This window comes from Candidatus Nitrosocosmicus agrestis (assembly GCF_008389435.1).
Lineage (GTDB): Archaea > Thermoproteota > Nitrososphaeria > Nitrososphaerales > Nitrososphaeraceae > Nitrosocosmicus > Nitrosocosmicus agrestis.
On sequence record NZ_VUYS01000018.1, the window covers coordinates 1 to 57,671 of the forward strand.

Below are 57,671 nucleotides of genomic sequence, written 5' to 3' on the forward strand. Positions count from 1 at the left end.
AAGGATAGGCCTGAAAAGTACAAATGCAACCCATAATATACATACTTTGAAGGCGTTCTGTTTCTAGTAAGCATAAAAGAAATGGAATGCTTTCAAGCTATAGGCTTATCGTTAACTGAACAGAGCCCTGATAACTATTCTCTTATTCAAATATATTAATAGCCTCCTAAACCTCTGTGGAAATGTAGAGATTCCTTGAGAGTCAGAGTCGATCTTTCGTACGTCGATTACAATGATGTATTTCAGTTTCTTGAATCTTTAAAGCATGAATTCCCTGAAGTGGGAGAATATTTGAATCGACAGAAAAACCTGCCTGAAAACTTGGTCTTTTATTTCGACTTTAATGATTCATTTTCTGAATTTGAAAAACATGTTCGCAAGACTGTGGATTCCGATAAGAATCTACATTATGATGTGGCTGTGGATTCAAAGGAAGACAATACTTTAACTTTGTTAAAACCCGATGATCTTGAACAGCTAGGCATTTTCATTTGTGAATTTTGTGGTGCTGTTTCTAGCAGTGAAGAAGAAAAATACATTCATGAACGTGCGCATTATTTTTTTTAAAGGTATACAAGTTGACTACATTATTTTTTATTCATAAAAACCCGACTATTTTGGTAATTAAAAATGCAAATAACTAATCAAAATATAAAAAAATACAGATTATTAGAAGAAAATATTGTCAATACATCTACCTGCCCAATATGAAAATATATCATTCTAATTATTGAAAAATGATGATTATTGGTTTTATACTTGCTACTTAGTGTGCTTCGTGATTGTGCTTGTCTAATTCCTCAACAGTGTCAAAAGCAGCCCCACAGTTACAATCGAATTTCTTTTTATTTTCTTCTGACATGTATATTACATGTATAACATACTATATAACAATCAATTGAATTCTAATATCTAAATTTTTGTTATTTGACTCTTGAGAGTTAAGGCCGCATCAATTTTATTTCAAATTAAGATCTAATGATATTATAGTCTTCCTAAAAAATTGCCATTCTTATATGTATGATTCATTTATTATATGAATATGGACTCTCGAAAATATCATATTTGTAGAAGCTGTGGTCATTTGCGACTGTCACATAGATTTGATGCTCATAGGCCTGATGATCATCATTGTTTTATTTGTGTGTGTAAAAATTTTTTTGGTTATGATCCTCGTTCATGAATTATTTATTATATTTTTCTTGATAAGTTGATGATTTTTGGTATATTACAAAAAATATATTTTAAAAAAATATTTGTTGATTGCTTTGATGCTCTTTAATCAAAATCAAATAAATCTCCAAAGAAACCTTTCTTTTTATGTTTTCTCCTGTAATAATAATCATCATCGTCATCATCGTATTCCCTTCCATGATGATATTTTTGAAAGTGATCGTCATCGTAACGATTTTGCATACTGGTAATTTTTTCTAATTCACCACGATCAAGCCATACTCCTTTACACTTAGGACAATGATCTATTTCGACACCGTTCTTGCTGCTCAACAACATTTGTGTACTACAGTTAGGACATCTCAAGCTCATAAGATTGCTATAACTATTAAACTATTTAACTCAAATATGTGGATATGAAATTTAAAAGTCCGGATGTACAATTATATAAAAAATATGTAAACTTGCCACTTTGTATTCTATTTGTTAATAGTCATTTTCGTGTTCTATGTCGAAAAACTTTAAGATATTTTTGATAAATCTTTATTCCAGATTTAGTAATCTTTGAGGATTTATACACCTTTACAATTGGTTTGGCAAATTTTATTGGGAAAAGTAGTGGAATTAACAGTGTCAACAAGATATCTACCCAATATTTTCCCAAAAACTCAACATGATTAAAACCGGTTAACTTTAATTTTATAGTCAAGTCAATTATCAATACGAGAAACAGTGCCCAAGGTAGATAATCGTAGATTTCCTTGAATTCCTTGGGAAGTATATAAGGTGAATTCTTCAAACCCAATAAATCATAATCAAAGGATAGAAATAAAATAGCCAGTAATGAAGCTAATATTAGAACTATAATGTCTATCAGAATCAAAACCGTTTTATAGTTATTCAAATCCTTTGCAAATTGACTGCCATGCTAAATTAATCCTTGCGGGGTTTCTACATAAAGCAGACTAATAATACAATTAAACTTAGTTATTTCTCAAATCCGAAACCTTGAAGAGATATCTACATTATTGTGACTGCCTAATCCTAAAGAATAAGCCAAAGTAAATACCCATAATCAGGATAAAATAAATAATATGATTAGTCGAAGACTTACTTTCTGTTCAAGTATGGTTTGATCTCGTTAATCACCAAGAAACAATAAATCAGGTCTTTGACCTAAAGAAGAATACCAAAAAATATAGCAGTAATAAGTTGATAAATTCTAATATTGTTTAAGATTGAATTCTAAAACATGAGAACATTAATAACTGTTGCCGCTGTTCTTACTATTTTAACTACTGCGACACTACTAGCTTCCTTCATAGGTGTGAAACCGATTTATGCACTTTGTAGCGAAGTGAAAGATCCAAATGTATCCTGTCATGAACAATACAACACTCGCTCCAACATTGATTCTACAACTAGCACCTCTACAGAAGAAGACGATAATACGTCCCCATTGTTGTGTTCGGATCTAAAATGCAAGTTGGGACATGAATATATGTTAGATCCAGATAATGACTTGGTTGAAGATCCATTAGATTTTATGGACTATTAAACAAGTCTATCCTCCAAACTTTATTTCGAAATACCAATTTTTGAGGTCTTTAGTAGTAAACTTTACATTCTAATGTTGGAATCTACCCATTTTTCGACATTTTTAGTGACAGTTTGAAGAGTAGAAACCAGGTCTAGAATCTCAAATTTGGATTCAGTTTTTTGAGGGTCTATGGAAAAATTTTTTTGAATCATAAGTTCTTCATCAGTGTTTGAAAGCAAGATTTCATTCTCGTTCAGCATTTCTTTCATAGCTATATCCAGTTCTATTCTATTTTTTAAGTCGGATGTACTTAACTTTGGGAATTGTTCTTTTAAATTAACAAGTTTAGCTTGAAACATTATTCCATTTCCTAAACTAGGATATGAAATCAATTCTAATACCGGTAGAGCTTCGGGGGAAATTATTTTTGCATAAAACTCCGAGGTAACTATGGTATGTTTTTCGTCAGAGATTGTAAAGCCTGATTCTCTTAAATAGCTTATAACAGAATTAAATCGATATTCTTTGCTATCATCAGTCACTAATTTGATAATAAAGTCGAATTATTTATTCTAATTGATCAAAAAATAAAATAAATTCACAATTTTTTAAATTGGAATCGGATTCGGAGATCTCTTGTTTTTAAAATGTAAATTATTTGGTTTTGAGAGATAAGCATTTAAATCATATAACTTTTATCCATTTTGTTATTTTACCAGAACAAACTAAGTGTTCTTTATCATTCAACCGAGTTTATTCTTTTTTTCAACCGATTTTTATTATTATTGGCCCGAATTACTATCTTCTTTTTTCTGCATTCTTATTTAACTATAAACTATTTGCAACAATAAAGATAATGCCGATTATTCGATAGGTGCGAAATTTCAATATCGACCAGACTTGCCGAAATTTATTATTGTGAACGGGAAAGCCTTTTTGTACTAGTAGGGTCAGTTTAATTATTTAGAAAGTATGAATTCCATTTTCTATTCTTTAGTGTAACTTCGTATTATGAACAGGTTTGTTATCTGCATTCGTAGCAACGTAGGATGCCAATAACTATGCTTCACATCTTGGGAATAAAATAAGGAAGATATATATGGTTTTATCAAATAGAAAAATCTTGTCAAACTTTAATATATATAGAAATCTGAAAATAATTTATGGTAAAAAAACTTGGTGTTTTTTTTGCAGTATTGTTGACTGTTTTATTATTATCTAGTACTCATGTTGATAATAGTATAGTGGCATTTGCTCAGAATATTACTACGCCTGCAAATCCATCAAATATAACTGCGGTTAATAGTACATCTAATACCGCATCACCCACATCACCCGACAAAGTTAGTATTGAACCTGCTACAACGACCACAAAGTTAGATGGCGGTATAAAAATTACTTCACCTGACAAAGGTGATCTAGTTCCCTTAAACTCCAATAAATCATTAGTTATTAATGGAGTTTCAAAAGATAATGCAACTTCTGATTGTGATGTAACTATCATATTAAATAATGTGAAACCATATCAGAATGTTCAACCAACAGGATTGGGAGGCTCCAATGACTATTCTTCATGGAAATATACACTTTCAAGCAATTACACCAGCATTAATGAGGGAAACAACAAGATAACATCTAAGATATACTGTGCAAACCTTGGAGGTCAGTCCTCTCAAGATTATTATTCTGTTAACGTAACTGCAACCAACTTTACTCAAGCACAATTATCTAATTATGAAATGATGTTGAATTCGCCAATGAATTCAACTAACAATAGTACTATGGGGGGTAATACCACATTAACGACCCAAGTTCAACCCATTGCTCAAGTCCAACAATTTAACGACGATACTGGTAACGGACCGATTTGTTGTAAGACCACCAGTGCATTAACTGGTGTAGATAATAGCTTTGGCGGTTCAAGCGGGAGCAGCAGCAGCAATAGCAACGACGACGACGATGATGACAACAATGACGATGACAATACAAGCCGTAGCAGCAACGACGACGATGATGATGACAACAATGACGATGACAATACAAGCCGTAGCAGTAGCAACGACGATGATGATGACAACAATGACGATGACAATACAAGCCGTAGCAGTAGCAACGACGATGATGATGACAACAATGACGATGACAATACAAGCCGTAGCAGTAGCAACGACGACGATGATGATGACAATGACAGCTTTGACTTCTCTAATAGGGTGGATGACTTTGACTTTGGATTTGACTTTGACAACGGTGGTTCTGACGACGACAACGGTGGTTCTGACGACGACAACGGTGGTTCTGACGACGACAACGGTGGTTCTGACGACGACTTTGGCTCATCAAATTCCGGCATTGGCGATATTTTTGACAATGTTGAAGACACCATGAAGTCTGCTGGAATTGATTTTAGCTTTAGTTAACTAACTAGGGTCAACAATTCCAATTTATTAGCGATCTGAGAAATTATTTATTTTTTTATGGTATTCTGATAAGGTAAATTTTAAATTTTCACACATATTATAAAGTCAAGTCGCTGTGAATAAGTCAAACTTACTGCTTGTTATCCATTAATTTTTTTATCAAGTGAATCAAAACTACATAAACACACAAAAATCAAATATGTTTCTCAAGTTTGACGATATTGTTTCATCCATTCACAATTTTCGAGATATTCTATTAGTTTGATCATTTGAGATATCCTTTCCTCACCGCCCATCTTAACTTTGCAACTTTCGTAATGCTTCAACAATAAGGTGTCTAAATCAGGCGAAATATATTCGAGTTTTTCGACATCATCAAAAAATCTGTCCTCCTTTCCAGTATGATCATCTATAAATATTGCATAGGTTCTTAAAAATCGTGCAACTGGTTCTTTCTTATCTATATTTTCTCTTTCTGGGATTTGGTTGTTTCTTTCTGAGTTCCTCAGATTGGTTGTGGCGCTTCTTAGCATTTTTGCGATCCTTCTTCCAAATTCATGCTCAATCAAGAATTTTCGCACTTCTTCTGCATAATTGTTCTTATCTTTAGTCTCCGGAAAGTAAGCCGACTCCTCCTTTCCATGATGAAAATTATCTATAAATTCTTCAATTACAACTGATATAATCTCTATATCCTCAATAGGAATAGATTTATTTTCCAAAAGAAGCTTGGAACTTTTCATCGCAATGTCCCGAACTCTTCTTAAAGTTACATGGTCCTCCTTAAGCTCTTGAGTCGCTCTCAATTTGGCTAATTATTATTAGTCATTATAATTAAATTAATTACATTTAACAAATTGATTTAGAGCAGATAATTTTTCGGGTATCTGCGTACAGGTCAGACACATGCAAGCAGTAATGATGTATTAGGTCCTACCATCAGTCCTAATTGCGGCACCATTGACACTTTTTGAGCTATCTGAACAGAGATAAAGGATAACTCTAGCTAAATCATTGGGATCCAACCATTTTGAAAAGTCTGAATGTGGCATTGCCTCTCTATTTGCTTTTGTATCTATTATTGTAGGAAGAATGCAGTTAATGTTAATCCCATTATTTTTGACTTCTTCCTTAACCGATTCGACCAATCTTATCAAACCAGCCTTAGAAGACGAATAAGCTGTGTCGTTACCAAATGCCTTTACACCTGATGCTGAAGAAACATGGACTATCTTGCCTGTACTTCTTAATTTCATTGAAGATATGGCATACTTGGTTAGCAGAAAAGCTGCTTTTAAATTAATGTTAATCATGAAATCAAATTCCCCTAGTGTAGTCTCTTCAATGGATTTACCTCCCATGTATCCCCCTACTATATTTGCCAAAATGTCTATTTTATCATATTTTTGTTCAATCTCAGTAATCATTGCTTTTACACTATCTTCTGTCGTCACATCAGCTTTAACAAATTCAACGATAGTATCCGTCTTTTTGGAGATTGCTTCCTTCCCACCTTCATCCAAAAGATTTGAAAAGCTGCTTTTATCCTTCTCTGTTCGATGAGCTATTACCAACACTTTGGGATTCTGTTTAATGAACATATTGACTACTGATGTGCCTAGTCCTCCAGTTCCTCCTGTGACAAGTATTACCCGATCAGCAAATTCATTATCCATATAATTTGTCTAACCTCAAGTCATTTAACTTTCACTAGTACCTTCTGTAGAATTGAAAGGATAAGATGGTCTATAAATTGACTATCAACAAGGAGGACATTTATTTGAACTTTCAATATAAGCGAAGTTACACCCTATAAATAATAATAACGACTGAACATATTTCAAAAGTAATTGGTTTCACTGAATTGCTTTATATGTTCCAATTTGTAGAGATACCGTTATTTAATGAAGGATATTTTTTTAAAAAACCGCGAGTATATAGTAGAGCTTGGCTCAGGCGACGGTAGAATGTTGTTTGATCTTTCTTGCACTAATTTAACCGGTAATTACTACTATGTCGGAATTGAAATCGATCACAAACTTCATAAACAATCCCTCTCGTTAATATTGAATAAAAGAAACGATAACATATATTTTTTAAACGATGACTTTGAAGAGGTAGTTTACAATCTGCCTGACAGAACAATTAACACCTTTTTATGTATTTTACCACATCCAAACTACATAGGAATAGAAAGGGAGTATGAATGGAAAAATCTTTATCTTACATTAAGAGAAAAATTAAAACAAAATGGTAAACTAGTATTGGTTACTGAATATACCAATGAATTATTATCACCAGTTCTTTTGGAGGAGTTTCAAACATGGAAAAAATGGTTGTTAACAACGTTTGCCATGTTAGGATTTCATTTAATTAAATTACAAGATGATGTTCCATCCTTATATATCTCCAACTACGTGAGAAAGTTTAAGCAAGATCCAGACCGCATTAAGATACTCTTGTTGGAATTAGAAAAGTCACGTAATCGATAGATTACATTCAATTTCATGTATTACCTCGGAAAATTGTTATTCTTCTTTTTTTACGTTATGGTTCACAAATTCGATTAAACTCAATGAATTTTTATGAAGGATCATTTTTGCTACAATCAATAAAATCTTTGTTATCATTGATAACTTAGAATGCACATTCTAAAGGCATAGTATAACAGTATATTCAGACCTCTATATTGAAAGAACTAGCGTTTCATTTAGGACTGTTACACGTAGTAGATTGGATTTTATACAGACTGACATGCTCTTTTTTTGTATATTACACAAAATATTACAGACACCTTTTATCAAGAATGTAGAATAAACCTTCAATTTAATATTGAAGGCGATTTTTTTTTGAGTATTACTTTCAGGTTTTTGAAATTAATGCTTAAGATCGAATTAACCATCAAATTGTAATAGTATCTTCATTATAAAATCAGATAACATACTATCATATGCAATATTATAATTCAAATATTGTCAGAAAGATGTAACAACATGAATCTCAAAATAGTATCAAAAAATTGCAACCAAAGTTAAACAATATTTGTTATTTCTTAGAATCTTTTTTCCTGCGATACTATTGAAGAAAAAACATATAACAATGGGTTTGGGTGATCCTTTCTCTTTGCTCTATTAATGGAAAATGCTTTTTTATTTAGAAATTTAAATTCATAAAATAAGCATTAATTACTATTGAATACATTCAGGAAAATCGTCGGACCGCTTTACCCATAGTTTTCCTAATGACAAATAAATTGTATTCATTTCGCGGATTAAAGACTGTTGCATTCCACTTTTCTTTTATTGTACTTTGGTTTTTCTGTTCTATTCGTAATAAGAAAATAATAATATCCTAATTGTTAATTAATCAATATAACTGTAAAATTTTTAAAATTCTTGAGCAAATACTTTGTTTAAAGTGTAGTTTGCATCCAGCGTCAATTAGATTAAAAATATATTACTTTGATTTCGATATTAATTGTTTAGTCTTTTTTCAGAGCCAATTTGCATCAAGTCATGAAAATGATAGGATATGGTATTCTACTTTAAATTTTTTGGACTTCCCTAAATTTGTCTCAATAAATTACTTTGATTCATATTACTATATTCCATTTACTTAAATATTGGACTTTGTTACCTCTAGTAATGACTGATAGTAACAAGGAGCATGTGTATAGGACCATGTTACAATGGCTGAAAGATTATAATTATTCTATTAATGAAGAATCTAAAATTGAAAATGGACCTCAATATTACGCAAAGGTTTTTCCTCCAAACGAGGCTATAAAATTTTTTGAAATCGTCTCAGAGGAAGAGTATCGAGATGGTTTTCTACTCAGAATGCGTGTAGCATTCACACCAAAAGACAGGACCGACTTTGAACATTTGAAGGAAGAAGTACAAAATAGTCTCTTTATAAGAATGCACAAGATACTTTCTCCAATACGTTTGCTTTGTAAAATCGAAAATGCGGTTATAAGTGTGGAAAAGTATTTGTTCATTGATGTAGGTTCTATAACTTGTAAACAATACTTTTGGGATAGTGTTATTGAGATGTCTAATGCAATGTACCTGATTGAGTTGACATTTTATGAGTTTATAGATGACTTGTTCCCAAAAAAGAAAAAATAACGATGTAGTTTATATAAACCAACAGGGTAAGTATAAGACATGTTTATATTACTAAGAACAAGAACTTGACTGCTTATTTGCAACAAATACCGCCTCCTCAAAACTGAGGCTTCTTAGTAGTGTGAGGCATACTTGTATATTAGATTAGAACATAATATTAATAGGATACTTAAAGGGGAATTAAGGGTCTGTATACATATCCCTTTGAGTGTATACAAACTAAAGGCCATTGGTTTGATCTAGTCTGCTGATTCCTTAGATTGCCAAAGTGCGAAATATAATACCGGCTCTTGTGTTGCCAAACTATTTTCTTGGCATAGATTGATATGATTTTTTTTGTGTATATGTAAATATATTTACAACTGTTATAAACTTTATAACATTTGAGGGATCATAATATTCTATATTTTTTTTAAAAAAAGTTTTGATATCACATAAAATATTTATGTTTTATCTAAACTTGCCTATTTGAAAACTATTATGCTAAATAAAAGGTCACCACGAAATTATAATGAATAACCGGACTATGTCACAATATAAACTTCCTTCCTAAGCTACCCGGAGAGTCAACCTTTCCTAAAAAACTCTGGTAGAAAAATTTCAAAGCATAAAGAGGTTGATTAAATAATAAAATGAATTCTCAGATGGTTTCCTAGTTGCATCTCGTCCTCAAATTCCATTCCGCAATGTCGACAATGCAATATTCCTTTAGACTCTGCATTAGATCTTTCTAAGAAAGTCAAACTTTCATAAGAGTTAGAGTCCTTCGTTACAACAAAATCAGCAATCGCCAATCTAACTAAAATTTCCTTTAATTTCAGTTTAATTTCATTTACCATATCGATTTGCTCCTCTATCTCAATACCTTTAATCATATCAGTTCTTTTATCTGAATTTCTCTTATCATCATTCCCAGTAGAATTATCGCGGTAAATTATTCTGTAGTAATCTGTCCTATTATTATCGTTAGGAAAAAACTCTATTTCTATTTCCCTCAAGACTTTCATTTTAGTTTCAAAGGGGAGGTGTTCAAGGTTTATAAAAATGACCATTTCGTATCGCCGGCAATGTTATTTATCATTCTAGATATAATAGCGTTTAAAGAGAGAATCAATTATTATTATCTTATTATTATAATTAAAGAATCCGGTATCAGAACGTCAAGTTCTTGTCCAAAAGTGTTCAAACCAGGGATTGCTAACCGACCATTAATACAAGAATATTCCATTTCAATCCATTCTTTAAATAATTGACATGGATTTAGCAACCACAAAATGCTATAACGATCTTTTTAATCGAATTTTCAAAAATAAAAAAATATAAGAATATTTATGGCTGTAACTTACAAAAAGTCGCCTTCATTATATTTTTGGTAATCCAAATTCTTATTTTATTTCAAATTTCTTTCTTCTCTACTTTGCTTTGCACAATCTTTTTCTTTTTAGTTACCATTAGAGCTACCCCAAACAGTATTATAATCATTGCAACAATTGTAGTGATAGTTAAGTGCTCATTTAATATGGCCCAACCTAGGAGTACAGCAATAACTGGACTGACATAAGCAAAAGTATTTGCCAATGATGCCGAAGTAACTCTTAACAGATAATAAAAGTCTGTAAACCCTATAATGGTAATTATTACTATGAGATAAACTTGGGCCATCAGGGATTGAGATGATATTTGAAACAAATCTAGTGATTTATATTCACCAAAAAGGAAGCTTACTCCCGCAAGCATTAATCCTCCAGTAAGCATTATCATTCCAGAAGAAGCTAGCATACTTACCGGCAACTTTGATTTTGTAGAGTAAATCGACCCTGCAGCCCATGAAACCGAACTGATTATCAGTGCCGCGGCCCCGATTGGATTCATCTCGCCGGATCCTATCGAAGGAGCAACTAGTAACATTAACCCGCCAAACCCACAAATAAGTCCCATGGTTGTTAGTTTGGTCAGTTTTGGACCATCATTTGATTTTTTTATCCACCTATATAAAATGTATAGCAAAATTGCCACCCAAAGAGGAATAGTTGAATTCAACAAGCCTGTCATACCAGAGGACAAATACTGTGCCCCCCACGTAAGTAAACCCTGACCACCTAAGAATAAAGTAACACCCAAAATGAGGCTGTCCTTCCATTGATTCAAAGTTATTTTTTCTCTGGGATGATTCGATTGGGCTTTTAAACTAAAAATCCCTATTCTTGATTTGGTCGGCCTTGTACCTAAGGATGCAGTCGATGATTCACTCTTTTGAGTGATAAGGAAGTAAAGCGTAAACAATACAAGTCCTGCCAGGATAAATCTTAACCCAGCACTCAACAATGGTGGGATTGTGTCGATGGCTACCTTTATAGCAAGAAAGCTCGATCCGTTAATAATCCACAGCGAAACAAGAATTAGCCATATTTTAGTTTGATTATTCATTTCCATGTAACTATATAATTTCCAGAAAACTTGGTCATGTATAATGCTTACTTGCGGATTGTCCACTAATTTGATATGAATATCTTTAAAATCTCCCTCGTCAAGCAGATGATCCTTGGATTCCAAAAAAATTGTTTTATTATTTAAACCAACAAAGGAATTTTCAACCTAAGTTTACGAACGTGACGGTAGAATCCAAAACAAGAAATTTTGTTTATTCTGTGAGTAAATCATTAATTTTTTGTACAAAAACACTGTTTTCAATGGGTTTTTGTATAATTGTAATAGATTTTGGAAGGACCATTTTGCTATTGTTGAACAGACTAATTTGTTCGCTCGATGTAAGAAAGCATATTTTTGCATTACTATCGATATCTTTAATCCTACTGTACAGTTCTGTTCCAGATATGGAGGGCAATTTTAAATCTAATAAAATCAAATCGTAATAGTTTTTTTTATAATTTGACAATGCTTCAATTGGATCATTGAATATCTCAACCTCATAGTTAGAGTCTTCCAATATAATTTTAAAAATGAAAGTAATATCTTCTTCATCGTCTACTATCAGAATCTTTTTTTTAAAATCAATACCAATCATAAGCTATCTTTCATCCAGAATGCTATCATTACCCTTGGGTAACGAAATAATAAATTTTGCTCCTTTACCTGATGGATTATTTTGTGCGACTAACATTCCATTATGAGCTGCTATGATGCTCTTAGAAATATATAATCCAAGACCAATCCCATTAAATGATTTCGTAGCAAATTTTGTAAACAATTTAGGAAGAATTTCTTCATCAATCCCGCTGCCATTGTCTTCTACTACTATTTCCATCCATCTCGATACACCATTGGATTCTTGCCGTATTTGTGATTTCGTAGATATGGTTATTTGACCTTCTGTTTCGGGTAAAAATTTTATCGCGTTATCAATTAAATTGGATATTACTCTACTGATACCATTCTTATCTGCACTGACAATCGAATCATCATAATCTAGGGAGGTTGTAAATACAACATTTGCCTTTTCAATGTTTTGTTTGTAATTATCGATATTTTCAAGTATAACTTCATTAATGTCAAACTTTTCTTTTTTTAAATTCAAAACATATCCTTCAATTTTTGTAACGTCAAGGATGTCCTCGGCTAGTTTCTTTAACCTTCTGGCATTTCGGTCAACTATCTCAACTAATCCCTTCTCTCTGTCATTCTTGGGGTACCCTTTCAATATTTCCGCTGCCCCAAGGATCGGTTGTATGGGTGTCCTCAATTCATGTGCCGCAGTGTTGATAAATTCTCTTTGCATTTTATCGTGCAATTGGAGCTGCTTGTAAAGTTCCGCTTGCCTCCAAAAACTTTCAAATATGGAATAGTACGTAAGTACTGTAGATGAACTATTTGAATAGGTAACTAGGCCTATAGCTTCTTTAGTGGTATTTTTTGAATCATCCTTAACCTCAACTGCTAAGGAATACTTTTTGTCTATTACGACAATGGATGCCTTGATTTGCATACTGCGGTCAATTAACCTGATTTTGATACGATCAGCAAAACCCTGTTTTTCAACTTCGTCTATTATTTTGTAAATTGAGTCTTCTTCTGGTACAAGAATACGCACTGTTAGTCCCGTGCTTTTGAATCTTTCGTTTAGCAATGCAAAAGACAGAGAGTTCTTCTGTCTTTCAAATGCTCTAGCTGTAGAGAATATACCTACGATGTCAATAGATGCTGTCTTAAGCAAATCATTGAGCATTTTTTCAAAAGCTTCGGGATTCTGTATGATTTCTATATTTTCATTGTCTAAGCCTAATTGGATATCTTTGATTCTACTTTTGGCGTCTATTCCATTACTCCACAGTTCCTCAAAAATGGATCTGAAATGTTCTAGGTAAGCCTTTTCATTTGTAGTTAATAAATTTTGGATGACTTGCCCTCCTTCTGTTTTTTGTATGGTCGCTATCATTTCTCTTTCTGATGCGGCAAAATTAATAGGTGGTAGATTTCTTACGTGCCTGATTTCTATCCCTAAATTTAAAAAATGAGATGCAGTTATAATATCATTGTTATCATCAATTTTAGTCACAATTCTTATTCCATCATGAGCAAAAGCCTGCTTGTGTTTACATATTCTTTGATATACGTCAAAATAATTGTTGTAAGCTAGGAGAAGACCCTGTGTCTTGGTGCACAGTATGAATTCACGTGAATCTATGAGTATATTTTTACTCTTAGATATGATATCCTCGACATTGTGTATTATTTTTATTTCTTTGAGTACGGACTTGAGGTATTCACGGGTATCTTGGTCAGTAAAGGTTGACTGAAGACCAGTACTTTGAGCCATCTGAATTTTCTCATACTCGACTACCCCGATTACCTTTTTCTCAATTTCCTGAATCATTTGAGCAGATCCAATACTGACAAGGAGTCTAGACTCTTCTATTGCTGAATCCCTTATGGATTGACGCAACTTCAAGTCCTGGGATACAGTAATCGCTGATGAATAAAGTCCCAACATGAACAAATAGGTAGAAAGCAATACTAATGAATGGGCGGCTACACCAAAAGTGGGTTCAACCGCTGAAGTTGAAAGAGATATCCCTACAATAGTATCTCCAATCCCAGCTAGAATTAAAAAGTCTTTGATCTTGGAACTCTTCATCTTGTTGGCGACAATAAAAAAGGCCAAACCAAACAGAATATTGCCCGCAATCGTTCCAAGCCTGAACAATATCCTAAAAAAGTATCTATATGCTTCATCAATCCCTGTCAGGCTTTCTCCCGAGAAAAACCCTGGCATTTTGCCAATAATATAAAGAACTAATGGTAGGGAAAGAATGATCCAAAACCATATAGGCAGTGAGCCAAACTTTTGGTAAATATTTCTTAATAGCATTGTGGACGCTGTCCATCTAAACACAAAACCAACTGGCAAAATTATTGAATTAAGTAAATTATATGTCTCTAAAATCTCACTGGGAATAACAAAATAGCTGGTACCAAATTTATTAGAATCTATAAAAACAACTTGGCCGCCAAACTTATCAGACTGTTTATATTGAAATGATGAATCATAGGTTGTGTCCGACTTATGATCATCTTCGAAAATGATATCAATCATAAAAAACTTGGTTGTAAAATCTTCGATAATTGAGCATGCAAGTGTCAGTGTTGCCAAGGCATAAAATAGTACAATTGAGTTTTTGTATTTACTGGCTTTATACCATGAAAAAAATTTATATGTTAATACGGCCATAATTGCGGTCGCAAGTACTGAACTTATTGCAAAGACAAACCTCGAAAAAATATAGTCGGGGTTACCATATAGTAGCATTACAATTAGAACACAGAGAAGTATAGTTTGAATCACAATGACTGACCAGTGAATCGATGAACTTAGTCTCGATTTTTGCCTCAAACTCTTTGAAACGTGATGGGCGAATACTAGTAATACATATGTCCCAAACCCATATCCAACTATGATAGTAAGAACGAACATTATTCTTCCAATAGTTGGGTCATATGAAAGGAGCTGCCGTGTCATAAGCAAATCTACTATAACAATTATGATCATGGAAATACCTATAAAAAATGGTAATCTATTTTGCATATGATTTCCAAGTATTAGATTTGATACAGTATTTCCATTCATACCCAATAACACTCCTTATCCGCACCCACTTTTAGGCTTTGTTATTAACTAATTCAAACTGTCAAATAGAATTTAAATGATGAAAAACTTTTAAAATATTTGAGAAGTTTTTGTATTTTTTAGCACATTTGTTTATGTTTTCAAACGTTCCTGAATTTATAAGCTATAGTCTTGCGTTTAAAGGTGAAGGAAAAACAAGGCCAATCTGTATCTCCAATGATGAAATTAACTTAAAACAATTGTATCACATTTGGAAAAAATTAATTTTCTATTGATAAAATTCCTCCGTCTCTGCTAAATAGTTTTTTGAAAACTTGCAAAGATGAATGTCTTACTCCGGTAATTCTTTAAAACATTTCAACAATGCGGTCTCACCGTTGAATATGCGGGCTAAAATAATGCTATTGGCAAATTCAAACCAATTTACTATTTTGAATTAGTTATGTTAAAATGAATGGGACGTAGATTTTGGTCTTGATGAATAACTCCGAATATTTTCCAACTGGTTATCATTCAGTCAATCCATTTATTATAGTGAGTTCAATTAGTGAATATTTCTCATTTCTCAAAACCGTTTTCGGAGCCTGCATCAGAAAAAAAGTTGAAAATGATGCGGAAAGATATCTGGAAGCTGAAATAGGCGATTCTGTACTGATGATTCAGGAACAAAGCGGAGATAGAAAATCTGAAAGAGTATCATTGTGGATATATTTGAAGGATGTAAATCGAGTATATGAATTAGCGATTAGAAATGGCTGTACCTCTATAGAGTCTCCTACACCCAAGTTCAAAACAGACATTGTAGCCAAGATTTCTGACCCTTTTGGAGTGATATGGTTTTTGTCAAGTTACAACTCATGACAACAATGAAATAATTTTTTATGTTCCAATAAGAAAGATGACTTGACGCTACCGGATGGCTTCAAGTGATAGGAATTCTTCTTTTTAAGATTAAATTATCATTATAATTATTATTATTATTATCAAAATACATCCGCAGATATATCTTACATGATCTATTAGAGTATGATTTAGCTGATTACTTTTTTTATCCCTGACCCACCTATACTCGACAATTAATTTTATTAATGATCCAGGTACTAGAATTCCCAACCTTGCTAAAAATATCACATGTTTTATTTAAAATATTAAAAAAAATTGAAAAGTATTATGAAAACTCATGTAGAAAAGCAAGTTATATATCTTTGAAATTCATTTCTAGTTAAGGGGGTAACGGGGGTGTCACATGACTATTTTAATAAAAAACTAAAAATGGATAAAATAAAGAATTCTCCCCCAAAAACCAACGAAATACAGACCTTGTGGGGGATCGAAATCTACAACCGTCTAAAACTTTTCCCATGGTGGGTTTCATATCACAAGGGCAATACCGTCGAATCTGAATTGCGTGAAAACATTATTTCAATCGGGCATAAATTGGGTATGAAAGACAAGTGGCTAAAGAAAATTTTGCGTCACACCGTTTCGGAGTTCTCCAAGAAAGGTCTAGGTAGCGATTATTACGGCTATCACAACATACAACATGAACTGGAGGCAGCTTATTTTACTCTTTTGTCTATCGACGGCCTTTGCCAATCAAAGAGATATGAAATAACTCGAAATGACATTTGCTATCTATTCGTGTCCGCTTTATTTCATGATTATGACCCCGGGAAGGAATTTGATAAACCAAACGAAGATTGTGTAGAATTTTACATTAGGAACGATAAAAAAATTACTAGGCTTATTGAGGAAGCAGGACTTGATCTGAACATTGTTGTGGCATTAATACATAGGACTGCATATCCCTTCGAAGGTAAAATTGCGGATCATGCTAGAAACAAAATCCAGCGATTAATGTGCAAAACTTCAACTACCCGCGGTGATGCCTACACAACTCAGAAAATTGAAAAACTGGGCTGGCTACTTTCTGTATCTGAGAGAATGGCCGGTTATGCCCTGGGCGGGATCGAACATGCAAGGGATATGGCAAGGAGGAATGCACATGCTTTAGGTTGGCATCCTTCCGTAATTAACAAGAATTCAGTTAAATTTTTTGATTATTTAATGAAAAACGAAAAAGAAATGTTTGATATGGTGATATCTGCTGTTCCTCAACAATTTAGGACGAATTTTTATAACAATGTAGCAAATTTTAAAGAGTCATGGAACAAAGAATTAAGTCTGAGAGACTTAAAGAAGGGGTCTAAATTAGTATTTGTCACAGAGAACAATTCAACAGATATTTCTAATGCTACTATAGCTGACCTGTTAGAAGTATTTGGAACCGTACCTACCTTGATGCGAATCAATGAAAATGAATTCATAAAATCAATTCATGACTTGAACTCTATAATCGTGACAATGAGGCTCGACGAACCTGACGGAAAAATTATAGGATATGCAAAGGGTGGTCCTCTTGAGTGTTACTCCCTTAGACCTGGAACAATAGATAGGTATTATGGCAGAAGAAATACAGTTTATCTGGAGGGAATCAGCGTGATAGAAGGTTACTGGGGAGGCACAGGAGGACATTATCTGAGAATCAAATTCCTTAATGAGGCATTGGGACGTAGATACAAATTTTTGACAGGATATGCTCACAGAGATGTGATATTACAGAGGCGGAAGAAATTGGAGATGATTGATATTGTGAGAAAGTATGATCCAGATATGCTTGATTATTATAGGATAGATTTGAATAATTCGATATATAAAAAAACCATGGTAGATTCCTACGATCTGATTTGTTAGTAGTATTCATTCTAGATTTCCCGTTTGTGTGAAAGTTTTTATTTTGAATAACCTTTTGAGATTGATTTATCATAAAAATATTCATCGCTGTATTCGATTTCTATGATCTTTTATCAAAGTCAATTTGGTAACTAAAGGAGTATTGGTACATTTGACTAGTATTTACTAGGGAGTCTCGAATTATTTGATCCTTATTCTTGTGAAGTCTTGATTATATAGTGCGATATTGCCAATAAAAAGCAATACTTTAAAAGTAAGTGGATCTTACAGTATAATATGGTTAAAGTAGTTGCGGAACCACAATATTGGTATACAAAGGGCTTGAAATATTATAATGAAAAGTGTTATGGCATAGCGATCAGGTGTTTTGATAAATATCTTGATTTCCATTCCGGAAATAACTATGGCGCTTGGTTTATGAAAGGAAATTCATTCTATCAACTTCGAGAGTATGCTAAAGCAGTATATTGCTTCAACAAGTCCATATGCGACTAACAGGAATCAGGTATTTCAAGAAATAATTTATTTTGTAAAATGAATTTACTAATTTCCATTTTTTTGCAGTTATTTATCCTTCTGCATAATATAGGAACGACACAATCAATTTAGATTTCTAATACGTTGAATTCTTCGAATTGTTATCGAGTGAGTGGATTGAGTTACTTTATCGAGATTTGACTTTTATTCCATGATCCTCTATTACTTTAAGGGTTTTTTCTGCTCCTTCTCTAATAGACCTTGAAATTGTTTTTGGTGAAAAATCTGCATTTTCAAAAATATGAGGGAACTCTTCATCTCTTGAAATATAAAAAATCTCTTTGATTTCAGCTCCATGATCTTGGTGATATTTTTTATATTTTCTGTTAATTTTGGTTATTGTTTTTTCATCTAACTGTAACTTATCCATATTTGTGTTAACAATTTGATACAGTTCTTCAATAAAATCTAAATATCTCGTAATCGTAGCCGACATTTTTATAGAGTGTTCTGTCTTGTCTGAAAATATTATGTCTCTTGCCCTGTGATAAACTTCGCCAAGGTTTCCAGGAAGCTTTTTCACCCTTTTGGGATAGTTTTCGACTAAAAATATCACTTTATCCTTTATAGGAGACGCGTCCAATACTTCTCTCAGCGGTGTATTACTTAGTAGCCCTCCATCCCATGCATACACATCTGTTTCTACCTCGATCCAAGGAAAGTTGTACAATGGGTAAGCAGATGTTGCCAAGATGTGTTTTGGTTTGATTTGCATCTGTTTACTATCGAATATCAGCGGTCTTGAATTCAGTACATTCACTGCAGTTAAAATTAATCTCATCTTGTTATCCGATTGAGGATTCAACTTTTCAAAATCGACATATGCCTCCAGTGTTTTCAAAAGAGGTCTGTGATCGTAGATATATGTCCACTTGGCAGGATTAAGGAATCCTGAATCCATTGGTTCTTTGGCAACCAACCATCTAGGCATGAAAAACTTTGAATTTCCAAATAATGCCGAACTACTAAATGATTGGATTTGATCGTATTTTATTTTTTGTTCGCGTTTGAGATCCTGATGATCGGGAGACGGGTTCATCGAAGGAAGGGGAAATATAATGTTCCTGTAAAATTTTTCAAAATTCTCGTAATAAAGTTCACTCATATTTTTGTTGGGAACAAATCCTTCAGAGAGTTCGATCCAAAATTCTTCTAACTTTTGAGCCGCATTGTCCTCGTCCCTTGAACCTGCAATGATGGCTGCATTTATTCCACCAATTGATGTGCCTGCTATTATATCCAAGACAAATCCTTGACTAGCAATACTTTTGTAAACACCACATCCAAACGCCCCCAGCGATCCACCACCTTGAAGGATTAAGACTTTTTCGAGGTTGTTCTTTTGTTGATTCGACAATTGGTTTAGGTTGTATCCTTAATCTAAAAAGCTTTGAGGTTCTTCAAATCTCTATGATGAATGTCTAACTAACTTAAATATATAAACACAATTATAATTTAATGTTTCAATCAGTAAATTACACTTACCGAAAATAATTTCCTCAATTGCCCAGAGCGATTTTAATGAGGTATCACAAAAAAATTATAACAAAGAGGTTATACGCCAGCTTACCTAGATTCATTCAAGTTTGGTATTGTATTTTTGAACTGATTTATAGTGGTGCCAATATCTCCTTTAGATTTTAATTCTCAAATCAGAGAATAGGCTTGTGAATTAAATATATCTCTGGATAGGTTTTGAGTATGCATTACTTTAAGGTCTCAAAAAGGATGGTAATGTTTCTTACCGCCATAATATCATCCATATTAATCGGTGCAAATTTTTCTGGGTCAGTCATGGGGCAAATCAATGATACTGCCCAAGGTACCGACAAAGATTATACTGGTTTTCATTCGAATATTGAACAGATCAAGGGGCATATAGAAAAAGCGGCATATAACAAATTTTTCAACAATCAAACTCTAACCATTGGCCACACCCTCCATCCAATCGAGGAAGTTCTGAGTCTAGTTACAATACCTTTGACTCAATCTAATAGCAGCTTAAATCAGACTTATTTTGATGATTTGTATCAGTTATCTACAATGGCGACTGAGAACAGTACAGTTGCAGACTTTGAAAATAAATCACATTCCTCACTACAATTGTCTGACGAGGTGATTTCAACGGTGGTACCAAAGCAAGTATTAAGCTCTCCCAGCCATAATATTAGTGTCATCAAAGATCTGCTAACTGTCTCTGGCTCTGAATATGCTGAAGGTGTTGCTGATAGCAAAATTATATTAGAATTGGAATTCCAGGATGGATCAGCTTTTATAGATAGAGCTTATGCACTATTCAACGATACTCAGAATATTTCTAACGACACAGGTAAAATAACAACGCTTTTAACAGATTTTTCCAACCTTACTGATTCCGTCAACAATCTTAAAGACCCAACAATTATCAACCAATTAATTGAAAAAATCAACTCAGAGATAGGAGGTGATACTCAAATAAATGGTACCTCTGTCCAATCTGACGGCCAGCAGACTTCTGGTGATTATATCGCAAAAATCCGTGGTCTATTGGATCAAGTGATTTCATCTTACGAAGCAAACGATAATGTTAAGGCCAAAGAACTGGCAACAACTGCGTATCTAGATAACTTTGAGTATATCGAAGCTCCAATAGGTAAGGAATTATCAGACAAAGGTGAATCATTGTTAAGGGAAAAACTTAGAGACCAGATAGATGCGAATGTTTCTCTTGACGAAATTAGGCAAACTATAGCAGATATCCATGAGGTATTAAATGAATCAGAAGTAGTCCTATCTTCCAACCAACAATAAAACTCTTTTTTTCATGTATATAATATTTGCTAGTGACATACTGATCAATATATCATATCATTGACCCAAAAACTATTTTTAAAATGAAGGGATTGGGGAAACTACTTTAATATTTTAATTTACTGAATCATCCATATTGCCTCGATCAAGTGAATTCAAGTCACAATGTGGAGGCATTTTTGTCAAAGTAAAAAAATGATTGTAATGATTGGAATTTATAGGATGACACACTTTCAAAAATTGATTGATCAAGACTGAAACCAAACAGTTGAAAAAATTTTTGATACTGTCCACAATAGTGATCCTTTTTGTACTTGTACTTTCAATTAATTATACCTTAACTTTTGCGCTGGATAATTCAGCAACTTTATCTAACTCCACTGGAATCACCAATCAGGGCTTTTCTGATGAAAAAATACGTTTAGAGCAATTTTCAAATTTCGTCACCTCAAAATTAAATGAAACTATTTCAACCCTTCAGGTGGCAAGTGAGAATCACATTTTGAATAATTTTGATTATAAAGCCAATGTGAGCGAGGTCTTACATGGACTCCCCAACGATATGGAAAAATCTAAGAGAGATTTCTTATCCGACATTATAAAATCAAATCCCGACATCGCTAGCATCTTTTTAGTATTACCTAATGGAAATATCTATCTTGGGGAACCGTTCTCTGATCAGAAACAACTACCTAGACTCAATTTCGCAGATAGAGAATGGTACAAAGGGGTTAATTTGAAAGATGGTTTGTATGTGAGCACTGTATTTTCATCTGCTGCGATAAATGCTCCAGCCATCGCAGTGGCTATCCCTATTATAAATTCTCAGTCAAATGGAACTTCCATTCAATACAACGGCGTCCAATCCGATAAGGCAGGATATTTGGTCGCGATTATGGATTTCAATTATACCCGAGAACTATTATTCAAATATTCCGATAATACTAATGATACCTTTAATTTGGTCGACAGAAATGGCACCGAATTGATAAATTCAAATAACAGTACTTACAGCACCGACTTGAAGTCTTTTTATTACAAAAGTATTATCAATTCTGATAAAAATCTCAAAACAATTAAAAAATATGAATTCAATGATGAACAAGGAACAAAGTTCATTTATTTAATGCCTGTAACAATTACCGGCAATACATGGTACATGGTTATGATAAGCCCCAGATAGTTATTTTATATCTAACATTGTCACTTTCATCATGTTTTTTTAAAAATATCTGCTAATCAATACCGCATAGAGGTATAGAATTTAAACGTGCTTTGGTACCACTCGATTGTTTGACAATGATAATAGTGGTTAGGTAAGAATTTGACTTGCTTATACTTTTATTTTATTTTGATGAGGTCAAATAAAATTTGTTCAAAGATCCTGTACTAACCACCGTCTTGATAAACTATGGCACTGCGGCATTCAGTAGATTTAACCCCATCCTTTGTAGCCAGAATGTCTTTAATCCCTTGAATCATAAACTTGTCCATTTTGGATTTAATTGATGCACTTTCCTGAGCTGATATGAATTTGTTTGGCAAAATTCCTATTTTAAGACTCTGAACTTCTGTGTCATCCGTAGAATTAATATTCCAATCATCATAATATTCTTGAAGGAAGCTTAACTTTCCAAGACCTTTCACAATAACTTTGTCCACACTCGTCTGATTATCCCCCAAAGTCTGCCTGTTAGTGACATTAATCTTACCGGTATCGATGAGAGTGTTGACTTGACTCTGCGGACCACTAAAAGCGATAGGAATAGGAACATCGGGGTTTTCAATTGCCTGAATTTGCATTTTCAATAGTTCTCTCTCTTTGATGTTCTCTAGATTCTTGTACATTGTATATGCATTTCCGAGGAATTCGTAACAATCACCATCCAAGTTAATATTCACATTCTTATGAGGATAAAAGTTGTAAGCTGCAAAAAATAACAGTATTCCACCAATTAATCCCACTATAATTCCTGGAATTATAATTATCTGCAAATTCCGCAAGGCCGGCTATCAAATTAAAAGATTACAAAGTGGTTATTAAAAATAACTACAAAAAAGTAAAAAATATTCATTCAAGTATTACCATGAATTGATCCAAATGAGATGCCTTATACTGTGACCAAACTATTTAGAAAACCAGTCTAGCGGGCATGGATATTTTTTGGTTGATGAACCCTGTAGTATTCTGATTAAAAAAAAAAAGTCCCTGGCATTCAAACTATTATTTGGTACATGTAATTCGCAGTTTCTATTATTGACCTAAATATAATTTGAAAAGAAATTCTGTTCTTTTTGACAGTTTGAATATTTGAGAATTGTGAGTTATCCTTTTATCTGCCCCCACTAATTTATTGTAGACTGTCTCTATATTTTATTAAAAGACTTGGCATTTTTCTTTACCAATTCTCCAAATTTCTCAATGGGGATAGTTTTTATTGGATCCATGATAAAATATTTTTTCTGTTCCATCTTCCCACTCTTGTCCTTTTTATACAATGTATCCAATCTGGACAAATGCTCTTTAATCTCCTTTTCTAGTTCAATATGACACACCTTGCTGTTACTAATGGCCAATAAGGAAGCCTGTAACATTTCTGTTAAATGATCCTTACCTTTTTCTTCATGGAAATGAGGATTTCTAGTTTCTATTTGAAATATTTCAACACCCTTTTCTACAATATCTGGAGAATCAGCTGGGAGTAAGCCACCAAATTTCTCCAAAATATTGATAAATTCGTATGGTTCAATTGAATATCCGCTTGAATAGTTTAAACTTTCAGCCAAAGACATTGACAATGCATGTTCGCCAGAGTTCCCTGTTTTGATAATGTCTGTTTCAAATCCAGTAATGTATGACAGTAAGGCATTGAGATATTTGTTAGTTACTTCTGAAGTTCTTCCCCATTTTGGAAATTTGAGAATATTGTTCCTAATTTTGGGTTTGTATAACCAGGATATTCGTATATTGCTATATGGTGTGGATGCCATGCCAAAACCAACTGCGTAAATCTTACAATACTCGTTAACTGCCCCCGGGAAATAATTGTCACTATCAATAAAACCTACATATTTCTTATTATGCATTTTTGCCATTAAAATGCCTATTATCATACCTTCTGCTTTACCATCTCTTATTTGTTTTTTAGAATCTAGAATCGAAGTGTAATTAACCTCTTCAAATATTTTGGCCAAATCAGGATCCCTCTGATGAATTAAAATTATCTTCTTATCTGCAAATTGAGAGTATTGTTTTATCATCTCCACTTCCATTGAAAATCTATTAACGGGAGAAATTTGACTATTCGAAACTATAACAACCATACACTCATTTGGAATGCCACTCAGCACTCCTTCAATTAACCTCAATCTCTCATTTTTTATTGGAATTACAATTGCTAAATCTTTAAAAATACTAGCAAGTTCGTCATGATCAAAAGCACGAATTGTCCGGTGCCCACCATGAAATTCAGGGGATTTTCCTGAATCCAATTCATAGATTTTCTGAACGGCATGAAGGCTGATAGCTCCTATCCTCTCTGAAAATCTCGGGGGGAAATCAAGTTTCATACCTTCTTATAACTTCTCTCATAATAATACCTATTCCATCAAACATGAGTAAATCATATAATGGTCATTAATCCTACTTTAATTATCTGACTCGAAATGACAAAGAAAACAAAACTCGTTGCATTTGATATGGATGGTACCCTCATTCAAGGAAGACTTATTGAGGTTCTCTCAAGGAAATACCAAATTTCAGACAAAGTAAAATCAATCCAAAACGAAAAATCTTTACTTGGATTTCAAAAAACGGAAATAATTGCCAAACTACTGACTGGTATAAGAGTCGAAGACGTAGTACAATCTATTGATTCAATACCGATCATGCATAATGCCAAAAAAATGGTCGGTTGGTTCAAAAATAATGGCTACTACACCGGCATTATAACTGATAGTTATACTATAGCTGCAGAAGTTGTAGCAAGGAAGTTAGGACTAGATTTTTATGCGGCAAATGAACTTGAAGTTAGGGATGGTATTATAACTGGTGAGATATCGATGCCTTTAGGTTGGGAAAAGAATAATTGTCCATGTCAAATTTCGATATGCAAAAGATATCATCTTAGTTTGTATGCTAACAAATTTGATGTTGAGATTAAGAATACCATAGCTATTGGGGATACCCGCGGTGATATTTGCATGATAAATCATGCGGGCCTAGGAATCGCGTTTATGCCCAAAGATAATGAGATAATAAGGCATAGCAAGAACATCATCCGAAATCCTGACCTAAATGAAATTATGAATTATATGTAGTATATAAAGTGTAATACTTAAATTTGAGTAATGAAGTTATTATTATATCTTGTCATACAATAGTATTTGTTTAGGAAATTTTTAAAATGTGTGGAATTGTAGGAATTTTAAGCAAAAAAGGAGAAAATGTAGCACCGCTTATAGAGAAAATGTTGTCCTGTATGAAGAACAGGGGGCCAGATGGAGTGGGATTAGCTACTGAGGATGAGATCATTTATTCAAATACTTTTGATAAAGTGTTCTTTTCTCAGACAACGGCAAATAGTGTCCTTGGTCATTCTCGCCTCGCAATCGTTGGTGGATCTTGTGGTTCTCAACCTTTCGTAAGTTGTGATAAAAAGCTCGTTTTGGAACACAATGGAGAAATTTACAATTATCGTGATTTAAGAAGGACGTTAGAAACGAGACATGAATTTCATACCTCTACAGATAGTGAGGTGATAATACATCTGCTTGAGGATCATTATGAAAAGACCCATGGAGATTTGCTGGAAGCTGTCAAGCGAACTGTTTTTCAGCTTGATGGTATTTACATTCTAGCAATACGTGAACAGGCAACAGGAAATATTATACTTGTGAGAGATGGTATCGGAGTTAGACAGATCTATTATGGAGAGAATGATCGATTTTTTGCATTCGGGTCAGAGAAAAAGGCATTGTGGAAAATCAACATGTCCCATAAAATTCATAGGTTATTGCCAGGTTATGCTATGTTTATTAAACAATCACCGTCTGAAGGCAATTATGTAACGACACTTCATCCAATTACGGTTAATACCAACAAGTCAATCCGATCAAAGTATCCTATTTTATACAAGGATATAAACTCGGCATTGAATGCTTACAAAGATGCACTTCTTAGGTCTGTTGAAAAAAGAGTGCGAGATTTCGATCGAATAGGGATCGTCTTTTCTGGAGGAATTGATAGCGTAATCGTGGCCTACTTGGCTAAGCAAATGGTTCCTGAAGTAATCTGTTATACTTCCGGTATTAAAGATTCCAACGACATCACAAATTCCATCGATATTGCAGAAAAATTGGATTTGCAGTTAGAAATAAATGAATTATCTGAAGCAGACGTAGAAAAAATGATCCCAGAAATAATAAACGTAATAGAAGATGATAACATGGGTCAGGTTGAAGTGGCCATCCCAATTTATGCTGCGGTAAAGCTAGCTAGAGAACAAGGGATTCGAGTAATGTTAACCGGTCAGGGTGCAGATGAAATATTTGGGGGATATTCATGGTATTCTAAAATTGTCCAAAAATTTGGTTACGACAAGATTTTAGAATACATGATAAAAGATGTTCAGTTACTTTATAAAGAAACTCTTGAAAGAGAGGACAAAATAACAATGTCTCAAAGTATTGAGCTTAGGGAGCCTTTCCTCGATCCCAACTTAATTGACACTGTCTTAAAAATTGACCCACGTTTAAACATCCAAAATAGTGGTAGTAATGAATTTGACACCTTGGGGAAACGAGTTCATAGAAAATTAGCCGAAAATCTGGGTATCCCAAGGGAAATTGCATTTCGGATCAAAGAGGCGGCGCAGCATGGCTCAGGGATACACAATATGTTAGATTCAATTGCAATTAAGAATGGATTTGACAAGTCTGCAATTAAGAACACCTATTTGGAACAACTCAACAAAAGAGAGTTAATGGGTAGTTCGCAAAGGTATGGTCATCTATTTGAAACTGAGCAGATCTGGAATATAGAACCTCACATTCAAATGTACTTGGAAAAAATCGCCTCGAATATTTTACCCACTATTAGTAAGTAATACCCTTATTTTTTTACAATCATTTTTTTTAAACTGCTTTCGACAATCTTAAATTTTATATGTTCTCTTTTCTGATGGTTGTTAATTATCTAGGCTTTTTCTTAATATTTTACAATTTGGATTATGATAATATTTGATATTTAAGGCAGAAGAAAAATCCGGCAGGGAAAAAGTTATCCTACTTTAAAATTTGTAAATCTTGTTTACCTGCTATTAATAAAGTTGAGAACACGTTTTATTGCAATTATTACAATTTTAACAGAAATTTTGGATTTGCTCCTAACTTTGACAATCAACCTTAACAACAAGTCAGACATCGTTCCCCGATGGACTTGATCCTCTACGGGTTCCTCACGGATTAATTTTTCAGGTTGAATAAGTGAATAGTCATACTCTTCACGTTTGATGGGATCTGATAAGATATTATATGCAGTGTTGATCTTTAACATCATTTCATTAGCAAATGGGCTTTTGTTACGATCAGGATGATACTTTAATGCTAATCTTCTATAAGCCGACGTTATGTCTTTAGAAGAAGCATTTTTTGGTATCCCCAGGATTGCGTAAAGATCTAATCTGGTCAATTTTTACACATGCTGTTAAAAGATATATCTCGTTCTTAAATTTGTTCTACTTTGATTTCTTGCGTTTCCACTAAATGCTATAATAAAAAAAGTTGATCACTTTCTTAATATTTTTTCCAGTTCTAAATCGTTAATTTTTCTTTCAGCCTTCTCAGCCTTCTCAGCCTTCTCAGCCTTCTCAGCCTTCTCAGCCTTCACTTTATTATCTGTGGTTCTCATCTGGTAATACCTTTCGTCCCATTTCCCAATGATGATTGTCATTGAATTAATGAGATCATTTATCCCGTCCAGAAATTCTTGCTTTCTTAATCCAGGATAAAACATTACTTTGTAAAGCTTGAGGAAAGGGTGATCTTTGATTATTGACACTTTAAGTGGAAGAATGATTTGATTGATCTCAATATAAGTCAGCTCAATTTCCCTAGCACGATTTTGACTATTCAAATAAATCTCGATATTCTTGTCCAACTCAAAAGTAGTCCTTAAAATAAAACCGTCTTCCAAATTGTCTTGGAACTCGAGATAAAAGGGAGTACTCAGACCAGAAGGATATGGGATTTGAGGAATAACTTCTGCCTGAAATTCAATTCCTGGAATGTTGATAATTTTAGTTTTATCCGTTACTTTAAATCCCCACTTTTGTAACAACTCCGTCAATTCTTTAAATTTTGACGATTTCGTATCTTGAATTGAAATTTTGGATACTTTCTCACTGCTTTCTGAATTTTCTACTGTTTTTGGATTAGATCCTATATCTTTAGTCTCAGTTGATGTAGAGCTAGTTGAAGAGGACATAACGTATTCTAAAATAATGCGTTATTTAAATAATAATACATATGTATTGAATACTTATGGCCTTTCACCGTAAACCAAGTTAGTAAATTCTCTTTCTAAACGAGTCCAAAGTTTTAGACAAGTATTGAGGCTTTTTTACAAAATTATTATTAGTTGTATGTTAGATTTAGTAGGCAGGCATCAGTGGATACTATAATTGATCGATTCAATACAAGCCTTATATGGATAAAAGAGGAATAATAAAAATTTTAATCAGTTTGCATAAGCAATGATTTACTATAATTATAATTCATTCATCGGCAATTACTTTTGCTGATCTGATAAGTGCATAGTCAATGAATCCGCTTTGAGAGGCTGATTTCATTTTTAGAATCGAACTATTTAAAATCTGTTCAAAGAATTTTGGATATCTACTAGTTATTAATTCAAATAATCTTTCTCTATTTTTTATAAAATAATCTGCGAGGGGTATGTAAACCTTTGCTCCGATAAGTTCAACCTCCTGTATACTAAAGCCGCAGCAACTCAAAATATTTTTAATTGAATCAAGGGTATAATGCTCAGAAGCCCAAGTAAATTTTAGAATACCCAAATTTAATAACTCTGAAAAGTAATTAAAGTTATTTTCTTTGGATATTATTGGTATAGCAATTACTAATAGTCCGGACTCTTTTAATACCCTATTTGATTCCATTACAAATTTCTTCAAAGGTTTGAAATGCTGAGCCGATTCAAAGGCTACAATTTTATCCATTGATTCACTCATAATTGGCAATAAAGTAGATGTAGATTCCAAAAGACTTAGTCGGTTGTCAAAGTCATCATTAAAATTCATTTTGAAATTAGTATACAGTCCCCATTCATCTTTTCTGATATTATTCTTGGCTGTTAGTAATTGCCTTCCGCTTATATTGATACTAATAACTTTAAGAAGCGGATACTTCATCAACCAAGATAATGCCGGAGCACAGTACCCACTGCCTACATCTAGAATATTATCAGATTCTAAGAATGAACCAAATTTAGCCAATTTATGGGTCAAATTAAGTTGTGCTTGCAATGGATCAACAGTTTTTCCATCCCAATAACCAAAGTTTAAAAAGCTGCCACCAGTCCCGATTATCATCAGGTCTGAAAATGTATCATAAATACTTTTAACGTCATTTTCATTTCTTCTAAATAATGAAAAAAAAGCAATCTTACCAATTTTGAGTGACAACTATCAAAGACTAATTTTATTAATTTACATAATTAAAAGGTAACGTAAATATTGAGATTTAGATATCGACACATTCATTTTCTTAATTATTTTGATAAAAGGATCGAAATTGTGGCCCTTTGAAATTTGATTCCATCTTATGATTAACATACCATGGACAATCAAGAACCCTGATAGTCCAATTCTTTGTAATTAGATCATTGCTTTAGTTTGATCGTCTACTTCTAGTCCTTTTGAAAAACTTATTGAATTTCTCTACCAACTATTTACCATCATATTATTGACGAAAATAGCAGAATTTTGTTAAATTACGATTATTTTAAAATAACCTATTAATATGCCACCAAAGGTCTTTAATTATTAATGAAACAATCTCGTTATTCAAAATTGTTTATGATACCCATAATCGGAGGAGCAGCTTTATTGGCATTTGCATTGCTAACACCACAGGCATTTGGACAAGAAAGCGGAGCTGGGGATGCAGGATTAAACAAGTCATTATTAGCCGTGGCAGCTGCAATAGCAATTGCTGGTGGGTTAATTGGTACTGGAAATGCACAACAGGGAATTGGTGCAGCCGGTATGGGAATTATCGCTGAAAAGCCAGAAAAATTTGGCCAGGTTTTGTTCTTCTTCGTCATTCCTGAAACTCTATGGATCATTGGTTTCGTTCTTGGTATTATCCTGTTATTGGGTATACTGTAAAAATAGTAATATCAAATGTCTGCCCTCAACACATTTGATGAAGAGATTCAGGACCGAAAAAGAAAGGAACTGTCTGTCCTGAATTCTTTGTTAGAAGAAAAGAAAACAAAGACTCAAGAAATCAAGGCTTTGAAAATAAAGGACATTAAGGAAAAATACGACAATGAAGCTGAAAATAAATCACAAAGAGAATATGCCCGAATTACTGAAAGTGCCAGGTTAGAAGCAAAGAAAATTTTGTTTGATACAATTAATATGAATATGCATTCGGCTTTCGAGACTATTAGGCGCGAAATCAAGAATTATACAAAAAAGGCAGAGTACAAAAAGTCGCTTGAAAACATGGTTAAATATGCTAAAAGTCAATTTGGTGAGGATGTAATAATAAGTTGTAGAGAATCTGATTTGCCAATAATAAAGGAGCTTAATGTAGCCGCTGGACCTCCGATAAACACCATTGGTGGGATAACCGCCACAGACAAAGGAGGAACTAGAGAACTAGACTTGACATTTGAAGAATTATTAGAGAACAATGAAGATGAATTGAAAAACTACTTGTACGAAAAAATGGTTTGATGAAAATGACTACATCCTCTTATTCATCTTCTTATGGAAGATTGCAAGCAATTTCTATTAATTTTTTGTCTAAGGATTTTATTGAAACTTTAGTTAAAGCCGAAGATGTTAATGAAGTCTCTAGGTTGCTCGAATCTACTTGGTATGGCGCTGAAATTGACCGTGCCGCAGCGATGTATACTCCACCTGAATTACTAGAGGTTGCTATTAATCGTCACCTAGTCGAAGTAAACAAGATTGCTCTTGAAGCTACTCCATTTAGCGGAAAACAAGCGATTAGAGCTTACTTTTCTAAATGGGATATCCATAATATTGAACTAATCTTGTCTTCAAAAGTCATTGGTCGAACAATAACAGAAACTGAACCCTTTTTGGTCTCTAGCCGCAATTTTCCGGCTGGAATAACAGCGGGGAATATTCCTCACGATGAAATGAAAATCATACTTTCTCAACCTACGGTTGAGGGAGTGGTTAATCAACTGGTTAAATACAAATATGGTACTATTTTAATTCAAAACCTCGATACGTATCAGAAAACGTCTGACATTAGTCCTATGATGACTGAACTTTTGTCCTTTTACTATACAAATCTCCTTGAAAGTATCAAGTTTTTTCAAGGCGACGAAGGAATTACAAGAGATTTGTTTAGGACTCAAATTGATAAGAAAAATATTTTAACATTACTTAAAGGGAAGGATTCTAAACTAGATCGAGATTTAGTGAAGAAACATTTGATAGAAAACGGAAAAATTCCCATCGACAAACTTATGGAAATTTTCACTGCAAATACAGTTGAGGAGTTCATTAACCGTATTGAAGAACATATTAAATTTGGTGATTTGTTAGATAATTATGTGAAAACTCAAAATCTAGTCGATTTCGAAGTTGCTATGGACAAATATATCAACAATAATTATGTAAGAAAATTAAAAAATATAGCTCTTTCTATTGGAACGATTTTTCATTTTATTATAAAAGCTGAATTTGAATGGGATAATATAAAAAGAATAGCCTATGGAAAGCGTTACAATCTTACACCTGACCGGATTAATTCAATGTTGGTGATGGAGTAAGTAAAAATGTCAAGCAAGAAATCAGATAATATTAAATCGATTGCTGTTATCGGTGAGAGAGAGATAGTAATGGGATATAGGCTATTGGGAGTTGAGGACACATTCGTTGTAAATGATAAAAACGAAGCCGTAAAGAAAATGGATGAACTTTTTTCCTCTCATAAATACAATCTAGTAATAGCAAGTCAGTTTGTTCAAGAATCACTTCCTCAAGTTACCAGGACAAGGATCGAGTCTTCTATAGATCCACTTGTACTCTTTATGCCAGCATTGCAAGGTGCAATACACGAAGAGTCGATAGCCGCATTAGCCAAACGGGTATTAGGAATAAGTTTGGGATAAGTATTAAAATGGGATAATAAAGGTGAAAGGTAAGGCAAGATGTCAAATTCAATAGTTTCGCGTATTTCAGGATCAGTAGTTGTTGCTACTGATGTAGAGGATGCAGAAATGTACCATGTGGTACGCATTGGAGATTTAGGATTATTAGGAGAGATTATTAGATTAGAAGGAAATAAAGCTACTATTCAGGTATATGAGGATACAACCGGAATCAGGCCAGGTGAAAAAATTGTTAATACTAAAAGACCTTTGTCAATTCAGCTAGGACCAGGTTTACTAACTTCAATTTATGATGGTATTCAGAGACCACTAGATGTATTAAGAGAAAAAAGTGGTGATTTTATTGGCAGAGGGGTTACAATACCTGCACTTGATCAACACAAAAAATGGACATTCGTTCCATTGAAAGGAAAAAACGACGAAGTCCATGAGGGAGAAATAATAGGGGAAGTTCAAGAAACCCCATTAATAAATCACAAAATAATGGTTCCATTCGGAATAAATGGTAAGATAACCGATATAGCAGAAGGAAAGTATACAGTAAATGAGAATGTAGCAGAAATCAAAACAGCAACTGGCAAATCAAATGTGGGTTTATCAAATTGGTGGATGGTGAGGAGTCCACGACCAGTCGCTAAAAAGCTGCCTCCAGTCTCTCCTTTGCTGACTGGACAGAGAGTTTTGGATACATTTTTCCCTGTTGCCAAAGGAGGTACTGCAGCTATTCCCGGACCGTTTGGGAGCGGCAAAACAGTAACACAACAACAACTAGCAAAATGGGCGGACAGCAACGTAATTGTTTACATTGGTTGCGGCGAACGTGGAAATGAGATGACCGAAATTTTGACCACTTTTCCTGAATTAGAAGATCCGAAATCAAAAAGACCGTTAATGGAAAGAACCATACTAGTTGCTAACACATCTAATATGCCTGTTGCTGCTAGAGAAGCCAGTATATACACTGGAATCACTATGGGTGAATACTATAGAGATATGGGATATGATGTCGCACTAATGGCCGACAGCACGTCAAGGTGGGCAGAAGCACTAAGAGAAATATCTGGTAGACTTGAGGAAATGCCCGGTGAAGAGGGATACCCGGCTTATTTGGGTCGTAGACTTGCGGAGTTTTACGAACGTGGAGGAAAAGCGGTAGTTACTTCTCCTGAACAACGATTAGGCTCACTAACATTGGTTGGAGCTGTTTCACCTCCAGGTGGAGACTTTTCAGAACCCGTTTCTCAGAATACATTGAGAGTCACCCGTGTATTTTGGGGATTGGATGCAAACTTGGCTTCACGTCGTCACTTTCCATCCATTAACTGGCTCACTAGTTATTCACTTTATGCTGATGATATGGATGACTGGTACAAGAACAATATATCTCCACAATGGACTGCTTTGAGAAAGGAAGCATTGGAAATCCTTCAACGAGAAGCTGAGTTACAAGAAATTGTGCAGTTAATTGGCTACGATGCTTTACCTGAGCCAGAAAAGGGAATACTTGATACCGCTCGTTCGATTCGAGAAGACTACTTACAACAGAGTGCTTATGATGAAGTTGACACGTATACCTCCATCAAAAAACAGTTTTTGATGCTCCAGACCATACTGGAATTTGGACGATTGGAAGCCGAAGCAATCAAGAAAGGTGTTCAATCAACAAAGATTGGTACTTTACCAACCCGGAAAGAATTGTCAATGATAAAGTGGACAAGAGAAGAAGAAGTAAATGCTAAAGTAGAAGAAATTAAGACTAATATGAGTAAGCAATTTAAAGAATTAATTATGGAGGTTGCACGCTAAATGTCTAAAATAGCTTATAAAAATCTGTCAAAAATAGCCGGACCGCTTATTTTCGTCGAAGGGGTAAGAGATGCTGCTTATGGTGAGATGGTAGAAGTTAAACTAGCAAATGGTGAGAGAAGGAAAGGCCAAGTGCTCGATACAAGAGAAGGCTTAGCGGTTGTTCAAGTCTTTGGGCAAACCTATGGACTAGGAACAGATAATACATCAACCAAATTCGTAGGTGAAACTGCGATGATTTCCGTTTCTGATGAGATGCTAGGGAGAACTTTTGATGGACTAGGTAATCCGAGGGATAATGGTCCAAAAATTATATCCAAAGAAAGATTCGACTTGGTCGGTTCTGGAATAAATCCTTACTCTCGAGAAGAGCCATCTGAATTTATTCAGACTGGTATGTCAAACATTGACGGTATGAATACTCTTGTTAGAGGTCAAAAATTACCTATATTTTCAGGAGCGGGTTTGCCTCATAATCTACTGGCTTCTCAGATTGCACGTCAAGCCAAGGTGTTGTCCTCCTCTGAATCTTTTTCAGTGGTTTTTGGCGCCATTGGTATTACTAGTGAAGAAGCAAACTTTTTTGTCAAACAATTTGAAGAAAGTGGAGCACTTGGACGTAGTGTGTTGTTTCTGAACCTATCATCAGATCCCTCAATGGAGCGTATCCTTACGCCTAGGTTAGCCTTGACCACTGCGGAGTTCCTGGCTTACGAAAGGGAAATGCATGTTCTTGTGATCTTGACTGATATGACTAACTACTGCGAAGCATTGAGAGAAATTTCTGCTGCTCGTGAAGAAGTACCAGGCAGGAGAGGGTATCCAGGATACATGTATACCGATTTGGCATCAATTTATGAAAGAGCTGGCAAGATAAAGGGTCGAAAAGGCTCTGTTACGCAAATTCCAATATTGGCAATGCCTGCAGATGATATTACACATCCCATACCTGATTTGACCGGTTACATTACTGAAGGTCAAATAGTAATGAGCAGAGAATTGCACAGGTTAAATATTCAACCTCCCGTAGACGTCTTGACAAGTTTGTCCAGATTGATGAATCAAGGTATTGGCAGTGGAAGAACTAGGGAAGATCATCGTAACCTTGCCGATCAGTTATATGCTGCATACGCACAAGGTAAAGATGCTAGAGCATTGGCTGCAATTGTAGGTGAAGAGGCCTTAAGTGATATAGACCGAAAATTCTTGGCAATTGCAAACAACTTTGAAAGAAAATTTGTTAATCAAGGGATTGACGAAAATAGATCAATAGAACAAACGCTTGGAATCGGCTGGGAACTACTATCAGATCTACCAGAATCTGAAATGAAGAGAATCAAACCTGAATTTATTGCTAAATACAGGAAAAAATCTCTAGAAGTCGAATCTGAAAAAGAGGAGTAAGAATACTAATGCCATCTGCTACGGATATCAGGCCTACTAGGCTAGAATACATTCGTACCAAAAGAAGAATAGTCATTGCTAAAAAGGGATTAAAGCTTTTAAAACTAAAGCGACAAGCCCTTATTTTGGAATTTTTCAATACAAGCAAGACCGCTGCGGCTTTAAGGGAAAACTTGCAGAAAGAGCTAATCAAAGGATATGAATCAATAAGAATGGCTGAAATTTTGGCCGGTTCTATGCGATTGGAAAATGAATCAATGAAACTTCCTATGATGGGGAAACTGAATGTAAAATCTAAAAGTATAATGGGTGTCCACATACCCAGACTTGAAGGTGGACAAAACAAAGTTTATGAGGAGTATTTACTTGAGCTCCCAACATCCATAAATGAAGCCATTAGCTCATTTAACAAAATTCACAAAATTGTGTTAGAAGTTGCAGAGAAAGAAACTGCACTAAGAAAATTGCTTTACGAAATTGAAAGAACAAAACGCAAATCTAATGCAATCGAAAATGTTTTCATTCCACGACTTATGAGTGCTGTCAAATTTATTACATTTCGTTTAGATGAAATAGAACGTGACACTTTTATTATGTTGAAAACAGTAAAGAGAAAGATGGGTGAACGGGAATCAGAGGAATTGAAGGAGGTTGAAGCTGAGATAAATGTTTAACGATATGAATAATAGTAGTTTTAATAATGGTTTCAAAAATGAGAATCAGAAGAAGTTCCACCGAATTATGAGAGTTATCAAGTTTGGTAATATTATGGCAACTGCAATTTTATTGATATTTCTAATCAATTATTTAATAGGTGTAAATTAAAGATGGTAAATGATTCCGAACAAGAACAATATATAAAATCACTTGTAAAAATAAAAGAAATAGAGGACAGGGTTCAAAAGGAAATTGAGCAACGAAAAGTGGAAGTCGATGCTGAAATTAAAGAATTGGATGAAGATTTAATATCTTCAATCAATTTGGCAGAAGATGAAGGTAAACAACTAGTAGAATCAAGTATATCTAAATCTCGTCTGAAAGCAGAGTCTGAGGCCAAGAAAATAATATCAGATGCCGAAGCCAAATCTAAGAACATTACATTCAACTTTGATCAATCCATGGTTAAAGAGATTTTGGAGATCCTGTTTAAGGGACTAAAATAGGAATTTAAACATCATGACATTACTTCGTCCAGAACCTATGTCTAAAATAGCAGTTCTGGGATTAAAAAAATACCGTCAAAAAATAGTTTCAATATTACAGGAGATGAGTGTTGTTCAAATTGAACCGATATCCAAGGAGATATCAACGTATTTAAGTTCTGAGAAGGAAAGCGAATCCCATAGGCATATTTCAGATCAACTGATCAGAATTCGAGGATTATTGAGCGCTATCCCGGTGATCCCAATAAAAGAAAAAATCAAGTTTGATTCTGTTGAAGAACTTGACTCCGTCCTACGAAAGTTAGATATCGATAGCCGAGTTTCTTCCCTGGAAAGACAGAAAGAGAATTTGCTTACTACTATTAGGAATACTCAAAATAATATAAAACTGTTAACTGAATTTTCGTTCTTTCCTGAGGATTTAAGTGTTTTACACCTAAAGTCTGCACGTTCATTTTTTGGCAGAGTGTCTAGTGAAAAATACCCTGAATTTAAAAAGAAATTAGAATCAAATAACCAGGATATTATTCTATATGCAAATGAAGGTGAGAAAGTAACTAGATTTGTTTTAGTCGTTTTACCACACTATCCCTCTAATGCTTTGGCATCTATTATTAATTTGTACAGTGTTCATATGGAAGCAGTGCCTGACTTGAAGGGAAAGCCAGAAAAGGTGATTCAAGAATTAAAGCATAATTTAGAGGAACATGAAAGCAATCTTGGAAAAATTGAAAATGAGTTGTTGGAGATTTCTAAAGATAAATTTTCATTGCTAAAGGGATTAGAAGAACAACTGGATATTGAGAACAAAAGGTTGGAGGTAATTGATAATTTGGGCGTGACTAAAGACACTTTTACCTTGGAAGGTTGGATTCCTAAATCAAAATTAGAAGAAACCAAGGCATCGATTAGTCATCATAGCATAGGGACCATGGTTTTTGTTTTGAATACGGATGAAATTCCTCCTACATTACAAAGTAATCCTAAAAAAACAAGGGTTTTTGAGTCATTTATTAGATTTTATTCTTTGCCTTCGGGCAATGAATTTGATCCCACTCTGGTTTTTGCATTGGTATTTCCGGTTTTTTATGGTATGATGTTTGCAGATTTTGGTTATGCCGTAGTAATCTTGCTAGTGTCCAGATGGGTAATCCGAAGAGTTGAGGGTGGCAAGAAGAACTTAACAATTATGCCTAAATTTCTGAGAAACTTTGGAAAAACCATACTTTTGCCTACCCAGATGGTTAAAATCGCAAAGGCAATTACACCCGGTTGCATCATTGCAATGGTGCTGGGATTCTGTTTCAATCTTTACTTTGGATTCCACTTAAATGAATATATTTTTGGATTCCTAAATAGCATTGGTGGTCTTCATCTGCCTGCGGATGGAACTATTTTCGACCCATTATCTACATGGGGTCTTCGAAAACTTTTGTTGATTAGTGGATACATTGGATTGGGAATGGTTTCATTTGGATTTATCTTAGGAATTATAAATGATATAAACCACAAGAACAAAAGACACGCAATAGGAAAGATTGGATGGTTGCTCTTTGGATGGGGCGTTGTATTTATTGGATTGGGCTTGATAGGACACGAAAATATCAATCCCACTGCTAGTATAACTGGGGCTGTTTACTTTGCTCTGATATTTGGAGGAATTGGATTGATGTTTTACGGTGAAGGCTCTAGAGCTATGATGGAGTTACCTTCCATTATTAGCCATATTTTGTCATTCACTAGGTTGATTGGTATCATGATGGCTTCAATTATATTGGCAGATGTAATCGATCATATTTTCATTCGAACATCTGATAATGGGATCATATTTCTGATAGTAGGTACTGCCATCCTCGTTATTGGGCATTTGTTTAATATAATATTAGGCGTATTTGAACCGGGAATTCAGGGAGCCAGGCTCTTGTATGTCGAATTCTTCTCAAAGTTTTACCATGGTAATGGAAGGCCGTTTAAGCCATTTGGCTTCAAGAGACGGTATACAGAAAATCAATATCCAAAGCCTACTCCCCCTGAACCCAAACCTCATATTAGTTAAATTTTTCCCCTTTTTCTTTTCCCTTTTTCTCTGATTTGGTTCATAGATAACTATTAATTGGTTCTTGTCTCATTTGACACTATGGAAGGAATATTAAAACTAAAATGCAATGTCTGTGGTACAATGTTTATGTCTGAAACCCAACAATCAAAATGTCCATCATGTGCTGAGCAAAGCAGCAATATGGGAGGTCACTCAGGTTGTGGATGTGGACATAGCCATTAAATATTTTTTAAAAATAACTTGTATATACAATAAAAAATAAAAAGATTTCTGATTTTTTGGTATTGCAACTATGTAAAGATTATTTTCTATTTACCAATATTGTTTGCGACATTAGTTGAAACATTATTAACTAATTTGCTAAATTCTGTCTGCGCAGTATCCGTTATGTTTCTTACAACAGGAATTTCTTTTACCTTGTCTGCACCCTTCATAAGGGCTGAGAAAAAGTTGGTCCAACCAATCCCAAGGATTACTAGTCCTATTATTGCAACTAAAATGAGAGTTATGAGAATACCCAACTAATAATTATAGTGCATTCTAAACTTTTAAGCCTTATGAAATATTATAAAGTTCTTTATAAACAATAGTTGTTTAGGATTTCATGTAATTAATTTGTTCGACACCAATGTAATAAGGCTTCTTGAAGGAGAAAATATTGCATCGCTTGCTACCATATCACCCCGGGGTAACCCTCAAGTGTCTGCTGTTTGGGTTGACTTTGACTCAGATCACAATATTTTGATAAATACTGCTTTGGGAAGACAAAAGGAAAGAAACACTAGATCAAATAAGAAAGTAGCATTGTCCATAGTAAATAGACTCAATTCCTACGAAACTGTAACAATATCGGGGCTTGTCATTGATAGAATAACTAAAAATGCGTTATTGCATTTTGACAAACTTTCTCAAAAATACCTCCATATCAGTAAATACCCTTTGCACCAAGCACGTGTAGACAGAGTCATACTGAAAATAAGGCCCCTAAAAGTTAACTATACTTTGATCCCCCTTCAGGTGAATTGAAAAAAAAGAGCAATATTCATGTTACCTAGATTAGGGATAATAAAAACTCATGCGACCTTGCAAACCCGCGACTAGTGATTGTTTTAAGGAGCAGAATTGAATTCTAGGCTTTTTGTTCTTAAGGGTCAGTGTTTAATTTCGATATTTCTTAATTTTATTGATTATGCTGCCAAGGTTTTCTAACAAACCAATGTTTGCTTTAGTATGCCAACTATCGAAGTGACAATGGGCTTAAAAGAAAGATTCTGGTAAAAGCATAAGGACTCATTTTTGGCTAAGATATTGAAGAATTAGTATAGTTTTGAAATTACCAGAAAGAAAAGAACAAGTGCTAACACATTCCATGCCTTTTATTTATTAAAAATTAAATCTTTTTGGCAGACAGCTTGTATTTTTGTCTAGTTTGTCTTTACACCCAAAATTTCTATTATTCACAGATGTCTAAATAATTTCCAATACATTTCGCCTATTTCTATTATAGATTTTATTATTTATGATGATAATAATTAGATTGGAATGTGACAGAATTGGGAGCAACCTAGAATTCATTGGCCGTTTAGATCTTGAAGTTTATTATATTCGGAGAAAATGGTTGAAGTAAAAACCTAATTAAAGGAACAATAGTATCTTCTTCATTCTACATCAAAAACAATTTGAGTCTAATCAATTTTAATATATATCACATTGTCCTATCATTTTTTAGAATGAGAGTTGATCACATAGCAATAGCTGTAAACGATGCTAATAAAGCATTAGAAAATTATAAAAAAGTTCTAAATATTGACAAGATAGAGGTTGAGGAGGTACCTAATGAAAAAGTTAGAGTTGTAATGATCAATCTGGAAGATTCTAGATTGGAGCTCCTTGAGCCAATGGATGATACTAGCCCAATAAGCAAATTTCTTAAAGAAAGAGGAGAGGGAATTCATCATGTTGCAATTACAGCTGATGAAATTGAAAGTGATGTCAACAAAGCAATGGAAAATGGTATAAGGTTTTTAGGCAATATTAGAACAGGTTCCTATGGGCGCAAGATAACTTTTATTCATCCAAAGTCTCTAAATGGTGTTTTGGTTGAATTTTGTCAGGCTCCTCCATCAAATTAAATTTACAAATACCAGTCCTTTATTAACAAGCTTCATCTATGAATATATAGAAACGGGTAGTATTTGTAAATATAGAAATGGAACATCACGAAAACTCTTACAAAATAAAAAATTTAAACGATAATGGTGTCTCGGTTACACTTACCTTGGTTGAAGATATAGAATTGGAGCCTGTTACTCAACAGCAGATGATGCTCGAAGCAATCAATCGTGCTATTCCAGATAAAGAAATGAAAGAGCAGTTGCAGCCAATCATGGAGGCCATGTTAAGGACACAACCGCAAACTATTATTCAATCATACCCGCAAACCAATATTACAATAACAATGCCTAAAAGAAATTATGAAAATTATGGGAGACCTCAAGTAGGAGAATCCTTGGTAATTAATATATTTAGAAAAAAATAATGGTATGTTTCCATTATTTATGAACTACCATTTAAATTTACCAAACTAATTTGTTGGAAAAATTTAATATACTGCTTTGAGATTATCAGAAATATGAATAACCCCAGAAGAACAATGCCAGTTTGCTTTACACCAGACCAAGTTAAATTGTTGGAGAGTTATGCTAAAAGAAACGGTATGCTTAACACTAGCCAGGCTATTGAGCATATATTAGAATTAATAGTTGGCAAAAACAAGGATTAAAGCAATTTTTATCCCTAACCCTGAACAGATGAATAGAATAAAGCGATAAATTTTATTATTTAATCTATTGAATTTATTTAGCTGCGATTACCATGTAAGACCTGATTAATGCTCTTGTATCTATTTAAATAGCTCGAATTAAAAGCATAAAAATATCTTGTTTAACTTCTTAAAGAAACACAAGTGCGAGTATTGTAAGAAAAAATTTAGAAAGATAGAATATTTAATGCATCATACATTGCTGAACCATCCTGACTCCTCTACCTACGATTGTTCTAATTGTGGAGAAAAATTCTCCGATATGGACAAACTCAAGGCACATGTAAAGAAAATGCATTTTTATAAAAAGAAGTTGCAGGAAAAAGGCTAGGCTATTGGTTACAAAAATTGATCTGTTTTAGTTTTTAATATTTCAAGCCCTCAGTGACTAGCCTTCTCCCACATGTATTCATCTTGAGAGAGTTGTTTCCAAAGACCTATTGTTCCACATTTTGGACATCTTTTTCTTTGAATATGCTGTTCAATAGACTCATTATGCTTTAATCTGATGATGTCCTTTAATCCGCATTTACATTTTAATATATTTGACATCATGACACAATTAATGAGATGTTCAAGTATATAAGAAAAGTGTAGGTTAGATTGCATCCTTACACATCTTTAGATATCCATTCTTGATAATTGAGGTTTTGATTTGATGGCAGAAGAATGTCCAACAAATAATCTAATGTGAAATTATACGATCTTGATGTTGATCTTCTCCAATTTTAGTCCAATAGTAACTGTTATCATGATTACTTTTATCTACTCTCCAAAAATCATAATTCTCACTAATTCGGTCCCCTGCTTTATTTAAATTAATCTTCCCTGAGACACCATCTAATGATTTAGCCACATCCACCAAAATCTCATTGAGTGACTGGGTGTTCTCAACGTTACTCTGGTTTAATGCAATATCACTGGTATATTGCTCCAGTGTTCTTGCCGCAATCCATAAAGCATCATATGCCAACGCTGGATAAGTGATTGAGGTATCGTGATAGGAATTACCCAGTTTGTGTGCAAAATCTATGTATTTTGTGTTCTCAGATGCAGTTGAATACAAGGGATTGGTAAAATTAGTTTCTAAGGCAAACTGCCCTGAGTCAATATTCTTAATTATATGATGGTTTTCAGCCACACTGTCACTTCCGTACCACCTAACTTTCGTTAGGGGGTCGAATAACTGTGCTTGTATCAGTATAGGAGTAATCTCATCAAATGCTACCACATAAACTGCAACAGATTTAGGGCCATATTTACTGATTTCTTCTGCGACGATGGAATTTAGTTTCTTTAATTCTTGATTCCACATTATAAAATTAATTCTGTGCAGACTGGTTGCAAATTTTCCTGTATGTGGTTTGTATTTTACACCATAATCCACTTTGCCACCTAGATTTTCAAAATTTAGCTTTGTTGCATTCATTAGCTGATTGCCATAAATATCAGCCCTCCAAAAGGGGATCATTACTTTGATTCCGTCGTCCCTCATTTTCTCAGCAATTATTTTTCCTTGCATTTTATCATCAGGTACTAGTCGGAATAGATTGTCATTTTCAATTGAAAGAGCAGGGGAAGTACTGGCGTAACTTAAAAGTGTGATATTGTTTTTAGCTGCATAGTCTTTAACAGCATCTACTGCAGTGCTTGTTGCCGGACCAACAACAACTTTTACACCTGCGGCCGATAGTTGTTTGATGGCAAATAGTGTAGATTCAGGACTAGTCTTTGAATCTGATACAATAAGTTTGATTCTTACTGTTGAATTGATTGAACTATAGTAATCGTTGATGTCTTGTTCAGCCATCTGTAAGGATGTTACAATAGGTTTACCTATAGAGGAAAGCGATCCGGTCAGTGGTACAATGGCCCCTATCGATATTATTTCTTGGTCTCCGTGAACTTGCATGAATCCTGAATTGCTCAATCCATTTTCACCCAGGCCTCCGGCATCCTCGGATGTAATATCAATTTCTGAAAAGTATAGAATTCCCATAACAATCGAGAAGACGATGACAAAGATAGTTGAAATAATTATATTTTTTGAACTTTTCAAATATAATTTACCCTGATTTTTCCTCGTCGGCCAACGAGTGTTCCACTTTACAGAATATCGTAAATACCACACAAGTCCTCCTGCTAACATCATATAGTGCGAAGAGATCAAGACTGCTGAAATCCAAATTTCGTCAACAAACGCCGTCAAAACTATAATGGCAAACCAGCTGTCTCCTACGACTATGGCTAACAATCCTATTAACTCGCAAATCCATGGAACTGAAATATGATGTTGACCTTTGATATTCAGTAATATTGATAAAGCAAGTACAGTCAGTATCGAGTTCAAAATCGGATATGTGACAGTGACAACCAAAAGCATGATTCCACGAGAATTAGAGACTTCAGTTAAACTAATCATCAAATTTAAAATATAAGCTAAAAATATTCCGGTAATTATTGAGGTAATGTAAATAATTTTGTTGTTTCCCTTTTTCTCTATTCTTTTGTATGTGACTATGAGTCTGTATATTAAAAATCCATAAGCAGACATGAGGAATAGGTCAGCGATGGATGGAACGGGAGAAACTATGTCTAACACTATCTCATAATATCCCCAAACGATATTTGCTAAAAAGTAGAATAATAATCCTATTGTAAAATAAATGCCTGTCCTGTCTCTTCTAATCGATGTTCTTTCCTTTATTAGGACTACCATTGATAATCCTGCCGCTATCAGGGAATTAATTATAAGCATCCAACTAGAGTATATTAATTTGCTATCAGAATCGGCTAGAATAAGCAAAAGATTTGCAACTGCGATAGCAACAAGTAATATTACAAAGAAGTAGATTGGTTGCAACTATACCCTTTTAAGTATTTTAATTACTTGGTTTATTAAATCTTATTTTGATTAATTGATTGATAAAAAAAATTATTATTGGATGATTTTGCCAAAGGTAAAACTAACCGATCATTAATGAACCACCAGAAGGGGTCATTTTTGGCTAAATGCAAAATAGGAATATTTTTTCACAAACCAGCTAGAAAAATACTTATAAAAAAATAATTTAGTTAAGATCTACAGCAGGACTATTTATCACAACATTTGACTTAAGTACCGTAAGCTCTCCTTTAGCTTGCGCATCCAAAACTTCCTGAGCTGATTTGAGTACCTTTGGCTGAGATCCATTATTCCAGGTTACGTAATTTATTTCAAATAATGGACTATAGCCTTCATCATCTGCTGAAGCAGTTGCAATAGGGAGCTGGTGATCAAATGTTCCGTTACCCTCAACTCCGTTTGTAAAGACATAGCCTTGTTGACGTGAAACTTCTGGAGTATCTGCTAGAGTTGGTGCATAATTAACATTGAATTTTGTAGTATTGGTGACGGATGAAACTATCATTTGTTCTGAGGCGTCAGTACTAATGAAATAAGATACATTTCCATTAACATATCCTTTTTCTACCGGGATAGTAAGTGAGAACGGAAAATTATTTTTGTCAATCTGTGGATCAGTATTATTTGTTATCTGGTTTTGAGTAATATTATTATTATTCTGAGCAAAGCTAGCATGAGAGAAGCTCATAGTAATAATCACTGACATTACAATCAAACTGACTGAAACAATCTTAGTATCAAGTTTTATCATCATCAACTAGTGATTTTTCAAATATAAAAGAATTACTTGATCATCTACAATTCAAATGATAGAGTTCAGTTTTCCATTTGAAGACTTTGAAATCACAACTGAAGGAAACAAAAAATACATCTATTTCAAAATTTTTCAATGTTCTAAATTGTATGCTTTGGCCTGAAAATTAGAAAACATACCTCAAGAAACTTAGCTTATGAAAAGCGTCAGTATTCTGAATATGATTTAGGTTAAGTTTTTCACCTTGCCAACACAGCTTGATTATTTGAATTGGTTATTGATTTTTATTTTTGAGTTATTGTCTTTTGTCAGAATTATATAAATAATTAAATATTACAATAACATTTATGTAATGTGGTAAACTTGAAATGCTTTCCATTTAAGGAAGATATTACTCAAATGTTTAATTTATACGATTGTCAAATTAAAGTAGGATATATTTTGAAAGCGGCGAGGAGAGTATGAATCATGGTTTCAGAAAATTCTTCACCTCCAGGAAAATCACCAACTTGGCTTAGAATGGCTCAAATTGGTCTTGGAATTGTCATCCTGATATTATCAATAATAGTGCTTGTCAATCCTATACTAGGCTCTGTTTCAATTATCATATTTTTGGCATTCCTATTACTGTTTGCTGGAATAGAAAAGATTATCAGTGGGATTATCTTTGCCGGTCGAACCAGATTTATTAGCATTGGATTAGGTATTTTGGTCGTTATTGTAGCCATGATAGCTTTGGCTTATCCTTTGGGTGCCAGTATATTTGTTGTATTATTGTTAGGAGTGGCCTTATTAATTGATGGTGTATCAAGAATCATTCATAGTATAAAAGATCATACTAGTAGTAGATGGTCCAAGTATTTTGGTATTGGAGTTGGTATACTGTCAATAATTCTTGCAGCAGCGGTAATTGCATATCCAGGTATTGGACTGGCACTTGCAGGCATTTTAATAGGAATAGCACTCCTAATAACTAGTATTCAAATCATTTCAGCAGGAGTAACAGGGGAAAATCAAAGAAGACGGTTAATTTGAAATTTAACCATTTTCTTGATTAATTTATTTTGGATGGATTTTTTAACTTAATTTTCGATTTTTTTGGCAATCTTGCAAAGTTGCAGCCGACTCTCAGAGTTGTGATCAGTCTAATTAGTTACTTACATTGCAAGTAGGAAACTACTTTGCTTTACTTTCAATAATCTTAAATTTAGTTACTAAACTGGTCAACGACGCTTTTTCACCCGTTGGTTGTACTTTGACATTTAACTTGAACTCCTCTAAAGAGCCGTATTATAATTCATAGTAACATCTTAATGCAAGCCTATCTGGAAAAAGTCTTTATAATTCATAGGGATGTTACAAATTATGCCTACCGCCTATCTTCTAATATGCTGTGATTTGGATTTTGAGAATGAAGTAGTTACTCAAATGAAAAAATTTCGTGATGTTATTGAAGTGAATAGAGTATTTGGCGTGTATGATATAATAGCAACTATAACTTCTGATAACACGGACAAACTTAGAGAATTGATTACTCTCAATATAAATAAAATACCAAAAATCCGATCCGTATTAACCATTGTGAAAAATGAAACCTGAAACCCGAGATTAGGAAGTATAATGGATTTCAAATTAATGTAAGTATCGACCCAATTATTAAGTGGATTACTATTTCTTTCTAAAAAAATCATGATAACATTCAATATAATTACTATTAGTTAGGACATTGATTGACGATACGAGATTATTGTCTACAAAGGTGTTAAATCGATGTCCCAAAAATGGAATAAATATTATAGAAAAAATAATGCAAAAGTAAAAGTGATATTAATGAATATAAGAAAAAGGGCATCCTTGCTCCTTATGTATCCATGGGAATGAAGGTTTATAGCAGGAAACTGCTGATTAATCTGGTCTATCACGTTATGTAACTTTACTGTCTAGATACAAGTTGATAAAAAATATCTTCTAGCAATATGATATCTCATTCAACTTAAAAATTCAGTAAATAGAAGAAGAGGAATCAAAACTGGAATAATAAAAGGAAAAATCCTCCCAACTCAATTATAAACAACGAAATAAGGAACGTGAATATGAGGACACAGTCAAAGGATTTTCTTAAGCGATAGCAGAAAATACAATGGTAGGTGGATACCACCAGATGGTTCTTCCGATGGCAAAAAAGTCATTTCGAAGGAATGTGTCTGTAGTTAAGAATTAACTAGGGGTAAAAGGGACTAAACAAAATTGTAATTCTGTAGGCTGTTTAGATGTATATAATGTAATGGACGAATCAATTTAACTGACCAGAATTTAAAAAATAAAGTAAACCTCAGAGAATGTCCATTTAAAATATTTAGTTTTTAAAATAAAATGCTAAACTATTGATCAAATTATGATTGTTGTCCATATCACAGGATATTCAGATATCTACCTACCATTCTTGTGTAGAATTACCTCTATCAATCTCACAGTTGATCAACTTTTTCAGGATATCAAGTTTTCAAATGCCTTTTGAATTAAAATAAACTGTCGTTAAATTACTAGAAATACTTTGATTGGTCCTATTCATAAGGAAGTCAATCTTAATTTGATTGGCTATACTTTAACGATGGTAATCAGGGGCTCTGTTAACTTAAGCGTTAATCATCTGTGCGTTATGATGATCCACAAATGGATTCAACCAGTTTCTTACATGCTTTAGTTTACAACTCTTTTTTCTACAAGGAAAGTAATCATCGAAACTTTCAGTTCTATCCTTGATATATTGTATCGTTCTTTCAATCCTGCTTTTCTCTATAGGAGAATGAACATGGTGATCGAGTCTGAGAAACTGACAAGCCATCGGGTACCATGTTCTTTCACCATCAGTAGATACTGGATACATGCTTTCCATAATCTCTTACGACTCCTGACAGAAACCTCTCGGCAACAAACATGTTTCTTTCTTGAGTTATTCCTTTGGCAAAAAAGTGCTAGAATTTGATGACTTTCTGGCTCAATTGATTGCAATCCAAAGCCATATTAATTCTGGACCAACCTTGATAAGTAATGTTTCATCAACTATGAATTCATCAATTTTCCTTCTCTTCTTTGAGGATGTGCTTCTGAAATGACCTTTTTGAATCCACTTCCAGATTGCAACATGGCTTCTCTTAACATTATGTAAGAATAACAATGCTTTGGCAACACATCTAGTCGACAAACCAAGAAAGTACAAATACAATGCACGGTCGATATCTAATGAAGATGTTCTTTGTTTCTTTTGATAACCATATGGAAATAGGGACAACATCTTCAAGCTATAAGAATTCCTTAAATGAAGAGCCGAATCAGGTATAAAAACACTTAAATACCATGATTACAAATATATAAACATACTGTAATCTGCAGCTAGCATATAGTGAAAACGTGGATATGAATGTGAATATTTGTTTTATTTGTTATGAAAAAGAAAACAAAAAAGTTGTGTCACTTGCGACACATTTATTTAAGTAATTTCCCTTAATATATCTATACTAACTCAGCTTTATAAATGGTTTAAACAAAGATGACCGTAAATTAGCTTGTTGGATTGGTTAATAGCTGGAATCACGTTGCTGCCTTGCGGACTGATGGATTAAATAACTAGTTAACAGACTATACTAGTTCTGACCGACACTTTTGTAGATTAATATACAGTTTCTTCTCTACCAATTGAGGAAAAATAATTACCTAATCCTCCCTTACATAGCCTTGATATATTGGATCTTACATCAAAGAGACTTTCCCCAAAGGATTAGTGATATTAGTAAGTCAGGACAATTTTAGGAATTAGAGTATGTACAAAAGTAGCAAGCCTGCGTATTTTATTGAGAAAGATTGTATCCTAGTTACTATTCTTTGTATAGAGATAAAAAAAGTAGTAGTTCCTATGTGTTCTTTTTTTTTTACTATTCATTTGTCATTAATTTCAACATATACTGGGAAAGTATAGAGATAGAGAATTAGTCCTTAATCAATATGTTTATTGTATGTCTATGAGATACTGAAGACTTATACAACTCTAATATGACCTTTTGTCAGATCCTAAATGTTAGTCAAAGATTTATTTCCTGTTAATTTAATGACATTTCGCTTCATGCATTTGTTTACCCTAGTGAACAAATATAAGCAAAGAATTATTGTTCCTTATATTTTGTTCGTACATTACTCTTAAAAATGTCGTAAAAAACATGAGCGCGGGGAGTGGGATTCGAATCCATTAGGTTATCTTGGGGGTTGTAATATTTATGCTATATATTTTTCTCGAAGAAGCCGAACTCAGGTAATACTATAGGGATAAAAAAAATATTAACCGGTAGTCACGAGTTGGATTCTAACTCGGTTTCTTGCACTCACGGCCTTATACTTTCCTTTATAAAGCAGACTACTGCTTCAATTTCCAATGCCGGTGCAGGTCTTAATCCCATATTAAAAACTGGAAATCAATTTCTTATTCTTTGAAAAATAAATTTGTCAGAATTCCGAAAGTATCCACAACTTTAGGATCTTTTCTAGGAATTTACAATAACAGTCATAGAAGTATGACAAATATTATCAATGTTAGTATAAATGTCACTGTTGCCAGCAATACCAATTTTTCTCTATTAGTTTGATATTTTTGCAATTTATTCGCATCTTAATAGGATTGTCACGGTGGCGCCGATTATACCTAAAGCACTTAACAACCTAACAATTGTAACAATTTTTCATTGAATTTATTGTGGCCCGAAAATGAATATAAAGCACTTAAATCAGACTGATTTAAATGATTAAACTTGATTATTCTTCAAAGAATCGCGGTTATCATATTAATAGTGCGTATCTAAAAAATAGTAAGATGTTTTTTGAATGTATGATGGTTCAGATCATTCCACCCAAGAACGGACGGATAGTTTTTGAATGTGAAAATTACTATTTTTATCATGATGACTTCGTTAAAATTTATGATGCTAATGGCATAGAATACTTTCCAATGGAAGTTTCCGATGAATTTTCAATAACCGAACTGATTGTCAAGCGGATAGGAGGATTAATGGCTTCTCGAACAGTCGACTCTGATACCACTAACAGGAGCATTGCTGCTAAGAAATGGGGAATTGATATAGGTGTTTCTGGAAATCGAAAAAAAGAATCAACAAGAGAATTGCCGCGAGATGTAGAATCGATAATAGAGGAGTCTCTAGCAAATAAAGAACGACTAGCAATTTTATTTAACAATATTGATAAATATGATGTAAATTACTTAAATGACTTATCAAAAAAACTATTGATAATCTCAAGGAAACCTGAATGGAAAATAATTATATTATTGGCATTTGGGGAAGACGCTTTTCAAAAAAATTTTGACAAAATAGGAAATCTCGGTGATAGTGTGTATAATCCAAAAACCGAAACTGTTAAGTTAATTCCTCAACTCTATGCGGGCCTAAACAATGAAGAGAGAGATCTCTTTGCTACTTATGAGAGTTTTGAATTATTTATTGCTCTGTCCAGGGGGAGTGAAAATGATTTACGCTATTTGTATTCACAGGTAATTAATTTAAGACTTATTAAAATTGATGTAGCCGAAATCAATATTTTATCAACACTTATTCAAAATAGGTGAAACACAAACATGTTTTGCCTATTCTATTCTTGGTCAGGATTCAAAATACTTATAAGTAAATGACTTAGTGAGAATATTTATTAATTAATTGCCGAATTTTGGATCTGGTAAAAGTTTAGTAACATTGACGAATAAAATTACTTCGATTCTGAGTGATTATGAATTAACTTTAAAAGATGATTCTTTTGGCAATTCCGATCGGAAAATCTTGGATGAAATCAAATTTGTATATAATATAGACGGAACAGATACGTTGCAGTCCATTAAACGAATTTTTGAATTATTGTCATTGGATAATGCGGTTCAATTGATTGAACTCATTTATTATTCAAAGAACGGCGTCAGTGTGTCAAATTATAATTATTTAGGAAAAGAAGTTAATTTCGAATCCCTTGTAAAAGAATTAGAGAAAGAAAATATTATAAAAATAGAAAATAAGTTTTTGGTAGGAGGCAATTTCATAGAAGAAGTTATGGTTTGTATAAATATGTTAAAAAAATTCCTCCCACTGTGGGAAAGTCAAAAAAATCTCGCTTCCGAGATGGATTTAGAAGTGATAAGATTAGGAAACAAACCGATCTTTAAGGATGAAATATATCAAATTAGGCCATACATGCAGGAAGTTAATATTAATCATTTTATCCAATCAATGGTAGACTTTCGCTCTAGGTTTGACGTGCTCAATGTGGCTATTAAGAATATTACTATTAATTATAATGACAAGAGCATTGAACTAGACTTTTCAATACATGTGAGTGAGTCCTTGAAAAAAACCCGGAATTCTGTTGAAATTGCTCTTCCTGAAAACTTTATTGTTACAAAATTGAGAGATCAGGAATTTAAACTAATCCCTGGCATTATGTTACTAGATAATAGTAAATATAGTATAAATCTGAATAAATTGAATAGTAATGAAAATTATATCATAAGTGTTAAAGGTAATATTAGTTCTAAGTTAATAACTGATCTGGTAAAGATCAAACTTTATGGGGCGAATGATAATTCTGAAAAATATAATACTTATTGGTTGAATGCTATAATTCAGAATATAGATTTATTGGAGAAGTATTGTAAAGTTCTTCAAATTGAAGACATTAACATCGGCGTAGATATTTCGATAGTAAAGTTGATTTCTAGCGAATTGCCGCCAGAACTAACTGATATTAGTAAAAAAACAATCGAATTTCTAAACGCCGGTTATACAACTGATCGAGATAAATTATTTCATGCTTGGAGAGATTTACATAAAGCCCATAGGAATTTCAGAATGGATTATGCAAACATCTTAAAAGTCATTAATAGCATATCGGATGCGAGCGAGTTTGCAAGATACTTATCTATTAAACCTCCATTTCACGTTGCAGGTGTAAGACGTGTAGATAAATATGCTGGATATATTCCTCAAAAAATTGAAGTTGATATCCTTACCGATCTTAGTCTGACTCAACCTGTTGCAAATGGCGAGTTAATTTTCAAAAAAGAAGACTATATTAATCATATTAAAAAACAACTCACTCTATTGAAATGAAATATCTAAAATTTGATCGAGAAATGCTAATAAAATTACTACATAAGAGTTAAAAAAATGGCATAAGAACCACCAGACTTACTATTAAAAAAGGGAGTAACTTATTTTATTTACCCGAATGAGCCTTATACAATATACGAGTGGATAAAAATCGGATTATGAAGGCTAAGAGAATTCATAACCTAACAAAGGTGTGAATACTGCGACGATTTTCTTCAGAAGGAACGACTATATCAGAATCATTGCCTAGACCTTTTTGTCACTAATTGGTGTTAACGAATTTTATTCTTTCTATCTCAAATAATATGATTTGTTATCGAGTGCTATTACATGTATCTCAAAGGTTTGTTGTCTAGAGTTTTGTTCAATAGATTATTTATGGATATATCAAGGGATGAATTTTATTTCTTTAGTTTTTTCAATCCCAATTCGTTTTCAACGTATTTGCTATAATCCGCCTTCTTGAATAATAATACTCCGTCTGCTTTTGGCTCTGTCAGACTTAACCTTGTAATCACTTCTACAGACATTTTTTGAGGAATATATCCAGCATATTGATCAATCCTTCTTATCGGTCCTAAGTAAAAAGGAGGCTTAGTAGACAAATATCGATCAAAATCACGTGCGTCAGAAATCTTGTTGAGCACTCGAATAATATGAGAATAATCAATTTTAGAATTCTTACTAACTTTGTATAGGTCTCTCCAGGCTGCGTATAACCTATTACGATCATTTCCCTGTCCTGCTTTTACAAATTCAACAGTTTTCATACTTACATCTGACAACTCAGATGGCAATGAGGTTGCAATGGCTTTCATTATAGATATGTCTACCCCTATGTTAACATCTTCAATTTCTAGGCTGCTCCAAAGTGACTGAAAGGAATGGACGTTTTTTATAACGGCCCTAAGCCAATATTTGTCATATTTTTCAGAAGAATCACGATTGGCAGATCTTTGGATCCATACTAAATCATCCAAAAATGATGGATCTATTTTCCCTTCCAAAGTGATATAGTATTTTTCATCGCCCGGTAAATTTTTTGTATTTAATTTCCATCTGTCTTTATCTAGATACCATGCTCCAGTGATAATAGAAAAACTCTGACTATGCATTCTCTTAATTACAAAGTCTTTGTTGTATGGAATTACCACTGAGTGAAATTGGTTTTTTATTGATGACGGGACGTGCACAAGAAATTGCATCTCTGCTGTTCCTTTTTCGTAGTTGATGGAAAAATTTTTGTATTCTCCCTTGTAGGGTTTGAAATATTCAAACCCTTTCTTTATCCAGTCAGCAACCCTGGCGACGTCGATACTAATTACCATTCTCTATTTTACCGGTTGCTCCAAGGTCAAATCTTCTACATCTAAAAGTGAGTAGTCCTCTATGTTATTGAAGGCTAAATCGGTGATAAACTCTAGATTTTTAGTTCTTCTCTTATCCGTTACTCTTATTTCTCTTTTCAATGGACCATATTCATTTCCTATGCTATCAACGTAAGATAATTTCAAATGCAATTTTTCGGATTCAGATATCATCTTTCCACGAAACCTAACAGGCATACTTAAGCGAATGTTTTCGCTCGGATTGACAATTTTCATTTCCGCAATTATAAAGGCGCCGATGGTGTTGGAGGAATTTTTCAAGAGCATGAAATATTTATTAATTTTCTTTTGATCCTTAAAGAATTCCTTTATCTCGTTGATATGCTCCTCTGAAAAATCGGCATATCCAATATATTCTTCGAAGGAAGTAGAATTTTCTAATTTATTGAGAAGTAACTCAATTTCTATCTTGTCCAGTTCTTGTTCTTGATCCTCCTCATTAGGATTTTCTGATAATGTATCCAACAATAATTTACGTATCACTTCACGGACAGTAGAATGGTTCTCTGAAATTGATTTGTCGCCTAATGTGGCTTCTATTTTTAATGTAATTTCTCCCAAACCGAACAATTTTAGGCATAACGATAACGGTTTCATGGGATCCTGGATCTCGATTTCGTCTGGACATTGATCTATTTCAAGGAGTGGTCTGAATGTTCTTGTTTCAACATCCTTCCTGTCAATCTCAATGCCGTTAAGATAAGCAACAATTGTCACATTGTTTAATTCATAAATGGAAAAAGGAATGCGTTTAGTTTTTAGTATCATACCAAAATATGTGTAATCAATGAATTCAGAGTCAAAAATTTCGGTAATTTCAGCAACATTCTTCGAGATGTAATTATACGAAGACACGTTCAAAAAGCCTTTAAATTCCAACCCTTCAGAAAGTGTAATTACTATTTTATCATATCTTCTTTTTTCAATTTCTACCGTGATCGGTATATCCTCCTTTGGAAGAGTCCAGCGAACGGTATCAGCCTTCACAATCACTATTAATTGAAAAAGTCATATAAACGTTGGAAATTTTATGGTTTTAGTGTAATTTTAAATTTTAATATGTATATTTTATAATCGTCATGAAAAAAACGAGAGTAATCGTTCAAATAATACACACGACTTTGACCTACGATAGACTCCAACAATTCTATTATGGTCATTAAATTGGTATAATTATTTAAACAAAATTAGGTTGATATAATCTCATAAGAGACAAATACAACACACGTTATAGTTAGCCAACTAGCATTTGAAAAATTTTAATGAAGACTTAATACGAAAACTCCAGATGGAAAACCCTACATTGATAAACTATTACAAAGGCGCGATACATGTTTTTAATGACAAGTCAAATCCGGATAGATTTTCTCAATCCGCCAATTCAATAAGGGAATTAATCGAAAAGTTGTTTAGGGATGGAAAATACGAAAAACAAACGAGCAACAGCGATAGGGAGAACAATGCATTTAAAATTAAAATTCAAAAATATGTTGATCCTTTAGGTAATATTCCAAAAAAATATGTATCTATATATTCATCATTTCATGATTCTACATATCAATATTTTCTTAAAGTAACACATCATGGTATAATTCCAGATGAAAAAGAATACTTAGAAAAATTAGAGATTTTTGAAGAACAACTAATGGATTTGCTGTTGGATTATTCTGAATGTATGGAATATACAGATAAAATGATTAGGAAAGACAACCCAGAACTAATTGACATCGAAGAACTAATTAGGAAATTAAAATTTGATACTTTGCGTAGGAATTTTTTCTACAGTATTTCGCCTAAGTGGATAAAACTTTTAAAAGAAAATGATTTTTTTAAGAATCCTCCGTCACAAACCGAAAGCCATACCTGTCCAATTTGGTATGAATCAAAGTTTTTGGTCAACAGTTCAAAATTTTCTAATATAGATTTCGAAATTCTCTATTTAATTATTCAACAGTGCACTATGAGCATAGATGTTAACAAGAGAAACCATAATGTGACACTTGATTTTTTGCAAGTTGCAGCAAATGCCCCTGTGTCATATACTAATAAGATTATAACTCTGTTATTAGAAAGGGGATGGCTCGATTTGCCTATTCACCAGTATTACTTCGACCTTAGAGTTTATACAGAAATTACTGAAAAACTACTAAAAAATTCGATATACAACGATAAGTGGAATAGGCATATCCTTGAAATCAAGGATTTAGATAATAAGAAAGAAATTGAACAACAAACAAATGACGGCAAGACAAATCCTGAACTCAAAAAAACTATTAATAATTTTATCAATTATCCACTGAGGAACATAAACTACAATGAATTTGTGAGATGGATTCAGTTAATTTATCGTGACCTTAATCAATTTTTGAAATCATTAGATTTCATTTATGCATTATTTGATACTTTTAAAAAATTGGTAAATACGTATGAAATAATTCTTAAATATCAAAGTAAAGGATCCGATTTCTTTATTGAATTAGATCCTATCAAACCTATCCCATTGTTCAACCTAAACCGAATCAGGGTGGATAACGAGTTGAAAGAAAATATTGAGGTAGACATTTTACTCTATGACTTGCTTAAGAGTTCAATTTTTGAATTACTTCAACGAGATAACCCAATTGAATTATTACAATTTATACGCAATAGAGTTTCAAATCCGAGACATTCGTCGATAATGTATAAAAGATTTTTGCTTTCGATTTACTCTTTCACTCCATCATATTTTCAGGATGAAATTAAGAACTGCATTATTGAATATCTGGGAAATGAAGACATTTATCATGAATATTCAATAATAGTTCGAAAAACTTTACCAACCTTTGACATTGAATATAGAACTAAATATATCGAACAGGTGTCAAATAAAGTCAAAACACTTGATCTAGATTTAGAGAATGATCTTTCAGATGTTCATACTTTTCTTAGGTTCTATGAACCTATAGAGAACTTTCTACCTACTGGAGTAAAAGCAACCTATGATAATTTAATCTCAAGATATTCTGCATACAGGCCTGAGGGATACATGGGAAAAGTGTCCATCTGGCATGATCAAACTATTATTGAGGATATTTCATATTCAGATCTTAAGCAGATTCTTAAACAAGAGAAATATGAAATAAATCAATATTATTTAATAGAGTATAATCTAGAAAAACATGCACTCGAATTTGTAAAGAATGTTAATGATATTGATACTATTAATGGGTTATTTTACTCTACTATACTTAAGTCTATTTTAGAAACTAACAATAATGGCAAGATCCCTACAGAAGAGATATTACCACTGGTAGATCACATAGTTACAATTGATAAGAATAGAAACAATGAATTGTTGCATCAAATTTTACATTTTGTCCATAAATATATGAACGATAACATCAGTTT

52 protein-coding genes (1 of these 52 running past the window's edge) are annotated in these 57,671 nt (G+C 33.5%); 30 read left to right on the plus strand and 22 right to left on the minus strand.

The features are described from left to right. The first annotated feature begins 195 nt into the window (after positions 1–195). Entirely contained in the window at positions 196–567 is a 372-nt protein-coding gene (locus F1Z66_RS11375) for a hypothetical protein (RefSeq protein ID WP_149863747.1), read from the plus strand. A 711-nt stretch (positions 568–1,278) separates the two neighbouring features. On the opposite strand, the gene F1Z66_RS11380 is transcribed toward F1Z66_RS11375, so the two are convergent. After that, positions 1,279–1,545, minus strand: a complete 267-nt coding sequence (locus F1Z66_RS11380) for a zf-TFIIB domain-containing protein (protein WP_255437922.1) — start codon at positions 1,543–1,545, stop codon at positions 1,279–1,281. 121 nt (positions 1,546–1,666) lie between these two features. Further along, entirely contained in the window at positions 1,667–2,077 is a 411-nt protein-coding gene (locus F1Z66_RS11385; protein WP_149863748.1) for a hypothetical protein, read from the minus strand. 348 nt (positions 2,078–2,425) lie between these two features. Here F1Z66_RS11385 and F1Z66_RS11390 point away from each other — a divergent pair, with 348 nt between their 5' ends. After that, positions 2,426–2,731 (plus strand): hypothetical protein, encoded by a 306-nt coding sequence (locus tag F1Z66_RS11390; protein ID WP_149863749.1) that lies wholly within the window; start codon positions 2,426–2,428, stop codon positions 2,729–2,731. Positions 2,732–2,793: 62 nt separating this feature from the next. Here F1Z66_RS11390 and F1Z66_RS11395 read toward each other — a convergent pair whose 3' ends face one another. Then, positions 2,794–3,255 carry a hypothetical protein gene (locus tag F1Z66_RS11395; protein ID WP_149863750.1) on the minus strand — a complete coding sequence of 154 codons (462 nt, stop codon included), beginning with the start codon at positions 3,253–3,255 and terminating at the stop codon, positions 2,794–2,796. 621 nt (positions 3,256–3,876) lie between these two features. Between F1Z66_RS11395 and F1Z66_RS11400 the strand changes: the two genes are divergently transcribed. After that, a complete protein-coding gene (locus F1Z66_RS11400; RefSeq protein ID WP_149863751.1) occupies positions 3,877–5,133 on the plus strand; it encodes a hypothetical protein in 1,257 nt (418 codons plus the stop codon). Between the two features lie 206 nt (positions 5,134–5,339). Here the strand turns inward: F1Z66_RS11400 and F1Z66_RS11405 are convergent, their stop codons facing one another. Further along, positions 5,340–5,939 (minus strand): hemerythrin domain-containing protein, encoded by a 600-nt coding sequence (locus F1Z66_RS11405; protein ID WP_149863752.1) that lies wholly within the window; start codon positions 5,937–5,939, stop codon positions 5,340–5,342. Between the two features lie 120 nt (positions 5,940–6,059). Next, positions 6,060–6,809: an SDR family NAD(P)-dependent oxidoreductase gene (locus F1Z66_RS11410; protein WP_149863753.1), complete on the minus strand. Its 750-nt coding sequence runs from the start codon at positions 6,807–6,809 to the stop codon at positions 6,060–6,062. 228 nt (positions 6,810–7,037) lie between these two features. On the opposite strand from F1Z66_RS11410, the gene F1Z66_RS11415 reads away from it, so the two are divergent. Together F1Z66_RS11415 and F1Z66_RS11420 are read left to right on the plus strand one after the other, a co-directional pair. Continuing rightward, positions 7,038–7,625 carry a class I SAM-dependent methyltransferase gene (locus F1Z66_RS11415; RefSeq protein WP_149863754.1) on the plus strand — a complete coding sequence of 196 codons (588 nt, stop codon included), beginning with the start codon at positions 7,038–7,040 and terminating at the stop codon, positions 7,623–7,625. 1,152 nt (positions 7,626–8,777) lie between these two features. Beyond that, positions 8,778–9,263, plus strand: a complete 486-nt coding sequence (locus tag F1Z66_RS11420) for a hypothetical protein (protein ID WP_149863755.1) — start codon at positions 8,778–8,780, stop codon at positions 9,261–9,263. A gap of 620 nt (positions 9,264–9,883) precedes the next feature. Here the strand turns inward: F1Z66_RS11420 and F1Z66_RS11425 are convergent. The 4 genes from F1Z66_RS11425 to F1Z66_RS11440 form a co-directional block, all read right to left on the minus strand. Continuing rightward, entirely contained in the window at positions 9,884–10,315 is a 432-nt protein-coding gene (locus F1Z66_RS11425) for a hypothetical protein (RefSeq protein WP_149863756.1), read from the minus strand. 343 nt (positions 10,316–10,658) lie between these two features. Continuing rightward, a complete protein-coding gene (locus tag F1Z66_RS11430; protein WP_149863757.1) occupies positions 10,659–11,816 on the minus strand; it encodes an EamA family transporter in 1,158 nt (385 codons plus the stop codon). Positions 11,817–11,904: 88 nt separating this feature from the next. Next, complete coding sequence (locus tag F1Z66_RS11435) at positions 11,905–12,288, minus strand: response regulator (RefSeq protein ID WP_149863758.1); 384 nt, start codon at positions 12,286–12,288, stop codon at positions 11,905–11,907. Positions 12,289–12,291: 3 nt separating this feature from the next. Next, positions 12,292–15,345, minus strand: a complete 3,054-nt coding sequence (locus tag F1Z66_RS11440) for a sensor histidine kinase (RefSeq protein ID WP_149863759.1) — start codon at positions 15,343–15,345, stop codon at positions 12,292–12,294. Between the two features lie 477 nt (positions 15,346–15,822). Here F1Z66_RS11440 and F1Z66_RS11445 point away from each other — a divergent pair, with 477 nt between their 5' ends. The 3 genes from F1Z66_RS11445 to F1Z66_RS11455 all read left to right on the plus strand — a co-directional run bounded on the left by F1Z66_RS11445 (position 15,823) and on the right by F1Z66_RS11455 (position 18,594). After that, positions 15,823–16,206: a VOC family protein gene (locus F1Z66_RS11445; protein WP_149863760.1), complete on the plus strand. Its 384-nt coding sequence runs from the start codon at positions 15,823–15,825 to the stop codon at positions 16,204–16,206. Between the two features lie 378 nt (positions 16,207–16,584). Then, a complete protein-coding gene (locus tag F1Z66_RS11450; protein WP_149863761.1) occupies positions 16,585–18,099 on the plus strand; it encodes a hypothetical protein in 1,515 nt (504 codons plus the stop codon). A 276-nt stretch (positions 18,100–18,375) separates the two neighbouring features. Continuing rightward, a complete protein-coding gene (locus tag F1Z66_RS11455; RefSeq protein WP_149863762.1) occupies positions 18,376–18,594 on the plus strand; it encodes a hypothetical protein in 219 nt (72 codons plus the stop codon). Positions 18,595–18,763: 169 nt separating this feature from the next. Here the strand turns inward: F1Z66_RS11455 and F1Z66_RS11460 are convergent, their stop codons facing one another. Next, positions 18,764–19,993 carry a patatin-like phospholipase family protein gene (locus F1Z66_RS11460; protein WP_149863763.1) on the minus strand — a complete coding sequence of 410 codons (1,230 nt, stop codon included), beginning with the start codon at positions 19,991–19,993 and terminating at the stop codon, positions 18,764–18,766. 344 nt (positions 19,994–20,337) lie between these two features. Between F1Z66_RS11460 and F1Z66_RS11465 the strand changes: the two genes are divergently transcribed. Together F1Z66_RS11465 and F1Z66_RS11470 are read left to right on the plus strand one after the other, a co-directional pair. Then, positions 20,338–21,426, plus strand: coding sequence for a hypothetical protein (locus F1Z66_RS11465; RefSeq protein ID WP_149863764.1), 1,089 nt, complete (start codon positions 20,338–20,340; stop codon positions 21,424–21,426). Positions 21,427–21,706: 280 nt separating this feature from the next. Continuing rightward, positions 21,707–22,609 carry a PDC sensor domain-containing protein gene (locus F1Z66_RS11470; RefSeq protein WP_159357413.1) on the plus strand — a complete coding sequence of 301 codons (903 nt, stop codon included), beginning with the start codon at positions 21,707–21,709 and terminating at the stop codon, positions 22,607–22,609. A 206-nt stretch (positions 22,610–22,815) separates the two neighbouring features. On the opposite strand, the gene F1Z66_RS11475 is transcribed toward F1Z66_RS11470, so the two are convergent. Then, entirely contained in the window at positions 22,816–23,421 is a 606-nt protein-coding gene (locus tag F1Z66_RS11475; protein WP_149863766.1) for a hypothetical protein, read from the minus strand. 372 nt (positions 23,422–23,793) lie between these two features. Further along, a complete protein-coding gene (gene mpgS / locus F1Z66_RS11480) occupies positions 23,794–24,996 on the minus strand; it encodes a mannosyl-3-phosphoglycerate synthase (protein ID WP_149863767.1) in 1,203 nt (400 codons plus the stop codon). A gap of 96 nt (positions 24,997–25,092) precedes the next feature. Here mpgS and F1Z66_RS11485 point away from each other — a divergent pair, with 96 nt between their 5' ends. Further along, on the plus strand, positions 25,093–25,746 hold the full coding sequence (locus F1Z66_RS11485; RefSeq protein WP_149863768.1) for an HAD family hydrolase: 654 nt from the start codon (positions 25,093–25,095) through the stop codon (positions 25,744–25,746). A gap of 86 nt (positions 25,747–25,832) precedes the next feature. Next, positions 25,833–27,533, plus strand: a complete 1,701-nt coding sequence (gene asnB, locus F1Z66_RS11490; RefSeq protein WP_149863769.1) for an asparagine synthase (glutamine-hydrolyzing) — start codon at positions 25,833–25,835, stop codon at positions 27,531–27,533. 203 nt (positions 27,534–27,736) lie between these two features. On the opposite strand, the gene F1Z66_RS11495 is transcribed toward asnB, so the two are convergent. The 3 genes from F1Z66_RS11495 to F1Z66_RS11505 form a co-directional block, all read right to left on the minus strand. Beyond that, complete coding sequence (locus tag F1Z66_RS11495; RefSeq protein ID WP_149863770.1) at positions 27,737–28,117, minus strand: DnaJ domain-containing protein; 381 nt, start codon at positions 28,115–28,117, stop codon at positions 27,737–27,739. 96 nt (positions 28,118–28,213) lie between these two features. Continuing rightward, complete coding sequence (locus tag F1Z66_RS11500) at positions 28,214–28,912, minus strand: hypothetical protein (protein WP_149863771.1); 699 nt, start codon at positions 28,910–28,912, stop codon at positions 28,214–28,216. Between the two features lie 289 nt (positions 28,913–29,201). Beyond that, positions 29,202–30,131, minus strand: coding sequence for a class I SAM-dependent methyltransferase (locus F1Z66_RS11505; RefSeq protein WP_201448553.1), 930 nt, complete (start codon positions 30,129–30,131; stop codon positions 29,202–29,204). 363 nt (positions 30,132–30,494) lie between these two features. Here F1Z66_RS11505 and F1Z66_RS16095 point away from each other — a divergent pair, with 363 nt between their 5' ends. The 9 genes from F1Z66_RS16095 to F1Z66_RS11550 all read left to right on the plus strand — a co-directional run bounded on the left by F1Z66_RS16095 (position 30,495) and on the right by F1Z66_RS11550 (position 39,256). Continuing rightward, positions 30,495–30,836, plus strand: coding sequence for a hypothetical protein (locus F1Z66_RS16095; RefSeq protein WP_201448552.1), 342 nt, complete (start codon positions 30,495–30,497; stop codon positions 30,834–30,836). A gap of 15 nt (positions 30,837–30,851) precedes the next feature. After that, positions 30,852–31,412, plus strand: a complete 561-nt coding sequence (locus tag F1Z66_RS11515; RefSeq protein ID WP_149863772.1) for a V-type ATP synthase subunit E — start codon at positions 30,852–30,854, stop codon at positions 31,410–31,412. 5 nt (positions 31,413–31,417) lie between these two features. Next, positions 31,418–32,485, plus strand: a complete 1,068-nt coding sequence (locus F1Z66_RS11520) for a V-type ATPase subunit (RefSeq protein ID WP_159357412.1) — start codon at positions 31,418–31,420, stop codon at positions 32,483–32,485. 6 nt (positions 32,486–32,491) lie between these two features. Beyond that, positions 32,492–32,827, plus strand: coding sequence for a V-type ATP synthase subunit F (locus F1Z66_RS11525; RefSeq protein ID WP_149863774.1), 336 nt, complete (start codon positions 32,492–32,494; stop codon positions 32,825–32,827). A 39-nt stretch (positions 32,828–32,866) separates the two neighbouring features. Next, positions 32,867–34,633, plus strand: coding sequence for a V-type ATP synthase subunit A (locus F1Z66_RS11530; RefSeq protein WP_149863775.1), 1,767 nt, complete (start codon positions 32,867–32,869; stop codon positions 34,631–34,633). Then, complete coding sequence (locus F1Z66_RS11535; RefSeq protein WP_149863776.1) at positions 34,634–36,037, plus strand: V-type ATP synthase subunit B; 1,404 nt, start codon at positions 34,634–34,636, stop codon at positions 36,035–36,037. It abuts the gene before it with no gap. Between the two features lie 8 nt (positions 36,038–36,045). After that, positions 36,046–36,711, plus strand: coding sequence for a V-type ATP synthase subunit D (locus F1Z66_RS11540; protein WP_149863777.1), 666 nt, complete (start codon positions 36,046–36,048; stop codon positions 36,709–36,711). A 153-nt stretch (positions 36,712–36,864) separates the two neighbouring features. Then, entirely contained in the window at positions 36,865–37,200 is a 336-nt protein-coding gene (locus F1Z66_RS11545) for a hypothetical protein (protein WP_149863778.1), read from the plus strand. A gap of 13 nt (positions 37,201–37,213) precedes the next feature. Continuing rightward, positions 37,214–39,256: a V-type ATP synthase subunit I gene (locus F1Z66_RS11550; RefSeq protein WP_201448551.1), complete on the plus strand. Its 2,043-nt coding sequence runs from the start codon at positions 37,214–37,216 to the stop codon at positions 39,254–39,256. 311 nt (positions 39,257–39,567) lie between these two features. Here F1Z66_RS11550 and F1Z66_RS11555 read toward each other — a convergent pair whose 3' ends face one another. Beyond that, the gene (locus F1Z66_RS11555; protein WP_149863779.1) at positions 39,568–39,780 is read right to left on the minus strand and encodes a hypothetical protein; all 213 of its coding nucleotides are present in this window, start codon (positions 39,778–39,780) and stop codon (positions 39,568–39,570) included. Positions 39,781–39,874: 94 nt separating this feature from the next. Here F1Z66_RS11555 and F1Z66_RS11560 point away from each other — a divergent pair, with 94 nt between their 5' ends. The 4 genes from F1Z66_RS11560 (at position 39,875) to F1Z66_RS16465 (ending at position 42,411) form a co-directional block, all read left to right on the plus strand. Continuing rightward, a complete protein-coding gene (locus F1Z66_RS11560; protein ID WP_159357411.1) occupies positions 39,875–40,285 on the plus strand; it encodes a pyridoxamine 5'-phosphate oxidase family protein in 411 nt (136 codons plus the stop codon). 704 nt (positions 40,286–40,989) lie between these two features. Beyond that, positions 40,990–41,391: a methylmalonyl-CoA epimerase gene (gene mce / locus F1Z66_RS11565; protein ID WP_149863781.1), complete on the plus strand. Its 402-nt coding sequence runs from the start codon at positions 40,990–40,992 to the stop codon at positions 41,389–41,391. Positions 41,392–41,468: 77 nt separating this feature from the next. After that, positions 41,469–41,798, plus strand: a complete 330-nt coding sequence (locus F1Z66_RS11570; protein ID WP_149863782.1) for a hypothetical protein — start codon at positions 41,469–41,471, stop codon at positions 41,796–41,798. 469 nt (positions 41,799–42,267) lie between these two features. After that, positions 42,268–42,411: a hypothetical protein gene (locus F1Z66_RS16465; protein WP_149863783.1), complete on the plus strand. Its 144-nt coding sequence runs from the start codon at positions 42,268–42,270 to the stop codon at positions 42,409–42,411. A gap of 354 nt (positions 42,412–42,765) precedes the next feature. Here F1Z66_RS16465 and F1Z66_RS11580 read toward each other — a convergent pair whose 3' ends face one another. After that, positions 42,766–44,943 (minus strand): penicillin-binding protein activator, encoded by a 2,178-nt coding sequence (locus F1Z66_RS11580; RefSeq protein WP_149863784.1) that lies wholly within the window; start codon positions 44,941–44,943, stop codon positions 42,766–42,768. A gap of 208 nt (positions 44,944–45,151) precedes the next feature. Beyond that, positions 45,152–45,673: a DUF7482 domain-containing protein gene (locus tag F1Z66_RS11585; protein ID WP_149863785.1), complete on the minus strand. Its 522-nt coding sequence runs from the start codon at positions 45,671–45,673 to the stop codon at positions 45,152–45,154. Positions 45,674–46,207: 534 nt separating this feature from the next. Between F1Z66_RS11585 and F1Z66_RS11590 the strand changes: the two genes are divergently transcribed. Further along, complete coding sequence (locus F1Z66_RS11590) at positions 46,208–46,774, plus strand: DUF308 domain-containing protein (RefSeq protein ID WP_149863786.1); 567 nt, start codon at positions 46,208–46,210, stop codon at positions 46,772–46,774. Positions 46,775–47,104: 330 nt separating this feature from the next. Beyond that, positions 47,105–47,338, plus strand: coding sequence for an Lrp/AsnC ligand binding domain-containing protein (locus F1Z66_RS11595; RefSeq protein WP_149863787.1), 234 nt, complete (start codon positions 47,105–47,107; stop codon positions 47,336–47,338). 1,036 nt (positions 47,339–48,374) lie between these two features. Here F1Z66_RS11595 and F1Z66_RS11600 read toward each other — a convergent pair. Next, positions 48,375–48,635, minus strand: coding sequence for a hypothetical protein (locus F1Z66_RS11600; RefSeq protein ID WP_149863788.1), 261 nt, complete (start codon positions 48,633–48,635; stop codon positions 48,375–48,377). A 102-nt stretch (positions 48,636–48,737) separates the two neighbouring features. Continuing rightward, positions 48,738–49,040 (minus strand): hypothetical protein, encoded by a 303-nt coding sequence (locus F1Z66_RS11605; RefSeq protein WP_149863789.1) that lies wholly within the window; start codon positions 49,038–49,040, stop codon positions 48,738–48,740. Between the two features lie 1,575 nt (positions 49,041–50,615). Between F1Z66_RS11605 and F1Z66_RS11610 the strand changes: the two genes are divergently transcribed. Continuing rightward, positions 50,616–51,368, plus strand: coding sequence for a hypothetical protein (locus F1Z66_RS11610; protein ID WP_149863790.1), 753 nt, complete (start codon positions 50,616–50,618; stop codon positions 51,366–51,368). A gap of 124 nt (positions 51,369–51,492) precedes the next feature. Next, complete coding sequence (locus F1Z66_RS11615) at positions 51,493–52,896, plus strand: hypothetical protein (RefSeq protein ID WP_149863791.1); 1,404 nt, start codon at positions 51,493–51,495, stop codon at positions 52,894–52,896. Between the two features lie 401 nt (positions 52,897–53,297). Here the strand turns inward: F1Z66_RS11615 and F1Z66_RS11620 are convergent, their stop codons facing one another. Both F1Z66_RS11620 and F1Z66_RS11625 read right to left on the minus strand, forming a co-directional pair. After that, on the minus strand, positions 53,298–54,224 hold the full coding sequence (locus F1Z66_RS11620) for a hypothetical protein (protein ID WP_149863792.1): 927 nt from the start codon (positions 54,222–54,224) through the stop codon (positions 53,298–53,300). Between the two features lie 3 nt (positions 54,225–54,227). Further along, complete coding sequence (locus tag F1Z66_RS11625) at positions 54,228–55,271, minus strand: hypothetical protein (RefSeq protein WP_149863793.1); 1,044 nt, start codon at positions 55,269–55,271, stop codon at positions 54,228–54,230. A gap of 301 nt (positions 55,272–55,572) precedes the next feature. On the opposite strand from F1Z66_RS11625, the gene F1Z66_RS11630 reads away from it, so the two are divergent. Beyond that, positions 55,573–57,671, plus strand: the 5' portion of a protein-coding gene (locus F1Z66_RS11630; protein WP_195907536.1) for a hypothetical protein. Its footprint extends 1,093 nt past the window's final position; 2,099 of the gene's 3,192 nt are visible here — the first part of the coding sequence; the start codon lies at positions 55,573–55,575; its stop codon lies beyond the right edge, outside the window.

What these genes read in the sequence shown, in the direction of transcription:
- F1Z66_RS11400 (WP_149863751.1), top strand. Translation starts at nt 3,877, where the DNA reads ATGGTAAAAAAACTTGGTGTTTTTTTTGCAGTATTGTTGACTGTTTTA.
- F1Z66_RS11530 (WP_149863775.1), top strand. Translation starts at nt 32,867, where the DNA reads ATGTCAAATTCAATAGTTTCGCGTATTTCAGGATCAGTAGTTGTTGCT.
- F1Z66_RS11520 (WP_159357412.1), top strand. Translation starts at nt 31,418, where the DNA reads ATGACTACATCCTCTTATTCATCTTCTTATGGAAGATTGCAAGCAATT.
- asnB (WP_149863769.1), top strand. Translation starts at nt 25,833, where the DNA reads ATGTGTGGAATTGTAGGAATTTTAAGCAAAAAAGGAGAAAATGTAGCA.
- F1Z66_RS11485 (WP_149863768.1), top strand. Translation starts at nt 25,093, where the DNA reads ATGACAAAGAAAACAAAACTCGTTGCATTTGATATGGATGGTACCCTC.
- F1Z66_RS11600 (WP_149863788.1), bottom strand. Translation starts at nt 48,635, where the DNA reads ATGGAAAGCATGTATCCAGTATCTACTGATGGTGAAAGAACATGGTAC.
- F1Z66_RS11440 (WP_149863759.1), bottom strand. Translation starts at nt 15,345, where the DNA reads ATGAATGGAAATACTGTATCAAATCTAATACTTGGAAATCATATGCAA.
- F1Z66_RS11525 (WP_149863774.1), top strand. Translation starts at nt 32,492, where the DNA reads ATGTCAAGCAAGAAATCAGATAATATTAAATCGATTGCTGTTATCGGT.
- F1Z66_RS16095 (WP_201448552.1), top strand. Translation starts at nt 30,495, where the DNA reads ATGAAACAATCTCGTTATTCAAAATTGTTTATGATACCCATAATCGGA.
- F1Z66_RS11550 (WP_201448551.1), top strand. Translation starts at nt 37,214, where the DNA reads ATGACATTACTTCGTCCAGAACCTATGTCTAAAATAGCAGTTCTGGGA.
- mpgS (WP_149863767.1), bottom strand. Translation starts at nt 24,996, where the DNA reads ATGAAACTTGATTTCCCCCCGAGATTTTCAGAGAGGATAGGAGCTATC.
- F1Z66_RS11435 (WP_149863758.1), bottom strand. Translation starts at nt 12,288, where the DNA reads ATGATTGGTATTGATTTTAAAAAAAAGATTCTGATAGTAGACGATGAA.
- F1Z66_RS16465 (WP_149863783.1), top strand. Translation starts at nt 42,268, where the DNA reads ATGCATCATACATTGCTGAACCATCCTGACTCCTCTACCTACGATTGT.
- F1Z66_RS11620 (WP_149863792.1), bottom strand. Translation starts at nt 54,224, where the DNA reads ATGGTAATTAGTATCGACGTCGCCAGGGTTGCTGACTGGATAAAGAAA.
- F1Z66_RS11595 (WP_149863787.1), top strand. Translation starts at nt 47,105, where the DNA reads ATGCCTACCGCCTATCTTCTAATATGCTGTGATTTGGATTTTGAGAAT.
- F1Z66_RS11540 (WP_149863777.1), top strand. Translation starts at nt 36,046, where the DNA reads ATGCCATCTGCTACGGATATCAGGCCTACTAGGCTAGAATACATTCGT.
- F1Z66_RS11445 (WP_149863760.1), top strand. Translation starts at nt 15,823, where the DNA reads ATGAATAACTCCGAATATTTTCCAACTGGTTATCATTCAGTCAATCCA.
- F1Z66_RS11420 (WP_149863755.1), top strand. Translation starts at nt 8,778, where the DNA reads ATGACTGATAGTAACAAGGAGCATGTGTATAGGACCATGTTACAATGG.
- F1Z66_RS11380 (WP_255437922.1), bottom strand. Translation starts at nt 1,545, where the DNA reads ATGAGCTTGAGATGTCCTAACTGTAGTACACAAATGTTGTTGAGCAGC.
- F1Z66_RS11535 (WP_149863776.1), top strand. Translation starts at nt 34,634, where the DNA reads ATGTCTAAAATAGCTTATAAAAATCTGTCAAAAATAGCCGGACCGCTT.
- F1Z66_RS11585 (WP_149863785.1), bottom strand. Translation starts at nt 45,673, where the DNA reads ATGAGCTTCTCTCATGCTAGCTTTGCTCAGAATAATAATAATATTACT.
- mce (WP_149863781.1), top strand. Translation starts at nt 40,990, where the DNA reads ATGAGAGTTGATCACATAGCAATAGCTGTAAACGATGCTAATAAAGCA.
- F1Z66_RS11610 (WP_149863790.1), top strand. Translation starts at nt 50,616, where the DNA reads ATGATGGTTCAGATCATTCCACCCAAGAACGGACGGATAGTTTTTGAA.
- F1Z66_RS11515 (WP_149863772.1), top strand. Translation starts at nt 30,852, where the DNA reads ATGTCTGCCCTCAACACATTTGATGAAGAGATTCAGGACCGAAAAAGA.
- F1Z66_RS11570 (WP_149863782.1), top strand. Translation starts at nt 41,469, where the DNA reads ATGGAACATCACGAAAACTCTTACAAAATAAAAAATTTAAACGATAAT.
- F1Z66_RS11465 (WP_149863764.1), top strand. Translation starts at nt 20,338, where the DNA reads ATGCATTACTTTAAGGTCTCAAAAAGGATGGTAATGTTTCTTACCGCC.
- F1Z66_RS11590 (WP_149863786.1), top strand. Translation starts at nt 46,208, where the DNA reads ATGGTTTCAGAAAATTCTTCACCTCCAGGAAAATCACCAACTTGGCTT.
- F1Z66_RS11545 (WP_149863778.1), top strand. Translation starts at nt 36,865, where the DNA reads ATGGTAAATGATTCCGAACAAGAACAATATATAAAATCACTTGTAAAA.
- F1Z66_RS11425 (WP_149863756.1), bottom strand. Translation starts at nt 10,315, where the DNA reads ATGGTCATTTTTATAAACCTTGAACACCTCCCCTTTGAAACTAAAATG.
- F1Z66_RS11390 (WP_149863749.1), top strand. Translation starts at nt 2,426, where the DNA reads ATGAGAACATTAATAACTGTTGCCGCTGTTCTTACTATTTTAACTACT.
- F1Z66_RS11500 (WP_149863771.1), bottom strand. Translation starts at nt 28,912, where the DNA reads ATGTCCTCTTCAACTAGCTCTACATCAACTGAGACTAAAGATATAGGA.
- F1Z66_RS11455 (WP_149863762.1), top strand. Translation starts at nt 18,376, where the DNA reads ATGGTTAAAGTAGTTGCGGAACCACAATATTGGTATACAAAGGGCTTG.
- F1Z66_RS11415 (WP_149863754.1), top strand. Translation starts at nt 7,038, where the DNA reads ATGAAGGATATTTTTTTAAAAAACCGCGAGTATATAGTAGAGCTTGGC.
- F1Z66_RS11410 (WP_149863753.1), bottom strand. Translation starts at nt 6,809, where the DNA reads ATGGATAATGAATTTGCTGATCGGGTAATACTTGTCACAGGAGGAACT.